This is a genomic window from Paenibacillus sp. LBL (genome assembly GCF_029893715.1).
Lineage (GTDB): Bacteria > Bacillota > Bacilli > Paenibacillales > Paenibacillaceae > Paenibacillus_AQ > Paenibacillus_AQ glucanolyticus.
This window is the reverse complement of the sequence record NZ_JARXYU010000007.1, coordinates 115,343-173,013: the sequence shown is the minus strand read 5'-3', so window position 1 is coordinate 173,013 and position 57,671 is coordinate 115,343. Positions and strand designations below refer to the sequence as shown.

Annotated in this window: 55 protein-coding genes, 2 tRNA genes and 1 other annotated feature (1 of these 58 cut by a window edge); of the genes, 53 read left to right on the top strand and 4 right to left on the bottom strand. The window is 49.0% G+C overall.

What is annotated here, in order from left to right:
* The 25 genes from M2277_RS17260 to M2277_RS17140 all read left to right on the top strand — a co-directional run.
* Positions 1 to 1,326, top strand: the 3' portion of a protein-coding gene (locus M2277_RS17260; protein WP_280755241.1) for a penicillin-binding transpeptidase domain-containing protein. The gene continues 936 nt to the left of window position 1, outside the view; the window shows 1,326 of its 2,262 coding nt (coding positions 937–2,262); its start codon lies beyond the left edge, outside the window; it ends in the stop codon at positions 1,324 to 1,326.
* Between the two features lie 86 nt (positions 1,327 to 1,412).
* Complete coding sequence (locus M2277_RS17255; protein WP_006209072.1) at positions 1,413 to 3,356, top strand: stage V sporulation protein D; 1,944 nt, start codon at positions 1,413 to 1,415, stop codon at positions 3,354 to 3,356.
* 60 nt (positions 3,357 to 3,416) lie between these two features.
* Positions 3,417 to 4,904, top strand: coding sequence for a UDP-N-acetylmuramoyl-L-alanyl-D-glutamate--2,6-diaminopimelate ligase (locus M2277_RS17250; protein ID WP_006209073.1), 1,488 nt, complete (start codon positions 3,417 to 3,419; stop codon positions 4,902 to 4,904).
* Complete coding sequence (locus M2277_RS17245; RefSeq protein WP_280755240.1) at positions 4,901 to 6,319, top strand: UDP-N-acetylmuramoyl-tripeptide--D-alanyl-D-alanine ligase; 1,419 nt, start codon at positions 4,901 to 4,903, stop codon at positions 6,317 to 6,319. The genes M2277_RS17250 and M2277_RS17245 overlap by 4 nt, the downstream gene beginning before the upstream one ends.
* A gap of 4 nt (positions 6,320 to 6,323) precedes the next feature.
* Positions 6,324 to 7,289 carry a phospho-N-acetylmuramoyl-pentapeptide-transferase gene (gene mraY / locus M2277_RS17240; RefSeq protein ID WP_006209075.1) on the top strand — a complete coding sequence of 322 codons (966 nt, stop codon included), beginning with the start codon at positions 6,324 to 6,326 and terminating at the stop codon, positions 7,287 to 7,289.
* Positions 7,290 to 7,292: 3 nt separating this feature from the next.
* The gene (gene murD, locus M2277_RS17235; protein WP_280755239.1) at positions 7,293 to 8,732 is read left to right on the top strand and encodes a UDP-N-acetylmuramoyl-L-alanine--D-glutamate ligase; all 1,440 of its coding nucleotides are present in this window, start codon (positions 7,293 to 7,295) and stop codon (positions 8,730 to 8,732) included.
* A 49-nt stretch (positions 8,733 to 8,781) separates the two neighbouring features.
* On the top strand, positions 8,782 to 9,879 hold the full coding sequence (gene spoVE / locus M2277_RS17230; protein ID WP_006209077.1) for a stage V sporulation protein E: 1,098 nt from the start codon (positions 8,782 to 8,784) through the stop codon (positions 9,877 to 9,879).
* Positions 9,880 to 9,884: 5 nt separating this feature from the next.
* On the top strand, positions 9,885 to 10,994 hold the full coding sequence (gene murG, locus M2277_RS17225; protein ID WP_280755238.1) for an undecaprenyldiphospho-muramoylpentapeptide beta-N-acetylglucosaminyltransferase: 1,110 nt from the start codon (positions 9,885 to 9,887) through the stop codon (positions 10,992 to 10,994).
* Between the two features lie 158 nt (positions 10,995 to 11,152).
* Entirely contained in the window at positions 11,153 to 12,058 is a 906-nt protein-coding gene (murB, locus tag M2277_RS17220; RefSeq protein ID WP_006209080.1) for a UDP-N-acetylmuramate dehydrogenase, read from the top strand.
* Positions 12,059 to 12,074: 16 nt separating this feature from the next.
* On the top strand, positions 12,075 to 13,358 hold the full coding sequence (murA, locus tag M2277_RS17215; protein WP_006209081.1) for a UDP-N-acetylglucosamine 1-carboxyvinyltransferase: 1,284 nt from the start codon (positions 12,075 to 12,077) through the stop codon (positions 13,356 to 13,358).
* Between the two features lie 57 nt (positions 13,359 to 13,415).
* Positions 13,416 to 14,171 (top strand): cell division protein FtsQ/DivIB, encoded by a 756-nt coding sequence (locus M2277_RS17210; RefSeq protein ID WP_040680456.1) that lies wholly within the window; start codon positions 13,416 to 13,418, stop codon positions 14,169 to 14,171.
* Between the two features lie 214 nt (positions 14,172 to 14,385).
* Entirely contained in the window at positions 14,386 to 15,669 is a 1,284-nt protein-coding gene (ftsA, locus tag M2277_RS17205) for a cell division protein FtsA (RefSeq protein ID WP_006209083.1), read from the top strand.
* A 57-nt stretch (positions 15,670 to 15,726) separates the two neighbouring features.
* A complete protein-coding gene (ftsZ, locus tag M2277_RS17200) occupies positions 15,727 to 16,857 on the top strand; it encodes a cell division protein FtsZ (protein WP_148247854.1) in 1,131 nt (376 codons plus the stop codon).
* 410 nt (positions 16,858 to 17,267) lie between these two features.
* Positions 17,268 to 18,287, top strand: a complete 1,020-nt coding sequence (spoIIGA, locus tag M2277_RS17195; RefSeq protein ID WP_280755270.1) for a sigma-E processing peptidase SpoIIGA — start codon at positions 17,268 to 17,270, stop codon at positions 18,285 to 18,287.
* A 165-nt stretch (positions 18,288 to 18,452) separates the two neighbouring features.
* Positions 18,453 to 19,175, top strand: coding sequence for an RNA polymerase sporulation sigma factor SigE (gene sigE, locus M2277_RS17190; protein ID WP_006209086.1), 723 nt, complete (start codon positions 18,453 to 18,455; stop codon positions 19,173 to 19,175).
* Positions 19,176 to 19,252: 77 nt separating this feature from the next.
* The gene (gene sigG, locus M2277_RS17185; protein WP_006209087.1) at positions 19,253 to 20,035 is read left to right on the top strand and encodes an RNA polymerase sporulation sigma factor SigG; all 783 of its coding nucleotides are present in this window, start codon (positions 19,253 to 19,255) and stop codon (positions 20,033 to 20,035) included.
* A 191-nt stretch (positions 20,036 to 20,226) separates the two neighbouring features.
* On the top strand, positions 20,227 to 20,535 hold the full coding sequence (locus M2277_RS17180) for a YlmC/YmxH family sporulation protein (protein WP_100086481.1): 309 nt from the start codon (positions 20,227 to 20,229) through the stop codon (positions 20,533 to 20,535).
* A gap of 70 nt (positions 20,536 to 20,605) precedes the next feature.
* Complete coding sequence (gene pgeF / locus M2277_RS17175; protein ID WP_280755237.1) at positions 20,606 to 21,463, top strand: peptidoglycan editing factor PgeF; 858 nt, start codon at positions 20,606 to 20,608, stop codon at positions 21,461 to 21,463.
* An 8-nt stretch (positions 21,464 to 21,471) separates the two neighbouring features.
* Positions 21,472 to 22,161 carry a YggS family pyridoxal phosphate-dependent enzyme gene (locus M2277_RS17170; protein ID WP_006209090.1) on the top strand — a complete coding sequence of 230 codons (690 nt, stop codon included), beginning with the start codon at positions 21,472 to 21,474 and terminating at the stop codon, positions 22,159 to 22,161.
* 2 nt (positions 22,162 to 22,163) lie between these two features.
* Positions 22,164 to 22,610, top strand: coding sequence for a cell division protein SepF (locus tag M2277_RS17165; RefSeq protein ID WP_036637904.1), 447 nt, complete (start codon positions 22,164 to 22,166; stop codon positions 22,608 to 22,610).
* A gap of 8 nt (positions 22,611 to 22,618) precedes the next feature.
* Positions 22,619 to 22,888: a YggT family protein gene (locus M2277_RS17160; protein ID WP_006209093.1), complete on the top strand. Its 270-nt coding sequence runs from the start codon at positions 22,619 to 22,621 to the stop codon at positions 22,886 to 22,888.
* Between the two features lie 13 nt (positions 22,889 to 22,901).
* Positions 22,902 to 23,684, top strand: coding sequence for a YlmH family RNA-binding protein (locus tag M2277_RS17155; protein ID WP_006209094.1), 783 nt, complete (start codon positions 22,902 to 22,904; stop codon positions 23,682 to 23,684).
* A gap of 170 nt (positions 23,685 to 23,854) precedes the next feature.
* Positions 23,855 to 24,349, top strand: coding sequence for a DivIVA domain-containing protein (locus tag M2277_RS17150; RefSeq protein ID WP_036637907.1), 495 nt, complete (start codon positions 23,855 to 23,857; stop codon positions 24,347 to 24,349).
* 65 nt (positions 24,350 to 24,414) lie between these two features.
* Positions 24,415 to 24,692: a binding site (T-box leader), on the top strand.
* 61 nt (positions 24,693 to 24,753) lie between these two features.
* The gene (gene ileS / locus M2277_RS17145) at positions 24,754 to 27,843 is read left to right on the top strand and encodes an isoleucine--tRNA ligase (RefSeq protein WP_280755236.1); all 3,090 of its coding nucleotides are present in this window, start codon (positions 24,754 to 24,756) and stop codon (positions 27,841 to 27,843) included.
* Positions 27,844 to 28,030: 187 nt separating this feature from the next.
* Positions 28,031 to 28,378, top strand: a complete 348-nt coding sequence (locus M2277_RS17140; RefSeq protein WP_006209095.1) for a DUF5665 domain-containing protein — start codon at positions 28,031 to 28,033, stop codon at positions 28,376 to 28,378.
* A gap of 79 nt (positions 28,379 to 28,457) precedes the next feature.
* On the opposite strand, the gene M2277_RS17135 is transcribed toward M2277_RS17140, so the two are convergent.
* Positions 28,458 to 29,198 carry a TraR/DksA C4-type zinc finger protein gene (locus tag M2277_RS17135; protein ID WP_006209096.1) on the bottom strand — a complete coding sequence of 247 codons (741 nt, stop codon included), beginning with the start codon at positions 29,196 to 29,198 and terminating at the stop codon, positions 28,458 to 28,460.
* A 62-nt stretch (positions 29,199 to 29,260) separates the two neighbouring features.
* On the opposite strand from M2277_RS17135, the gene M2277_RS17130 reads away from it, so the two are divergent.
* From M2277_RS17130 to M2277_RS17015, 24 genes are all read left to right on the top strand, one after another.
* Entirely contained in the window at positions 29,261 to 29,404 is a 144-nt protein-coding gene (locus M2277_RS17130) for a hypothetical protein (protein WP_006209097.1), read from the top strand.
* Between the two features lie 4 nt (positions 29,405 to 29,408).
* Positions 29,409 to 29,909 (top strand): signal peptidase II, encoded by a 501-nt coding sequence (lspA, locus tag M2277_RS17125; RefSeq protein WP_006209098.1) that lies wholly within the window; start codon positions 29,409 to 29,411, stop codon positions 29,907 to 29,909.
* Positions 29,909 to 30,880 (top strand): RluA family pseudouridine synthase, encoded by a 972-nt coding sequence (locus M2277_RS17120; RefSeq protein ID WP_063478977.1) that lies wholly within the window; start codon positions 29,909 to 29,911, stop codon positions 30,878 to 30,880. Before lspA ends, M2277_RS17120 begins: the two co-directional genes overlap by 1 nt.
* A 77-nt stretch (positions 30,881 to 30,957) precedes the next feature.
* On the top strand, positions 30,958 to 31,119 hold the full coding sequence (locus tag M2277_RS17115) for a hypothetical protein (RefSeq protein ID WP_006209100.1): 162 nt from the start codon (positions 30,958 to 30,960) through the stop codon (positions 31,117 to 31,119).
* A gap of 142 nt (positions 31,120 to 31,261) precedes the next feature.
* Positions 31,262 to 33,232, top strand: coding sequence for a ribosomal protection-like ABC-F family protein (gene abc-f / locus M2277_RS17110; RefSeq protein ID WP_280755235.1), 1,971 nt, complete (start codon positions 31,262 to 31,264; stop codon positions 33,230 to 33,232).
* Between the two features lie 151 nt (positions 33,233 to 33,383).
* A complete protein-coding gene (locus tag M2277_RS17105) occupies positions 33,384 to 34,637 on the top strand; it encodes an LL-diaminopimelate aminotransferase (RefSeq protein WP_036637917.1) in 1,254 nt (417 codons plus the stop codon).
* 317 nt (positions 34,638 to 34,954) lie between these two features.
* Entirely contained in the window at positions 34,955 to 35,515 is a 561-nt protein-coding gene (gene pyrR / locus M2277_RS17100) for a bifunctional pyr operon transcriptional regulator/uracil phosphoribosyltransferase PyrR (RefSeq protein ID WP_006209104.1), read from the top strand.
* The gene (locus tag M2277_RS17095) at positions 35,515 to 36,429 is read left to right on the top strand and encodes an aspartate carbamoyltransferase catalytic subunit (RefSeq protein WP_269148277.1); all 915 of its coding nucleotides are present in this window, start codon (positions 35,515 to 35,517) and stop codon (positions 36,427 to 36,429) included. The genes pyrR and M2277_RS17095 overlap by 1 nt, the downstream gene beginning before the upstream one ends.
* A 112-nt stretch (positions 36,430 to 36,541) precedes the next feature.
* On the top strand, positions 36,542 to 37,843 hold the full coding sequence (locus M2277_RS17090) for a dihydroorotase (protein ID WP_036637921.1): 1,302 nt from the start codon (positions 36,542 to 36,544) through the stop codon (positions 37,841 to 37,843).
* 60 nt (positions 37,844 to 37,903) lie between these two features.
* Positions 37,904 to 39,040, top strand: coding sequence for a glutamine-hydrolyzing carbamoyl-phosphate synthase small subunit (gene carA, locus M2277_RS17085; RefSeq protein ID WP_063478980.1), 1,137 nt, complete (start codon positions 37,904 to 37,906; stop codon positions 39,038 to 39,040).
* A 1-nt stretch (position 39,041) separates the two neighbouring features.
* The gene (gene carB / locus M2277_RS17080) at positions 39,042 to 42,248 is read left to right on the top strand and encodes a carbamoyl-phosphate synthase large subunit (RefSeq protein WP_280755234.1); all 3,207 of its coding nucleotides are present in this window, start codon (positions 39,042 to 39,044) and stop codon (positions 42,246 to 42,248) included.
* 20 nt (positions 42,249 to 42,268) lie between these two features.
* Positions 42,269 to 43,012, top strand: a complete 744-nt coding sequence (gene pyrF / locus M2277_RS17075; RefSeq protein WP_120662295.1) for an orotidine-5'-phosphate decarboxylase — start codon at positions 42,269 to 42,271, stop codon at positions 43,010 to 43,012.
* Positions 43,009 to 43,644: an orotate phosphoribosyltransferase gene (gene pyrE, locus M2277_RS17070; RefSeq protein ID WP_120662294.1), complete on the top strand. Its 636-nt coding sequence runs from the start codon at positions 43,009 to 43,011 to the stop codon at positions 43,642 to 43,644. The genes pyrF and pyrE overlap by 4 nt, the downstream gene beginning before the upstream one ends.
* Positions 43,645 to 43,893: 249 nt before the next feature.
* Positions 43,894 to 44,811: an ABC transporter ATP-binding protein gene (locus tag M2277_RS17065; RefSeq protein ID WP_006209109.1), complete on the top strand. Its 918-nt coding sequence runs from the start codon at positions 43,894 to 43,896 to the stop codon at positions 44,809 to 44,811.
* Positions 44,808 to 45,605, top strand: coding sequence for an ABC transporter permease (locus tag M2277_RS17060; RefSeq protein WP_063478983.1), 798 nt, complete (start codon positions 44,808 to 44,810; stop codon positions 45,603 to 45,605). Before M2277_RS17065 ends, M2277_RS17060 begins: the two co-directional genes overlap by 4 nt.
* A gap of 3 nt (positions 45,606 to 45,608) precedes the next feature.
* Positions 45,609 to 46,193 carry a TetR/AcrR family transcriptional regulator gene (locus M2277_RS17055; RefSeq protein ID WP_120662293.1) on the top strand — a complete coding sequence of 195 codons (585 nt, stop codon included), beginning with the start codon at positions 45,609 to 45,611 and terminating at the stop codon, positions 46,191 to 46,193.
* A gap of 220 nt (positions 46,194 to 46,413) precedes the next feature.
* A complete protein-coding gene (locus M2277_RS17050) occupies positions 46,414 to 47,205 on the top strand; it encodes a hypothetical protein (RefSeq protein ID WP_280755233.1) in 792 nt (263 codons plus the stop codon).
* Between the two features lie 70 nt (positions 47,206 to 47,275).
* On the top strand, positions 47,276 to 48,349 hold the full coding sequence (locus M2277_RS17045) for a WXG100 family type VII secretion target (RefSeq protein ID WP_280755232.1): 1,074 nt from the start codon (positions 47,276 to 47,278) through the stop codon (positions 48,347 to 48,349).
* A 14-nt stretch (positions 48,350 to 48,363) separates the two neighbouring features.
* Positions 48,364 to 49,128 carry a hypothetical protein gene (locus M2277_RS17040; protein ID WP_280755231.1) on the top strand — a complete coding sequence of 255 codons (765 nt, stop codon included), beginning with the start codon at positions 48,364 to 48,366 and terminating at the stop codon, positions 49,126 to 49,128.
* Between the two features lie 2 nt (positions 49,129 to 49,130).
* Complete coding sequence (locus M2277_RS17035) at positions 49,131 to 49,400, top strand: DUF4176 domain-containing protein (protein ID WP_006209116.1); 270 nt, start codon at positions 49,131 to 49,133, stop codon at positions 49,398 to 49,400.
* 54 nt (positions 49,401 to 49,454) lie between these two features.
* Positions 49,455 to 49,727: a WXG100 family type VII secretion target gene (locus M2277_RS17030; protein ID WP_006209117.1), complete on the top strand. Its 273-nt coding sequence runs from the start codon at positions 49,455 to 49,457 to the stop codon at positions 49,725 to 49,727.
* A gap of 252 nt (positions 49,728 to 49,979) precedes the next feature.
* On the top strand, positions 49,980 to 50,144 hold the full coding sequence (locus tag M2277_RS17025; protein ID WP_006209118.1) for a hypothetical protein: 165 nt from the start codon (positions 49,980 to 49,982) through the stop codon (positions 50,142 to 50,144).
* Between the two features lie 82 nt (positions 50,145 to 50,226).
* Positions 50,227 to 50,303, top strand: a tRNA-Met gene (locus tag M2277_RS17020).
* Positions 50,304 to 50,358: 55 nt separating this feature from the next.
* A tRNA-Ile gene (locus tag M2277_RS17015) sits at positions 50,359 to 50,432 on the top strand.
* Between the two features lie 260 nt (positions 50,433 to 50,692).
* Here the strand turns inward: M2277_RS17015 and M2277_RS17010 are convergent.
* The 3 genes from M2277_RS17010 to M2277_RS17000 all read right to left on the bottom strand — a co-directional run bounded on the left by M2277_RS17010 (position 50,693) and on the right by M2277_RS17000 (position 53,062).
* Positions 50,693 to 50,881, bottom strand: coding sequence for an N-terminal phage integrase SAM-like domain-containing protein (locus M2277_RS17010; protein ID WP_280755230.1), 189 nt, complete (start codon positions 50,879 to 50,881; stop codon positions 50,693 to 50,695).
* 179 nt (positions 50,882 to 51,060) lie between these two features.
* Entirely contained in the window at positions 51,061 to 51,759 is a 699-nt protein-coding gene (locus tag M2277_RS17005) for an ImmA/IrrE family metallo-endopeptidase (protein ID WP_280755269.1), read from the bottom strand.
* 505 nt (positions 51,760 to 52,264) lie between these two features.
* Entirely contained in the window at positions 52,265 to 53,062 is a 798-nt protein-coding gene (locus M2277_RS17000) for a hypothetical protein (RefSeq protein WP_076153030.1), read from the bottom strand.
* Positions 53,063 to 53,524: 462 nt separating this feature from the next.
* Here M2277_RS17000 and M2277_RS16995 point away from each other — a divergent pair, with 462 nt between their 5' ends.
* The 4 genes from M2277_RS16995 (at position 53,525) to M2277_RS16980 (ending at position 57,398) form a co-directional block, all read left to right on the top strand.
* Positions 53,525 to 54,034 carry a hypothetical protein gene (locus M2277_RS16995; RefSeq protein WP_280755229.1) on the top strand — a complete coding sequence of 170 codons (510 nt, stop codon included), beginning with the start codon at positions 53,525 to 53,527 and terminating at the stop codon, positions 54,032 to 54,034.
* A 358-nt stretch (positions 54,035 to 54,392) separates the two neighbouring features.
* Positions 54,393 to 54,881, top strand: coding sequence for a hypothetical protein (locus tag M2277_RS16990; protein WP_076153028.1), 489 nt, complete (start codon positions 54,393 to 54,395; stop codon positions 54,879 to 54,881).
* A 1,358-nt stretch (positions 54,882 to 56,239) separates the two neighbouring features.
* Positions 56,240 to 56,458, top strand: coding sequence for a hypothetical protein (locus tag M2277_RS16985; RefSeq protein ID WP_120662289.1), 219 nt, complete (start codon positions 56,240 to 56,242; stop codon positions 56,456 to 56,458).
* A 514-nt stretch (positions 56,459 to 56,972) separates the two neighbouring features.
* Positions 56,973 to 57,398: an ABC transporter permease gene (locus M2277_RS16980; protein WP_143767913.1), complete on the top strand. Its 426-nt coding sequence runs from the start codon at positions 56,973 to 56,975 to the stop codon at positions 57,396 to 57,398.
* The last annotated feature ends 273 nt before the right edge of the window (positions 57,399 to 57,671 follow it).

Below are 57,671 nucleotides of genomic sequence, written 5' to 3'. Positions count from 1 at the left end.
TCGACCTTCAAGATTGTAACGCTGGCCAGTGCCGTGCAGGAGAAGCTGTTTAACCCGGGTGCCATTTATCAATCCGGATCCATAAGAGCGGGGGGAAGAACCCACCGCGACATTAACAGCGTAGGGTGGGGTCCAATCACCTACTTGGAAGGCGTGAAGAAGTCGAGTAACGTCGCTTTTGTAAAATTGGGCTACGAAATGCTCGGTAAGGAGCGATTTACGAACTATATTCGGGATTTCGGGTTTACGGAGAAAACGAATATCGATCTCCCGCATGAAGTTTTGGGTACCTTGAATATGACTTATGATTCCGATATTTCAACCATGACCTACGGTTATGCCGTATCTGTAACGCCTATTCAACAGATTGCGGCCATTTCGGCCGTTGCCAATGGAGGCAAGCTCATGGTCCCTCATATGGTGAAGGAGATCGAAGATCCCAACACGGGCAAGGTTCAGAAAATTGAGCCGGAAGTTGTTCGGCAGGTCATCACTCCTGAGGCAGCCCGTGAAACTGGGAAATATCTTGAACAGGTTGTTGCCGATCAAGATATCGGGACCGGATGGAGGGCTTATATTGACGGTTATCGTGTTGCGGGAAAAACCGGTACCGCTATTAAATCCAGTGATGGATATAAAGATCGTTCCAAACAAGTTGTCTCATTTATAGGATACGCTCCGGTCGAGAATCCGAAAATTGCCGTGCTGGTCATCATTGACGAACCAAACGTGGAAAAGGGCGGCGGCGCACTGGCAGCACCTATATTTAAAGAGATTGTCTCCAAGACATTGACCTATTGGGGCGTTCCCAAATCGAACAGTACTCCGGATAAAGAAAAATCGAATCCGGGAACGGCTCCGAAGGATTTCCCTGAAGCACCAGACTTTACGGGGATGAAGCTCAGCGAAGCAAAAGCCAAACTTCTAGAGGATGGAGTGGCGTTTGAGACTTTGGGTAATGGAAGCACGGTGAAGGAGCAATATCCGCCTCCAAAAGCTACCATTAGTGCAGGACAGCGTATTTATCTTCTAACAGAGGATAGTCCGACGATGGAAATTCCGAATTTAGAGGGCGAATCGCTAAGGGATGCAATGGAAGTGCTCACACTGATGAAAGTAAAGGTTAACGTTCAGGGCGAGGGCTACGTTGCTTCCCAATTGGAAGCCAAAGAGAATGGTCAGCGAATCGTGCAATTAACACTTAAATCCGCGGAGGAATTGTTAACAGGAACCGATACCCCGGAGGATGAAGCTGAGCCTCCTGCGGATAACGAAGCCGGAGCAACCGGCGAAGGTGAAACTGAAGGCAAGGCAGATGGGGAATAGCTTGTTCTAACCCAAGGTTGTCCCGAATACTCATGTGAAGAACGCATTTCATGAGCTTTCGGGTTCAAACGGGGAGGGAAGCTTAGGTGAAAGTATCCAAGGTATCTCAGCGGAGACGGCTGCTCTGGAGCCTGCTGCTGCTGCTCCTGCTATTCTCTGCACTGATCATCAGACTAGCCTATGTGCAGATCGGGAAAGGTGCGGAGCTGTCGGCGAAGGCGGAGGATCTGTGGCGCCGTGATATTCCGTTTGCGGCACAGCGTGGCGAAATACTGGACCGTAATGGGACCGCACTGGTTACGAATATAACAACACCGACCATTTGGGCGATTCCTGTACAAGTCAAGGATCCGGACCATACAGCCAAAACATTGGCAGGACTTATTGGCATGAATGAAGCCGATATCAAGAAGATTATTACCAAACGTTCGAGGTTGGAACGGATAAATCCCGGTGGACGAAAAATTACGATGGAGCTGGCTCAGGAAATTCGTGATTTGAAGCTGCCGGGTATCGTTGTTGCTGAGGATAACAAGCGCTATTACCCCTATGGCGATCTGGCCGCCCATATATTAGGATTTACGGGGGCCTACAGCCAGGGACTTACCGGACTTGAGGCCAAACATGAAGACAAGCTGAAAGGGTTCGATGGCGGAATATCCTATCTGTCCGATGCAGGCGGCAGAATCATGCCCGGCTCTTCGGAAAAATACGTGGAGCCTCGTGACGGACTGAATTTAGAGTTAACGATTGATAAATCGATTCAGTCCATCATGGAGCGGGAGCTGGATCAGGCCATGGTGAAGTATCAGGCCAATGGAGCCTGGTCAATTGCCATGAATCCCAAGACAGGAGAGATATTGGCGATGGCCAGCAGGCCGGGATACTCACCTGCCAGCTACCAGGATTTCTCGGCCGAGACTTATAATCGCAACTTACCGATCTGGATGACCTATGAGCCGGGCTCGACGTTCAAGATTATTACACTTGCCGCTGCGCTCGAAGAGGACAAGGTGGATCTGAAGAACGATCACTTTTTCGACGGTGGTGCCGTGGAGGTTGGAGGAGCGAGACTGCGCTGCTGGAAAAAAGGCGGTCATGGCAGCCAAACCTTCATGGAGGTTGTACAGAACTCCTGTAACCCGGGCTTTGTGGCATTGGGCCAGAAACTGGGTAAGGAAAGTCTGTTCCAGTATATCCGCGATTTTGGCTTTGGAGCGAAGACGGGCATTGATTTGAACGGAGAAGAGAACGGAATCCTGTTCAAGCTTGATAAAGTCGGGCCTGTTGAGCTGGCCACAACGGCGTTTGGCCAAGGGGTATCGGTTACACCGATTCAACAGGTCGCGGCAGTATCCGCTGCCATTAACGGCGGTAAATTGTTCAAGCCGCACGTAGCCAAGGCGTGGATCAATCCGGAGACGGGGGAGACGGTTGAGGAAATCGAGCCGGAGCTCGTCCGACAAGTAATCTCGGAAGAAACATCCAAGCAGGTGCGCGAGGCGCTGGAAAGCGTCGTAGCCAAGGGAACCGGTCGCCCGGCTTTCATCGACGGCTATCGAGTCGGCGGGAAGACAGGAACGGCCCAGAAGGTCATTAATGGACGCTACTCGTCAACGGAGCATATCGTATCCTTTATCGGGTTTGCACCTGCGGACGACCCTGAGATCGTGGTCTACACAGCCGTTGACAACCCGAAGGGCATTCAGTTCGGTGGCGTCGTGGCTGCTCCCATCGTGCAGAACATTCTGGAGGATGCACTGCACTACATGAATGTTCCGCCGCGTAAAGATCAGCTTGCCCGCGAGTACAAATACGGCGAGACACCAACGGTGACCGTGCCGAACCTGGTCGGGGCGACGGTTCAGGATTTGTATGAGGATCTGAATATGAATTTTATGCTGGCTAGGTCCGGGACCGGCAATACGGTCATTTCCCAGGCGCCAAAGCCGGGAAGCCGGGTGGAGCGAGGCTCAACCATTCGGATTTATATGGGTGAAGACCCCGAGGAATCGAAACACGAACATTAATGGCATCATCCAGCCGGCAAGCGGGTCGGATGATGCAGATATATAGAGAGAGGGATAACAATGAAATTGAAGCAATTATCATCCGTGTTGGCTGCTGCTGTGATCGATGGATCCGGAGATGTTGAAATTACGGGGATTGAAACAGACTCCAGACAAGTGAAGCCGGGGGATTTGTTCATTTGCTTGCCGGGTCATACGGTAGATGGACATCTGTTTGCTGCCCAGGCCGCGGAGAAAGGCGCAGCCGCACTCGTCGTTGAGCGTAAGCTCGAGGTTGATCTTCCGCAGGTTATCGTAAAAGACAGCCGGTTTGCGATGGCAGGCTTGGCTAACACCTTTTTCGATCAGCCGAGCGCCCGCATGAAGATGATCGGTGTAACCGGAACGAACGGCAAGACCACTACAACGTATTTGATTGAGACGATCATGAACGACCACGGCCTGAAGACCGGATTGATCGGAACGATTCAGATGAAATACGGCAATCAGTCTTTCCCGATGCCGAGAACGACACCGGAGGCACTTGAGCTTCAGCGTTACTTGAACGACATGGCTAACGCAGGCACCGAGTGCTGTGTGATGGAGGTATCCTCGCATGCGCTTGAGCAGGGCCGGGTGAAGGGGACGGATTTCCGAACCGCGATATTCACGAATCTGACGCAGGATCATCTGGACTATCACCACACCATGGAAGAGTACCGCGGAGCGAAAGGGTTATTTTTCTCCCGGCTGGGCAACGCTTTTGCCAAGGATGAAAAATCGCGCAAATATGCAGTATTGAATGCGGATGATGATGCTTCCGCTTATTTTGCCAAGATTACCGCTGCCGAAGTAATTACTTACGGTTTGGGAGAAGATGCGGATGTGCGGGCCAGCAACATATCGATCACTGCTCAAGGCACCTCGTTCCATGTGGACACATTCCGTGGCAGCGCAGATATTTCGATTCGCATGGTAGGGAAGTTCAATGTATATAACGCGATGGCAGCCATCGCTGCAGCGCTTCTCGAGGGCGTGCCGCTTGAGGACATCAAGAGCAGCCTGGAGTCCGTTCCCGGAGTGGATGGACGCGTGGAGGTTGTGGATGAGGGCCAGCCGTACGCTGTAATCGTGGATTATGCGCATACGCCGGACGGTCTCGAAAACGTGCTTCGTACCGTTAATGAATTCGCGGAAGGCCGTGTGCTCACGGTATTCGGCTGCGGTGGTGACCGGGATCGGACCAAGCGGCCGATCATGGGCAAAATTGCCGCGAAATATAGCGATGTTGTATTGGTGACTTCCGATAACCCGCGTACCGAGGACCCGGATTTGATTCTGAAGGATATCGAAGCCGGCTTGATTGAGGACGGAGTGGCAGCAGAAAGCTACAATCTCATTGTTGATCGCAGGAAGGCGATTGAAAAGGCTATTGAAATGGCAAGCCCGGGCGATGTAGTATTGATTGCGGGGAAAGGTCATGAGACCTACCAGCTGATTGCGGGCGAAGTGCTTGATTTTGACGACCGCATCGTAGCCAAAGACGCGATAAGGGGCAGACAAAAGTGATCCATAAATCATTAAAGAGCATCGCCGACCTGTGCGGCGGCACGCTCTCACGTAACCAAGATGCCAACATCATCATTCAAGGAGTCGGTACTGACTCCCGAACCATACAGCCCGGCAATCTGTTTGTTCCGATTGTGGGCGAGAAGTTTGACGGACACGAGTTCGCCGAAAGCGTGCTTGCAAGCGGAGCGGGCGCGGCGTTCTGGCAGCGGGATCATCAGCCTGTTCCCGATCTGCCGCTCATTCTCGTTGAGGATACATTGACGGCGCTTCAATCGCTGGCTGCGGCGTATTTATCGGAGACCAGTGCGAAGGTGGTCGGAATTACCGGCAGCAATGGTAAAACCACGGTTAAGGACATGGTGTCTGCGCTGCTAGAGACCACGTATAAAGTGCACAAGACACAAGGCAATTACAACAACCATATCGGACTTCCGCTGACCGTACTGGCCATGAAAGAAGATACCGACATCATCGTGCTTGAGATGGGTATGAGTGGACGGCATGAGATCGAACTGCTCTCGACCATAGCACGCCCGGATATGACCGTGATTACCAATATTGGCGAAGCCCATATGCTGCAGCTCGGTTCCCGGGAGGAAATCGCTCGCGCCAAGCTGGAGATCATCAGCGGCATGAAGCCAGGCGGATTGCTGATCTACCATGGAGACGAACCGTTGATCGATCAGGTGCTTGCGGAAGAGTCTACGGTGAAGCCGGAGGGGTTGAACACCTTTACGTTTGGGAATCAGGAGACTAACGACGATTACCCAACTGGATTGATGTTTCATGCCAGAGGCATCATCTTCACGTCGAACCGACATGCAGGAGAAGGCTTCAGCCTGCCGCTTCTCGGGCGTCACAACGTGGTTAACGCACTCGCGGCGATGGCGGTTGCCGCTCATTTGGGCATCGGCGATGAAGCCATTCGCAGCGGGTTTGCCAATTTGAAGCTGTCCAGCATGCGAATTGAAGCGGTGGAGACCCCGTTTGGGGTTACTGTGCTGAACGATGCCTATAATTCAAGTCCGACGGCGGTCAAGGCGGCTGTGGATGTGCTGGGCGATATGAAAGGCTATCGCAAACGGATCGCCGTTCTCGGGGACATGCTGGAACTTGGTCAGCGGGAAGAGGAGTTCCATGCGGAGATAGGAGACTATTTATCTCCGGACAATGCGGATCTTGTGTTTACCTACGGGCCGCTGTCGGTTCATACGGCGGAGAGAGCAAAGCTGCGCTTCCCTGATGGGGCCGTGCTTTCCTTCACCGATAAAGAGAAGCTGATTGCATCTGTGCTTGAGCACGTATCCGAGAAAGATATCGTATTAGTGAAAGCCTCGCGAGGTATGAGGCTGGAGCACGTGGTCGATGCTTTGAAGGCCCTGCCTGGCGGCAACAACGGAGTGAGGGGGTGAGCTGATGGACTTTCAACTGCTGTTACTGACGATCGGTGTAGCGTTTATACTTGCGGTAATTTCGGCTCCGCTTCTCATTCCGCTGCTGCGGCGGATGAAGTTCGGCCAGCAGGTCCGGGACGACGGACCACAGAGCCACTTGAAAAAAGCGGGGACGCCAACGATGGGCGGCGTAGTCATCCTGCTTGCTTTTACGCTGACTTATATTAAATTCTCGCCTGTCGATACGGATTTCTACGTGCTGATCGTAGCGACACTTGGCTTCGGGCTGATCGGATTTCTTGACGATTATATTAAGATCGTATTTCGCAGGTCATTAGGACTCACGGCCCGGCAGAAGCTGTTTGGACAGCTTCTGTTTTCCGGTATTATGTGCTGGCTGCTAATCTCCAATGGACATAGCACTGCTATCAGTGTGCCGGGCATCGACTGGTCCTTTGACTGGGGACCTTGGTTCTACTATCCGTTTATCGTCATCATGATGCTTGCCATCAGCAATGCCGTCAACTTCACGGACGGATTGGACGGTCTGCTGTCCGGTGTCAGCGCGATTGCTTTTGGAGCCTATGCGATTGTAGCCATCCAGTCGACCTCGTTTGCAGCGGCATTCTGCGCGGCGGCGATGATCGGTGCGGTGCTGGGCTTCCTCGTATTTAACGCACACCCCGCAAAGGTGTTTATGGGAGATACGGGATCTCTGGGAATCGGAGGGGCTATTGGTGCGATTGCCATCGTAACCAAGAGCGAACTGCTATTCCTGATTGTCGGAGGGGTATTCGTCATAGAGATGCTGTCGGTCGTGCTTCAGGTTGCCTCATTCAAAACCAGAGGCAAGCGTATATTCAAGATGAGCCCGATCCATCACCATTACGAATTGTCCGGATGGTCGGAGTGGCGCGTAGTCATTACATTTTGGGCCGTGGGACTGATACTTGCGGGACTTGGACTTTATATCAACAAGGGGTTGTAACATATGAAGCAGCTAGATGATTATCGGGATAAAAAAGTCGTTGTGCTGGGTTTGGCCAGAAGCGGAGTGCAGGTAGCTAAGGTACTGCATCAGGCCGGAGCCTCGGTCATCGTTAACGATAGAAAGGAAAGAGAACAGTGTCCTGAAGCTTCGGAGCTCGAGGCTTTGGGTATTTCTGTTATTTGTGGTGGACATCCCGATGACCTGATAGATCCCGGTGTGGCGCTTCTTGTCAAAAATCCCGGGATTCCGTATTCCGTCCCTCCTGTCCGGAAGGCGCTTGAGCTGGAGATACCGATTGTGACAGAAGTCGAGGTGGCCTATCACCTGTGTGAAGCGCCGATCATAGGGATCACGGGCTCCAATGGCAAGACAACGACAACAACTTGGGTGGGCAAGCTGCTGGAGAGCGCAGGACTGTCACCGATTGTAGCCGGAAATATCGGCACGCCTCTGTCCGAGGCAGCTGCGGAAGCAACTCCGGACAACTGGATGGTTGTAGAGCTGAGCAGTTTTCAATTAAAAGGAACAGAGGAGTTCCGGCCGCGCATTGCTTGTCTTCTCAACATTGCGGAGACACATCTGGATTACCATGGCGGAATGGACGATTATATCTCCTCCAAGGCCAGGCTGTTTGTCAATCAGACTGCGGATGATACCGCTGTGCTCAATTGGGATGATCCCGTATGCAGAAATCTTGTCCCGTATATCAAGGCGCGCATTATTCCTTTCTCGATGACTGAGAGCCTTCGCGAAGGGGTTTACCTTTCGACGCCGTATGCTCCGGGTTCGCAGGATTCGGATGAAGATGAGGGTGATGTAGGGCGCACCATTATTTATACAGACGGTGAAGGTTTTACGCATGAGATCATCCGTGTGGAGAACATCGGACTGCCTGGGAGATTCAATGTGGATAATGCCTTAGCTGCTTGTGCGATCGCCATTGCGGCCGGAGTTGCGCCTGATCAGTTGGAAGGTGCTTTGTCCAGCTTCCGCAGTGTCGAGCACCGTCTTGAATTTGTTGCCGAGCTTCAGGGGATTTCCTATTACAACAACTCCAAGGCAACCAACTCCAAAGCAACGAATATGGCTCTGACTTCTTTCAAAGAACCTATCATATTGATTGCAGGCGGGCTTGATCGGGGTTCGGATTACGAGGATTTGATTCCTTCCATGCAAGGAAGGGTGAAAGCTGTCGTACTGATTGGCGAAACGAAGGAGAAAATCGCGAATGCTGCAGCCAAAGCGGGATTAAAGGACATCATACTCGTCGATAATGGGAAGGACGCCGCCGCAACCTTGACCTCGGCTGTCCGGAAAGCTTCTGAACTTGCGGAGAGCGGAGACATTGTTCTTCTATCTCCCGCATGTGCGAGCTGGGACATGTTTCCTTCCTTTGAGGTACGAGGAAGCATTTTTAAAGAGGCGGTGCATAACCTTTAAGTAGGGGGGTGGATAAGCCCCTACTAAGGATGTACGAGGTGGCCTTTCCATGAACAAGAACCGCCAGGCGCCCGATCTGTGGCTGCTTATCTGTATTTTGGCCCTGCTGGCCATCGGAATCGTCATGGTATACAGCGCGGGCTCCGTGCTCGCTTTTCATGACTATGGCGATAAATTTTATTTTGTGAAGCGTCAGCTGTTTTTTGCCTGTCTGGGCCTTGCTGCGATGTATTTCACATCCAAGATTGACTTCCGAGTCTGGAAGAAGTACAGCAAGCTTGCGCTTCTGGCCTGCTTTTTCCTCCTTGTTATCGTTCTTATTCCGGGTGTCGGCGTTGTGCGCGGCGGGGCCAGAAGCTGGCTTGGCATCAGCTCGTTTGGCATTCAGCCCTCTGAATTTATGAAACTCGGTATGATTCTGTTTCTATCGCGCTGGCTCAGTAAACAGGACTACGATATTACGTCGTTTACGAAGGGACTTCTGCCGCCTCTTGGTTTGATTGGACTGGCATTTGGACTGATTATGCTGCAGCCGGATCTGGGGACAGGAGCCGTCATGCTGGGAGCTGCGATGATGATCGTATTCACCGCAGGGGCACGGATGAAGCATCTGGGCTTCCTTGCTTTAGGCGGAATAGCAGGCTTCATAGGCTTGATTCTGGCAGCTCCGTACCGGCTGAAGCGGATTACCGGGTTTCTGGATCCTTGGTCTGACCCGCTGGGTGCAGGCTATCAGATTATTCAATCCCTTTATGCGATTGGGCCGGGCGGTCTTGGTGGACTCGGTCTTGGCATGAGTCGTCAGAAGTACGCTTATGTGCCTGAGCCGCAGACTGACTTTATATTCTCGATCCTGGCTGAAGAACTCGGGTTTATTGGCGGCCTCATCGTACTGCTCTTGTTTGCTGCCTTGGTGTGGCGGGGCATGAGAGTGGCCATGACCGTACCGGATAGCTTTGGCAGCCTGCTGGCTGTAGGAATCGTAGGCATGGTCGCCATCCAGGTCGTTATCAATATCGGTGTGGTTATCGGCTTGATGCCGGTGACAGGAATTACGCTGCCGCTCATCAGTTACGGGGGCAGTTCACTGACACTGATGCTGACGGCCCTTGGCATTCTATTAAATATTTCCCGTTATGCGAGGTGAAGGGTATGCGTGTCGTATTGACCGGCGGCGGAACGGGGGGACATATTTACCCCGCCGTTGCCATAGCAAGACAATGTGAGAAGGAAGATCCGAAGACGGAGTTTTTATATATTGGAGGCCAGCGCGGCCTCGAAAGCAAACTGGTGCCCCAAGAGAAGCTGCCATTTGAGAGCATTGACATCACCGGGTTCCGGCGCAAGCTGTCGTTTGATAACGTCAAAACGATTGTGCGTTTCTTCAAAGGCGTGAAGCGATCCAAGGCATTGCTGAGGGAGTTCAAGCCCGATGTCGTGATCGGTACAGGCGGATATGTGTGCGGTCCGGTCGTTTATGCAGCCGCCAAGCTCGGCATACCGACCATGATTCATGAGCAGAATGCGATACCGGGGCTAACCAACCAGTTCCTCAGCCGTTATGCGGACACGGTCGCGGTCAGCTTTGAAGGTTCGGTATCCTCTTTTCCTAAAGCCAAAAGAACGGTTTATACAGGAAATCCACGCGCGACAACGGTATTAACCGCCAATCGTGAACGTGGATTTGCTACGCTTGGCATCCCGATGGAAGCTCAAGTCGTTCTTATCGTTGGAGGAAGCCGTGGGGCCAAGGCGATCAATAACGCCATGATGGGCATGGCACCGTTTCTTCATAAGCTGCCTGGCGTGCACTTTGTGTTCGTAACAGGCGATACGTATTTCGAGAATACGCGTGAATCCATTTTAGCGCAGCTCGGCACGATGCCTAATCATCTTCATATCATGCCATACATTCATAATATGCCGGAGGTGCTTGCGGCCACTTCGCTGATCGTGAATCGTGCCGGGGCATCGTTCCTGGCTGAGATCACGTCGCTTGGTATTCCATCTGTACTTATACCTTCTCCTAACGTTACCAACAACCATCAGGAGGCGAATGCAAGGCAGTTGGAAGAAGCGGGCGCATCCAGCATGATACTTGAAAAGGATTTGACGGCAGAAACGCTGTTTGGAAAGCTTGAGGAGATTATGACCAGTCGCTCGACCAGAGAGACGATGTCAGCCGCTTCGAAAAAGCTTGGCAAACCGGATTCGGCTGCCGTTATGGTCGAAGAAATCCGCCGGTTAACCGGCAAACGCTAAAACGGCTGGGCGATTGTCACACACCTATGGAGCCTGACATAAGATACTCTATAATCGTGACACACCCATGAGGCCGGCATTACTGACAGCGGCCATCTCCTTCGTTAAGCAGAAGGAATGGCCTTTTGGTTTTGAAAGTCAAGGGAGGTTTATTTAAAATGCAGCAGTGGAAATCGCTACTATCTGAAGCCAATGTCGGAGCCGTGTTATGGAATGAACCGCTGGCAAAATATACGACGTGGAAAATAGGCGGACCAGCCGATTGCCTGATTATTCCTGAGAACAAGGAACAGCTCAAGGAACTGGTCACTCTTCTCCATGCCCATCGTATTCATTGGACGCAACTCGGGCGCGGTTCAAACATGTTAGTTGCCGATAAAGGCATTAGGGGAGCGGTCATCAAGCTGGGTCAGGGATTTGAGGAGCTTCATTTTGACGGAGAGACAGTAACTGCAGGCGGTAGTCTGTCTTTTGTCAAACTCAGTGTTCTGGCCGGAAAACAAGGATTAGCCGGTCTTGAGTTTGCCGGAGGTATTCCTGGGTCAGTTGGAGGTGCCGTTTACATGAATGCAGGCGCCCATGGGTCTGATGTGTCACGCATATTCAAGTCCGCTGACATTGTACTGGAAACAGGGGAATTGGTTACGTATGCTGCGAAAGATATGGCGTTTGATTACCGACACTCCATTCTGCATGAACGAAAAGGGATTGTGACTGAAGCGGTATTTGGGCTCCGTCAAGGAGACCGCAAAGAAATTTCAGCTGTTATGGCCTCTTACAAGGACCGTCGCCGGCGTACACAGCCGCTCCAATCCGCAACCGCAGGCAGTGTATTCCGCAACCCGCCTGGCGACCATGCCGCAAGGTTGATTGAGGCTGCTGGCCTCAAGGGCCTACGGATCGGGGGCGCAGAAGTTTCTTTACAGCATGCCAATTTCATTGAGAACACCGGTCAAGCGACAGCAGAGGACGTGCTCGCTTTGATGGAACGCATCAAGGAAACCATCTCAGAGAAGAACGGAATTCATATGGTGCCTGAGGTGTACGTTCTGGGCGAGCGGTAAACTCGGAGGTGATACATTGGACAAATTGGTGATTGAGGGTGGAAGGCCCCTATCAGGAACCATACGTATCCATGGAGCAAAAAATGCAGCTTTACCTATTCTAGCAGCAAGTCTTCTTGCAGAAGGGACTGTAAGATTAAGCAATGTCCCGCATCTGCTGGATATTGAAGTGATGCTAAGCATTCTTGGCCGTCTTGGCTCCAAATGCAAGCATGAGCTGGAGACGGTTACCGTGGATACCTCGTCTGCCAATTCGTTTCATGTCCCGGAAGATTTAATGAAGCAGATGCGATCCTCCATCTTTTTGATGGGACCTCTGCTGGCCCGTTTTGGTGAAGTGACGATCTATCAGCCCGGGGGCTGTGCGATCGGGGAACGCAAGATCGACCTCCACCTTCAGGGATTGCAGGCACTGGGTGCGGAAATCGAGGAGAGCAACGATAAAATCCATTGCAGAGCAAGCCGATTGATCGGAACGGATATTCATCTCGATTTTGCCAGCGTAGGGGCAACGGAGAATATCATGATGGCAGCAGCAACGGCACTTGGCACAACGGTGCTCACCAATGCAGCCAGAGAGCCTGAAATTCAAGACCTTCAGCATTTCCTGAACAAGATGGGAGCCAACATTATCGGTGCCGGAACGGATACGATTACGATCCACGGCGTGGAGCGTCTTACGCCTTGCGAGTATGAGATCATACCGGATCGGATCGTAGCGGGAACCGTCATGATTGCAGCCGCCGTCACCCGGGGAAGTGTTACGCTTACAAAGACCAATCCCTCTCATTTAACTTCTCTTATACATGTGCTGAAGCGCGCCGGTGTTCAAACCAGTGTATGCAATGATATAATAAACATAAGCTGTATGAGCCGTCCCAAAGCTGTTGAACGAATTGTGACTTCACCTTATCCTTCTTTCCCGACCGATTTGCAGTCCCAGGTCATGGTCTTGTTGTCCTTGGCCGATGGATTTAGTGTTATGAAAGAAACGGTATTTGAGGGACGGTTCAAACATGTGGAGGAACTCTCCCGCATGGGAGCAGACATTTCCACGGATCTGAACTATGCGTTTATACGCGGTGTTCAGAGAATTTACGGAGCCACTGTGGAGGCAACCGATCTTCGGGCTGGAGCGGCGCTCGTCATTGCCGGTTTGGCCGCGCAGGGAACGACCGTGGTGGAGCAAGTTCACCATATTGATCGCGGTTATGATCGTATTGAAAACATGTTCCAAGGTTTAGGTGCACGGATCTATCGTCAGTCTCCTGTGCCCAAACCGCTTGATTTAGCCAATTGAGGTCCTGAGCATCCCCTCCAGAGGAGGGGATAACAGGTCTTTATGGAGAGAGTGGATATGTCCAAGACACATATGCCTGTCCTTAAGCAGGACAAGCCCAAACCGAAAACAGCCAGGAAAATTATATGGATTCTTTTGCTGCTGTTTGCAGCGCTGCTGACGATTCTCTTTTTCCGATCGCCGGTCAGCCAAGTTACCGAGATTCATTTTACAGGCAATACGTTTAATACCAATGAGCAGCTTACTAAGCAAAGCGGACTTCGCATAGGAGACCAATATTTCAGCGTAGAGCCTAAAGATGTGCAGGAACGCCTCGTGGGTCTGGGAACTATCAAGTCGGCTGAAGTGGTCAAGAGCTTTCCGGGTGAGGTGCGAATCGCGGTTACGGAGCATCCTACGGTCGCCTATGAGCTGTCGGAGAACGGAGAACTTCAAGCGATTCTGGCCAGCGGTACTTCCGTTCCTGTTACAGCGAGCGGTATCGCCGTGGAGAAGCCGATCCTGACCAAGTGGGATCCATCGGACCCGAACAAGGCTATGTTAAGTGAAGTGCTTGCGGAGATTCCCAATAGTTTGACCTCGGACATCTCGGAAATCATGCCTTCACCGACAGTCTCTTTCCCGGACCGGATCAAGTTGTACACACGTTCCAAATTCGAAGTCATCACTACGGTTTCCCTGCTTCGGGATAAAGTAGAGTACCTGAGTCAGGTTACCGAAATGGAGCGGCCGGGTGTGATTACGATGCTGGAAGCAGACGCTTATGTACCGTTTGAACAAGAAGTTACAGAAGAGTCAGAGGAAGGGCAATAACCCCCTACTCAGGAATAGGAATAAATGGTACAATTGAAAGTATTGACAACTTGTTTCGGTTCTTCTTTTTTGAATGACTTTTACGGCCTGTTATAGCAAATGTTGGCAGTAAAAAAAATGTTGAAAAAAGAGGGAAAGACCTGCGAGTGTGGAATAAGTAGAAATGTATTCTTTATTATCAAATTAATTTGCTAAAAACAGGAGGTGCCAGGGCTTGAGCAACAATGACATCATTGTTAGTTTGGACATCGGTACATCCAAAGTTCGTGCTATTATTGGGGAAGTTAATAATGGAACCTTTAATATTATTGGAGTTGGATCTGCCGACTCGGAGGGAATTCGCAAGGGTGCAATTGTAGATATCGACCAGACCGTACAATCCATTCGCAGCGCTGTAGATCATGCGGAGCGTATGGTCGGTATTCAAATATCCGAAGTATATGTCGGCATTTCCGGAAATCATATCGGACTTCAATCCAGCCATGGAGTTGTGGCAGTATCGAACGAGGATCGAGAAATTGGCGAAGAGGACATCGACCGCGTGCTGAAGGCAGCGGAGGTCGTGGCGCTTCCACCTGATCGTGAAATTATCGATGTGGTTGCTAAACAGTTTGTAGTTGACGGTTTGGAAGGAATCTCAGATCCGCGAGGAATGATCGGCGTGAGGCTTGAGGTAGAAGCGACGATTATTACTGGCGCCAAAACGGCAATACATAATCTGTTACGATGCGTGGAGAAATCAGGCCTGAAAGTGAAGGATCTGGTGTTGATTCCGCTTGGTGCCGGACAACTCGCCTTGTCGAAGGATGAGAAAACGATGGGTTCGGTACTGGTGGACGTCGGAGCAGGCTCAACCACGCTGGCTGTGTTTGAGGGAGGCAGCATTGCCGCAACCTCGACGCTTCCGGTTGGTGGCGATTTTGTTACGAATGATGTTGCATATGGACTGCGAACTCTGACGGATCAAGCAGAGAAGGTGAAATTGAAGTATGGATGCGCACTGATTGAGAGTGCTGCGCCCGAAGTAACTTTTAAAGTGACGAGAATTGGAAGCAATGTGGACAAGGAGTTCACTCAAGAAGATCTGGCAGCTATCATAGAACCTCGTATTCAGGAAATTTTCCAATTGGTAAGCCAAGAAATTAAACGCTTGGGTTACAGTGAGCTTCCTGGTGGTTATATACTTACTGGGGGCACTATGTCCATGCCTGGTGTGCTGCAGGTGGCACAAAATGAGCTGGCGACTTCCGTACGGATTGCTGTTCCCGATTTTATCGGTGTTCGTGATCCGGGATACTGCAGCGGAGTCGGCATCCTCCATAATGCAATCCGGAATGTACGTGTACGCAATACAGGAGGAAGCAACAACAGCAGCGGAAACAGCAAGAAACCGGTGAATCGCGCGAAGCAGCAAAATCCTGTCGCAGCAACTCAGGAGACCAGCCAGAAGCCGGGATTTATTGAACGCCTGAAAAAGATGTTCAGCGAGTTTATATAGCGGATTCATTCGACAGTGGACGTGCCATCCACGCACATTGAGGGGGAGATGGATTAGATGTTGGAATTCGATTTTGAAATGGATAGCTTGGCTCAAATAAAAGTAATCGGAGTAGGTGGCGGCGGAAGCAACGCTGTTAACCGAATGATTGAGAATGGTGTGCAGGGTGTTGAATTTATAACGGTAAATACGGATGCTCAGGCACTTCATCTTGCTAAATCCGAACACAAATTGCAAATCGGGGATAAGTTGACTCGCGGCCTTGGTGCTGGTGCCAATCCTGATGTCGGCAAGAAGGCCGCCGAAGAATCCCGTGATTTGATTATGAACACCCTGAAGGGTGCGGATATGGTATTCGTTACAGCTGGTATGGGCGGCGGAACCGGAACAGGCGCAGCTCCTGTCATAGCTGAAATTGCTAAGGAGTGCGGGGCATTAACGGTTGGGGTTGTCACTCGTCCGTTTACGTTCGAAGGACGCAAGCGTGCTTCCCAAGCGGAGCTTGGCATTGAAGCATTGAAAGAGAAAGTGGACACACTCATCGTCATTCCGAATGATCGCTTGCTGGAGATCGTGGATAAGAAGACACCGATGCTGGAAGCGTTCCGAGAAGCTGATAACGTATTGCGTCAGGCCGTTCAGGGCATTTCTGATCTGATCCAAGTACCGGGTCTGATCAACCTTGACTTCGCCGACGTGAAGACCATCATGACAGAACGCGGATCTGCGCTGATGGGTATTGGACTGGCTACCGGTGAGAACCGTGCCTCTGAAGCTGCCCGCAAGGCAATTATGAGCCCGCTGCTTGAGACCTCTATTGAGGGAGCACGTGGTGTTATCATGAATATTACAGGAGGAGCCAATCTCTCCTTGTATGAAGTAAATGAAGCGGCCGAGATCGTAACCTCAGCTTCCGATCCGGAAGTGAACATGATCTTCGGTGCGATTATCGAGGAAAGCATGAAGGAAGAAATCAAGGTAACGGTGATCGCTACCGGCTTTGAGAGCAAACCTTCACCGATCCCTCCTGGACGTCGCCCTGCAATGCCTCAAGGGGAACAACAACAGCAGCAGCAGCAGGCAACGGACAAGAGCAATGTGAATCTGAAGCCGTTTGGCAATCAGAACGGCAATGATCAGCTCGATATTCCTACATTCCTTCGCAATCGTTCCCGTAATAATGATTAATTCGAATAAGCCTGTGCTTCGTCATCCTGATGAAGACAGGTTTATTTTTTTTATCTTTCTCCACAGCCTTGCCATACCACATCCCATCCCATCCATAAGAGAGTAAGAAGTAAATAGTGCTGATGCTGTCACACTTTCACGAATAAAGGTTCAGGTGCTCAAACGCTGCGTAACATATGGATATTCCCCTGGTTTTTTCCCAAGATCAAGATGGTTGACTGACGAGCGGAGAGTCCTCTTGGCTCCGGTTTCTAAAAACTGCCCTTCATCGACAAAAAAAGTCTGTAATCGGCCCACAGGTTTAGACAGACTTTGAATTCTATTCTTTTTATACTAGTAACATCTCCCATTGCCCAGAAAACAACAGAAGCATAACGGAAGTGGATTTTTCGACTAGGCAGGTGAACAACCTGGTTGTTTATATTGATCTCATATTTTTGGCAAACCTCGTCATTGACGGCATATTGCTGGCGTTAACCGCCTGGATGCGCAGGGTCAAACCAAGATGGTGGAGGCTAGTGTTATCTTCCGTGGTAGGCGCACTGTATGTTGTCATGATGTTTGTCCCGCAATTGTCGTTTTTGTACACCTTTCTCATTAAGTTTGGACTTTCATTGATTATGCTCTGGATTGCTTTTGGATTTGCAAGCTTGCAGAGTTACCTTCGTCATTTGGGAGCTTTTTATATGGTGAATTTTGCCGCAGCCGGAGGTATTATCGGATTTCATTATCTGGTGCAAAATTCGGGAGAATTGTTCAGTGGGATATGGTATACGACATCGGGAGGGCTATCCTTTGAATTGAAGGTGGGATTCTGGTTTGCATGCATTACCTTTTTTGTAGTTGTATTCGCATTTAAGGCGGTTCAGACCACGAAACGTAAAACCGAGAACCGTGAAACCCTGTTAGGTGATGTCTCCGTATGGATTGGCAGCACCAAAATTTCCTGTGTGGGTTTGCTCGATACAGGAAACCAATTAAGCGATCCCTTGACGCGCACGCCCGTTATGGTGATGGAAGCAGCGCTATGGGAAGCTTATCTGCCCCAGGGCTGGAGCAAACAGCTGATGGAGGGGGAACCGGACAAATTAATTATGGGGCTGGGGGCAGAGGAATTTGACTGGCAGGACCGTCTGCGGTTAGTTCCGTACCGTGGTGTCAACCGGGGGGCCGCATTCATGCTTGCCCTAAAGCCCGACATGGTACGGATTGAACTGGGAGGACTGGAATACGTATCATCCAAAGTGTTGATTGGTCTTGATGGCGGAACGCTGTCCGGCGACAGGGCATACCGGGCCATTATCCATCCGGCTTTGACGGAGGGAGAGGGCACGCCCAAGGGTCATGCAGGTATTGCTCAGGAGGAAGCTTTACAACAGAATACCGAATCTAGCCTTGTTGAATCTGGTGAGGCGAAGACTGCGGGATAACGATGATAAAGCTATTTTCATAGTCTTCGAATCGTGTAATCTATATGGAATGCTGATGTAATCTTTGAAACTCTTATGGAAAGTTATCATGCCAAGCGAGGAAAACCGTGACTACACTTACGAAGTTATGTTGTCCCTTCGGGAAAACGTTTAGGAGGATACGAGATGCCCGTTAAATGGAGATTAGCATTGCAGCTGCAGTATTACCGCGTACTTTTTTTACTAGGCCTGAAGAGTCAGGAAATCTACTACATCGGAGGAAGTGAGGCGCTTCCGCCTCCGCTTACGAAAGAAGAAGAGGAGTTCTTGCTCAAGAAGCTGCCTTCCGGCGATGCAGCCACCCGCGCTATGCTGATCGAACGTAACCTGCGTCTGGTTGTGTACATTGCCCGCAAATTCGAGAACACCGGCATTAACATCGAGGATTTGGTATCGATTGGTGCGATCGGACTGATTAAAGCGGTGAATACTTTTGACCCGGAGAAAAAAATCAAGCTGGCTACATATGCCTCGCGCTGTATTGAAAATGAAATACTGATGTACCTGCGGCGGAATAACAAAACGCGAAGCGAGGTTTCTTTTGATGAACCGCTGAACATCGATTGGGATGGCAACGAATTGCTCTTATCCGATGTGCTGGGCACCGAGAATGACACCATCTACCGTAACATCGAAGAGCAGGTGGACCGGAAACTCCTGCAAAAAGCGCTTGATAAATTAAGCGACAGGGAACGCATGATTATGGAGCTTCGTTTCGGGCTTCAGGACGGGGAAGAAAAGACGCAAAAAGACGTGGCAGACCTGCTTGGAATCTCACAATCCTACATTTCCCGATTGGAGAAGAGAATTATTAAACGACTCCGCAAAGAATTCAACAAGATGGTGTAACTGGAAAACCCAAGGAATAAAATAACCCCCCTCGGAGATAATGTACAGTAATGTTTCTCCTTGGGAGGTTAGTCATCATGACGCGAAACAAAGTTGAAATTTGTGGTGTGGATACGTCAAAACTGCCGGTTCTGACGAATGTGGAAATGAGGGAGCTGTTCCATAATCTGCAGCAGAACAATGAACGATCAGCTCGAGAAAAACTGGTGAATGGCAACCTGAGACTGGTCCTCAGCGTCATCCAGAGGTTTAATAATCGGGGGGAGTTTGTTGATGATCTGTTTCAGGTAGGGTGCATTGGATTGATGAAAGCCATCGACAATTTTGATTTGTCGCAAAATGTTAAATTTTCCACTTATGCCGTACCGATGATTATCGGAGAAATACGTCGTTACTTAAGGGACAATAACCCGATTCGCGTCTCGCGATCCCTGCGTGATATTGCTTACAAGGCACTTCAGGTCCGGGATCAGCTGACAAATGCGAACTCGCGCGAACCGACGATTTTTGAAATTTCCGAAGCGCTGAATGTGCCCAAGGAAGATGTTGTTTTTGCACTCGATGCTATTCAAGATCCCGTGTCCTTGTTTGAGCCGATTTATCATGATGGCGGAGATCCGATTTATGTGATGGATCAAATCAGTGATGATAAGAACAAAGATGTATCCTGGATTGAAGAAATTGCACTCCGGGAAGCGATGCACAAGCTCGGACAACGTGAAAAAATGATTTTATCCATGCGGTTTTATGAAGGCAAGACCCAGATGGAAGTTGCTGATGAAATCGGCATCTCCCAAGCTCAGGTGTCCCGTCTGGAGAAGTCAGCGATCAAGCAAATGCAGAAGCATGTCAAAACTTAGGAAGACCAGCCATCAAACGAAAAGACAACGATCCCATTCAAGGGGTCGTTTTTTTAATTTAAGTAAGTTATTTTACTCATGCGGCTCATATACTGAACAGAGGGGATTTATGTAAACGGCATGCCCGATCCTCAAATACATCTAAGGTGTGAATGCTCATGATACCTGAAAATCAAATGGTGGGGAAAAAGATGAAAATTTCCGATTTTCAAACGAAGGATGTTATTAATATCATTGATGGCAAGCGGCTGGGACAGATCAGTGATCTGGAACTCGACTTGCGGCAGGGTCGAATTGAAGCGATTGTTGTGCCAAGTTACGGAAAGTTTATGGGGCTGTTTGGCGGCGGGAGTGATCTGATCATCCCCTGGCGGAATATCGTGAAGATTGGTTCGGATGTAGTGCTTGTCAAGATGGAGGAGCTGCGAAGAATGCCGGAAGATCAGGAGCCGGTGGAATATCTGGATCGCCCGGATCGCCATGATCGGCGCAGCTTCTGACAAGCCGCCAATCGGTTGATGTGTCTCCAGCGTATGTTTTCTGTTACACTGGGATAGAGGTGAAATGTTCATGGAACCGTTTGTGAGTCAGGAGAAGCAGACACCGAGTCTGTTCGTGCTGGAAAAATGGGGAAGGGAAACGGAGGCTGCTGCGATTTCAGCCGGTTTCACAGGCCGGCAAGGAGGCGTTAGCCGGGTACCATATGTCAGTCTGAACTTGGCCTTTCATGTCGGAGATGAACCGGGTGACATTGTAGAGAACCGGAAATTAACCGCTGCGTCACTTGGGTTTTCACTGGAGGACTGGACCTGTGGTGAACAGGTGCATGGCGTTCAGATTGGTGTCGTTCACGAAGAGGACAGAGGCAGAGGAAGCTTGGATCGGACCTCGGCCTTTCAAAATACAGACGGACTTGTGACCCATGTCCCCGGCGTGCTGCTGACTTCCTTCTATGCGGATTGCGTGCCATTGTATTTTTGGGACCCCGTTTCGGGTGCTGTCGGTTTGGCCCATGCCGGCTGGAAGGGAACGGTAGGCCGTATTGCTGAAGAAATGGTCGCCAAGATGGCCCTGGAGTATGGCAGCATGCCGCAGAATATTCGTACAGCCATCGGTCCGTCGATAGGCGAGTGCTGCTATGAGGTGGATGATCGGGTCATGGATCGTGTCCGTGATATTGGATTCGGGGGGCTTACGCCAGAGGAAGCTGCAAAATCAGCCCTGTATATCGACAAGGGACGCGGAAAATACATGCTGAACTTGAAAGAAATAAACAGACACATTATGATTAAAGCAGGAATATTGGCGGAACATATCGAATGTACTTCATGGTGTACAAGCTGCAATCACGATCTGTTCTTCTCCTACCGCAAGGATGGAGGGACAACGGGTCGTATGGCAAGTTGGATCGGGATGAGAAAGAGGTGAGTCGTCCCTTGAGTTTGATGGAACGTATCGATCAGGTGGAACAGCGAATAACGGAGGCTTGCGCAAGAAGCGGCAGGGACCGGAATGAAGTGAATATGATTGCGGTCACTAAATATGTCTCCTTGGATAAAACAGCTTCGGTACTGGATCAGGGACTTCAGCATATCGGCGAGAACCGCTGGCAGGACGCCCAGGAGAAGTGGAACGCCCTTGGAGACCGGGGAACGTGGCATTTCATCGGGCACCTGCAGACCAACAAGGTCAGGGATGTCATTGATAAATTTCAATATATTCATTCACTTGACCGCTTGTCCTTAGCCCATGAGCTGGAGAAGAGGGCTGCAGCGCTGAACCTTCAGGTATCCGCCTTTATGCAAGTTAATATCTCGGGCGAGGAATCCAAGTACGGATTGGCTCCTGAGAAAGCAGCCGAGTTCTTGAAGGAAATCAACAGTCTTTCACACGTAAAGGTAACCGGACTCATGACCATGGCTCCATATGAGTCGTCAGCGGAGCAGACGCGTCCTGTATTTCGTGGTTTAAGACAACTAAGAGATGAGCTGAATGAGCAGGCGCTGACATTGGAGCCGTTGACTGAATTGTCCATGGGTATGTCCAATGACTTTGAAGTTGCCATAGAAGAAGGGGCGACCTGGGTGCGTCTCGGCTCAATTTTAGTAGGTAAAGAGGAGGATTGACGATGGGCGTGATGAACCGGTTTATGAATTTCTTGGGACTGCAAGAGGAAGAAGAAGTTGTGGAACGCGAGGTTCTTGCCTCGCAGGACGAGCCGGTGGAGGCAACCCCGTTTGATCATCGGAAAAATCAAAAAAATGCAAATATCGTCAGCATTCATTCACAGAAGAACGTTAAGGTTGTATTAGTGGAGCCGCGTTCATATGATGAAGCACAGGAGATTGCAGATCATCTGCGCTCATTCCGAACGGTTGTCGTTAATCTGCAGCGCGTACGCAATGATCAGGCGCTGCGCATTATCGATTTTCTCAGCGGAACGGTATATGCGCTTAGTGGCGGAATCTCCAAGGTAGGCGGGAATATCTTCCTATGCACACCGGATACCGTCGAAATTCAAGGTTCCATCTCCGAGATTTTAGCAGACGAGCATGAATATAACAGAATGAGGTGATCTAGGCTTTGAGCAGCGAAATTTATAGCATTGTTGGAACCCTGTTCCAAATTTATTTTTACATGATCCTGGTCTACGTTTTAATGTCTTGGCTCCCGAATGTGAGAGAAAGCTTTGTCGGGGAGCTGCTTGGCAAGTTAGTTGAGCCGTATTTGGCTCCATTCCGCCGGTTTATCCCGCCGATTATGGGTATGATCGATATTTCTCCGATTGTCGCGTTGTTCGTGCTGCAGCTGGCACAACGGGGCGTGTATGCTATCCTCGGATATCTACTGTAGCAGGTGAATAAGCATGAAACTGGACATCTATGATCATTTTCACAGGGACGAACGTGAATTTGTGGACCGGGCTTGGGAATGGGTTGTCAATGCCGGACAGTATCATGAAGCGAAGCTGACGGATTTCCTGGACCCTCGTCAGAGATTCATTCTGGAGTCGCTCGTGAATCGTCACCCCGATGTGCATGCCCTGTTTCAAGGTGGACATGCTGACGCGGAGCGCGTTCGGGCATTGATTGCACCGGATTATCGGGATCTTGAGGGCGAGGATTTGAAGATGAAAGTGCTCAGCATATCTTCCGGGGATCAGAAGTTTCTGGAGCTCGACCATGGCGACTACATGGGTTCGATTCTGGGTCTTGGCATCAAGAGATCCAAGATCGGTGATATTCATGTGCTTGAGGACGGCTGCCATACGGTGGTTGCCGAGGACATCAGTTCGTTCCTGCATCTGAATCTCAGTCAAGTTCACAGGGTGCACGTGATGACGGAACTGCTGCCGCTGGACAAGCTTCAGGTCACGCATACGAATTTCGATACGATGGATATTACCGCATCTTCCATGAGACTCGACGGGATCGCCAGTGACGCATACCGGATCAGCCGGACGAAAATCGTGGTACCGATCAAGGCGGGCCGATGCCGTGTGAACTGGAAAGTGGAAGAGGATCCTTCAACGAATTTAAAAGAAGGCGATGTTGTCTCCATCCAAGGCTTTGGAAGGTTTAAAGTACTGGAGACAGGCGGCCTGACGAAAAAAGGGCGGTACCGTATCAAGGTTGGGAAATATGCCTGACCTTTGAAGGAATTGCCGTTTTTTTGTCGAAACAATACAAGGTACATTAATAATTACAATGGATTTGCCGATAAATCAGAATGACCGCTATTGTCTTCATGGACGGGTGGTTTGGCTACTACAGCGGATGAACCGTCTTGTAAGGCCCATATATTTAGGAGGTGCACACCATGCCATTGACACCGCTTGATATACATAACAAGGAATTTGCCCGTCGAATTCGGGGTTATGATGAGGACGAGGTCAACGAGTTTTTGGACCAGATTATTAAAGATTACGAAAGTGTGATCCGGGAAAATAAGGAGCTGGGAAACCAGCTGTTGACGATGCAGGAAAGATTGGATCATTTTTCAAATATTGAGGAAACCTTATCCAAGACGATCATTGTCGCTCAAGAAGCGGCGGATGAGCTGAAGCACAATGCGAAGAAGGAAGCTCAGCTGATCGTGAAGGAATCCGAGAAGAACGCAGACCGTATTATCAATGATGCGCTGAGCAAATCCCGCAAAATTGCGCTTGAGGTTGAAGAGTTGAAGAAGCAGGCATCCATCTACCGTACCCGTTTCCGCTCCTTGGTTGAGGCGCAATTGGAGCTCTTGAAGCAAGAAGGCTGGGAGACGCTGGAGAGCCGTGAAGCAAGTCTTGAGCCTAAAGAGGTATACTAGGCGGGTATCCGGTTGACTTTTTCCCGGAAAGAGTCTATAACTAATAACATATTGTTGATTCATATTCGAATTCGTTGATGGGAATAGTACGCGAAGGATCTGTCCATCAGAGAGCCGGCGGTTGCTGAAAGTCCGGCGTTCAGACCAAGCAGAAGATCATCCCGGAGAAGTGAAGCTGAAGCGTTTAACCGCGTGTGTAAGCTAAACCGTCTGCCGAACGTTACATCGGACCTTGTCTTGTAGTGAAGACATGGACTTAAGGTGTCGTTATGGATAGTCTTCTAGCGGAAGTCTGTTCAGCGAAATTAGGGTGGTAACGCGAGAACAGGTTCTCGTCCCTTTGGGGATGAGGCCTTTTTTTATTTTCACAGAACATTACGAATCAGGGCGAAAGGACGATTGGCATGAACAGAGTAGACGTCAAAGAGAAGGCGCGGGCAAGAGAGCTGCGCATCTTGAACAAATGGAACGAGGAGAACACGTTCAAGAAATCGATCGAAAGCCGGGCCGGCAAGCCGAATTATGTATTCTATGAAGGGCCTCCAACCGCGAACGGTGCGCCGCATATCGGTCACGTGCTTGGCCGGGTCATTAAAGATTTTGTTGGCCGTTATCAGACGATGAAAGGTTACCATGTCGTTCGGAAAGCGGGCTGGGATACGCACGGACTGCCGGTTGAGCTTGGCGTGGAGAAGCAGCTTGGTATCTCCGGCAAGCAGGAAATCGAGAATTACGGCGTGGAAGCCTTTATCAAGAAATGTAAATCAAGTGTGTTTGAATACGAGCATAAATGGCGTGAGCTGACCGAAGCGATTGCTTATTGGACCGATCTGGATCATCCCTACATCACGCTGGAGAATGATTATATTGAGAGTGTATGGAACATCTTGGCGACAATCCATGACAAAGGTCTCCTGTACCGCGGTCATCGTGTAAGCCCGTATTGCCCGTGCTGTCAGACGACACTCAGTTCTCATGAAGTAGCCCAGGGCTACGAGGATGTTAAAGACCTGAGTGCAACTGCCAAATTCAAGCTGCACGATAGCGGAGAATACGTACTGGCATGGACCACCACGCCTTGGACACTTCCATCCCACGTGGCGTTAGCTGTAAATCCGGATATGGATTACGCGCGCGTAGAGCAGGAGGACGGCATCTACATCGTCGCTAAAAATCTGGTAGAGGATGTCATGAAGGGCGAGTTTACCGTTCTATCTACGTTGAAAGGTTCTGAGCTGGTTGGCAAAACCTATGATTCTCCATTTACCTTCGTACAAGCGGAGAAAAAAAATATAGTCGTTGGCGCCTCCTTTGTTACGGATGCAAGCGGTACGGGCATTGTGCATATGGCTCCTGCTCACGGTGAGGATGACTATCGGGTATGCCGCGAGAATGGCATCAGCTTTGTAAGTGTGGTCAATGGCCAAGGCCGATACACCGATGAAGTGACAGACTTTGCCGGACGTTTCGTCAAAGATTGCGATCTGGATATCGTGAAGTCGTTGTCTGAAAAAGGTCTTCTGTACAGCAAAGAGAAATATGAGCACAGCTACCCGTTCTGCTGGCGCTGTAAATCCCCGCTGCTCTATTATGCAATGGAGAGCTGGTTCATCGAGACGACAGCCGTTAAGGATCAATTGATTGCGAACAACAATGAGGTAACCTGGTATCCGGGCCACGTGCGTGATGGCCGCTTCGGCAAGTTCCTGGAAGATTTGGTTGATTGGAATATCAGCCGGAACCGCTATTGGGGAACGCCGCTGAACGTATGGGTCTGCGACACGTGCGAAGGACAATATGCCCCGCACAGCATTGCTGATCTTCGTGCCAACGCGGTTGGCGAGATTGCGGAGGATCTGGAACTTCACAAGCCTTACGTGGATGAAGTGAAAGTGAAATGCCCGCATTGCGAAGGTGGCGTGATGGAACGCACCTCTGAGGTGATCGACGTATGGTTTGACAGCGGATCGATGCCTTTTGCACAATATCATTATCCGTTCGAGGACAAGGAGAAATTCGAACAGCAGTATCCTGCCGATATGATCTGCGAAGGAATTGACCAGACACGTGGATGGTTCTACAGCCTGCTGGCCGTATCCACCTTGTTCACGGGTAAAGCTCCTTACAAAGCGGTCATGGCCACAGGTCATATCCTGGATGAGAATGGACAGAAGATGTCCAAATCCAAAGGGAATGTCATTGATCCTTGGGATATCATCGAAGAGTACGGTACGGATGCCTTCCGCTGGGCGCTGCTGGCTGACAGTGCGCCATGGAACAGCAAGCGGTTCTCCAAAGGGATCGTTGGCGAGGCGAAATCCAAAGTGGTGGATACGCTGGTAAACACTCATGCATTCCTGACGCTGTACGCCGGTATTGACGGCTATGATCCGAAGGAGCATGAATTCAAGGGATCGGACCATAAGCTGGACCGCTGGATTCTCTCCCGCCTGAACAGCTTGATTCAAGTAGTTGATAAAGGGCTGGCTGTGAATGATTTCCTGAATGCAGCCAAAGCCATCGAAGCCTATGTGGATGAGCTGAGCAACTGGTACATTCGTCGTTCGCGCGACCGATTCTGGGGCAGCGGGCTCAGCGAAGATAAGCTGGCTGCGTATGGAACGCTGACGCATGTGCTGCTCACCCTCTCGAAGCTTATGGCTCCATTTACGCCGATGCTGTCCGAAGATATCTTTGTCAACCTGGGCGGCGGCGAGAGCGTGCATCTGGCCGACTTCCCGCAAGCAGACCAAGCGCTGATCGACAAGGCGCTGGAGCAGGACATGGAGACGGCAAGACAGATTGTGGAGCTTGCGCGCAACGTCCGCAACGAGACCGGAATCAAGACGCGTCAGCCGCTGTCCGAGCTGATTGTGTCCATGAACCGTGAATTTGATCTTTCCGGATACGAAGACATTATCAAGGATGAGATCAACGTAAAAGCAATCGAGGTTGAGACCAGCGACAGCGGCTTCGTAGATTTCACGCTGAAGATGAATCTCAAGGTTGCCGGTAAGAAATATGGTAAGAATATCGGTTTCCTGCAAGGGTTCTTGAAGGGGATGAGCAGTGACGACACTCGCAAAGCGGTTCAAACGGGCGGTGTGAATGTCACTTCACCGGAAGGTGAGGAGCTGCAGATTACTGCTGACGAGCTTCTGGTGGAGAAGAAAGCGAAGGAGGGCTTTGCATCCGCTTCGGGTTATGGGTTAACCGTTGCGCTCAATACCGATATCACCCCAGAGCTGGAGCAGGAAGGCTGGGTTCGTGAAGTCGTGCGTGCCGTACAGGATACACGCAAGAAACTGGATCTGCCGATTGAGAAGCGGGTCAACCTGACTCTTGACACGGATGATGAGCTTAGAGGCGCTATTACCGCTTTTGAAGAGGTTCTGCGCGAGAATGTGCTCGTGAACGATCTGCAATTTGGACAAAGTGAAGGCATGGAGCGGGTTGAGCTTGGCGGCAAAACGATCGGTATCCATATCGCCTGAAAGATAGATTGGATTTAATACCAATGCCCCTATCATGGGGCGTTGGTTTTTTTCATATTCAAGTTGAAGCAGGGTTCTTCAGCGGTTAAGGTTCTATACGAATGATATTCTACCAATAGATACATAATAATCAGCGAATCGTGGTTTCGTATCCAGGCAGAGATTGCGGCTAAAGGGGCGTTGAAATATGGCGGAGAAGTCGGATGAAGCGGAGTTAACAGAAGAGAAGAAGGTGTTGGATGAAGATAAGGATCAACTGAGCGCGATACACCGAATGACCACGGACATTGCACAACAGCTGGAGAAGTCCCGGATTGCGGAATACACTCAGCTGTTGAACCGGCCCTGGAAGCTGATATGGACGAATCTGCTGGCTGGCACAGCCCGCGGCGTGGGGATTGCGATTGGTTTCACCTTTTTTGCAGCCACCATCATCTACGTTCTTCAGGCGCTGGGCGCACTGAATTTGCCGATTATCGGTGATTATATTGCAGACATTGTGCGTATTGTTCAGCGTCAGCTGGAGTTGACATAACAAGGAATGCTTTGCAAGTATGTACAAGGGGCCGGCAGCTGCCCTAATCGCAGTCATACCGCCCACCCGGAACTATTAGTTAGCTGAAGGATTCATCATCGGGGTCCCCGTTGGGATCAAGGAGGTAACTTCCTTCGCCCCGATTCAGGTAATCAACGTACTGGGGACTACGCACGATAAAGACCTCGGAACCATCGATATTGGTTGCAACGAAATTTTCATATACCTCAACAAAACCGCCATGATCATCGCCATTCTCGATATCCATCTCGTTATAACTGTCAATGTCGTTTCCTTCCGCCATTGCAGGTGTGTTGGAGGTGCCCCAGCTTTCGACGATCTGCCAAGCGTCCTCGCCATCAAAAGCGGAATACTCATGTTCATCCATGCTGGATTTACCAAAAGCGGGCGCCAGCACCTCTTCCTCAATCGGACGATTGTAGGACAGGTTTTCACGCGGAGTGTCTTTTACGCAATATTGCGTATCAGGCAGAGCTTCCAGCCGTTCATATGGAATGGGCTGGCCGCAGGTCAGACAAACACCATAGCGTCCGTGATGGATGGCTTCAAGTGAGAAAATGACACGTTGCAGTTCAAGATCTACCCTGTCCTGGAGGGCGAGGTCTTTTTCCCGCTCATAGAGCTCTGTAGCCAGATCACCGGGGTGATTATCGATATGTGATAACTCGCCGGTTGAATCTCTCTCGGACTCGCCGAGCCCATGCTGGTCGTTATAGATCATGCGCCGTTCAAGCTCAACTTTTTGATCCATCAGCTTCTGTTGCAGAATATCGAGTTGCTCCTGAGTTAAATGCGACATGTCAGGCTCCTTTCATGGTCCGAAGTTGACCTTCTGATTCATATGTATAGAGTGCACCTATCGTGTCGGTTTTACTGACGGAAAATGTTCTCGCCAATGGACAGGAATGGACGATTTCTGAGCCGCTGTGCTACAATAAGACGAGTTATGTACCGATCAGCGAAGGTGAACGTTTGGTTGGAGAAGACAAGAACGGAGTGACATAAACAAGTGGTATATTATTTGATTGCATTTGTTTTATTTCTTATTGATCAGGGCACCAAGTACTTGATTGCCACAAACCTGGAGCTATATGAGCAGATTCCGGTAATCGGTGATTTCTTCCTGATCACATCGAGCCGAAATCGGGGAGCCGCGTTTGGCATACTGCAGGATCAATTATGGTTCTTCATTGTTGTGACGCTTATCGTGGTGGCAGGTATCATCTGGTACTTGCAAAAGGTAGTGAAGGAAGGACGCAGATTACTGCCTACAGCACTTGCGCTTGTTCTTGGCGGGGCCTTGGGGAACTTCATCGATCGCCTGGTAATGGGAGAGGTTGTGGATTTCCTGCAGTTCAATTTCGGCAGCTACACATTCCCGATATTTAATATTGCTGATTCCTGTATTGTGATCGGTGTGGCGTTAATTATATTGGATACGCTTCTGGACGGAAGACGCGAGAAGATGAAGACAACAAGTGGAGTTTCGGGTACAGAAGGGAATGAATGATGTTGCAAGACGAAATGGATATGGATGCGGACTTTAACGATGGAACGGTACAGGGCCAGGAGCTTCATGAGTGGACCGTAGATGCTGATTCCTCCAAGACCCGTTTAGATAAATACATAACGGAGAGCCTAGGGGAAGAAGTTTCGCGCTCCCAGGTGCAGTTGTGGATTACAGATGGACATGTTAAGGTCAACGAGGAACCTGTAAAATCCAATTATAAGGTGAGTCAGGGTGATCATATTGTGCTGAGTGTACCTCAGCCATCGGTAGTTGAGATTATTCCGGAGGACATTCCGCTTGAAATTGCTTTTGAAGATCGGGACGTGATTGTGGTGAATAAACCGAGAGGGATGGTGGTTCACCCGGCACCGGGGCATTCCTCCGGAACGCTTGTGAATGCGCTGATGTTTCACTGCAAGGACTTGTCTGGCATTAACGGGGAGCTTCGGCCTGGCATCGTTCATCGAATTGACAAGGATACAACCGGTTTAATCATGGCAGCCAAGAACGATAAAGCTCATGCTTCTCTGGCCGCTCAATTGAAGGACCATAGCGTGAACCGTCGTTATCTGGCTCTTGTACATGGAAATATCAGTCATGATCAAGGAACGATTGATGCACCTATCGGCAGGGATGCGCAGGATCGTAAATTATATACGGTGACGGACCGAAACAGCAAGCATGCAGTTACTCATTTTACCGTGGTGGAACGGTTCGGAGACTATAGTCTTCTCGAGCTGAAGCTGGAGACAGGACGAACGCATCAAATCCGCGTGCATATGAAGTATATCGGCCATCCGCTTGTGGGTGATCCCGTATACGGCAAGAGCAAGGGAATCAAACTGAACGGGCAGGCGCTTCATGCAGCCGTTTTAGGTTTTGTCCATCCTTCAAGCGGACAGTACATGGAGTTTTCTGCACCGATGCCGAAGGATATGGAGGAATTGCTGGCGATCCTAAGGGGCCGCTAGCGGTTCCTTTTTTTTCTTGCGTTTGAATTGTCGGGTATGTTATAGTGACGATAACTTTAATGAAGGAGGTGAGCAGGATGAATATCGAGATGGTAAACAACCGTATTAGCCAGCTACCTGTATCTATGGCTGGCATTGTTCATGCATTTCTCTACAACGGGAGAGGTCTGTCCAATTTCAATTATACGGTTGTACCATCGCGAGAAGTCACCTGCCTGCCTGCACGGATTAAGCCCTAATTAAGGCTTACTATTCTTAAGGGTCCGCAGAGCTTGCTCTGTGGGCCCTTTTTGCATTTGCAGCGCCCGGTTCTTCTCCAGCTAACAGGCATTCGAACAGTACGGATGAAATTTGTTCGGAGCATACAGGAGGAAACCTAATATGAATATGATCAATGTACAAAAACTTACTCAATACCACGGCGCCAATCTGGTGCTGGACCAGATATCATTTGAAATCCAAGAAGGCGAGAAGGTTGCTCTCATCGGAAGCAACGGAAGCGGAAAGTCAACGCTGATGCGTCTTCTTGCTGGTCATGACAAGCCAACCGAAGGACAATTGGCGATAAAGAAGAATGCGAAAATCGGATATTTGGAGCAAATTCCGAGCTATATGGATGCCTGGACGGTGCTGGATGTGCTGTCACAGGGCTTGAGTCATCTGACGGACTACCGAACGGAGATGACAGAGCTTGAGAAGAAAATGAGTGATGTTGAGATCGCCGCGGATGCAGCGCAATTAGATCGTGTACTCCGCCGCTATTCAGCTCTTCAGGAGCGGTTTGAGATCGAGGGCGGTTATGAACTTGAGGCCAGCATCGATAGGATTGCTTCAGGGCTTCAAATCTCCAAGCGTGAGTACGGGCATACTTTCGGCTCGTTGTCTGGCGGAGAACAAACTCGGGTGATGCTGGCATCACAGCTGATCGTACAGCCGGAATTGCTGCTGCTTGATGAACCGACCAATCATCTGGATCTGGCACGTACCGAATGGCTGGAGGGTTTTCTGCGCGACTATCCGGGAACCTGCGTCATTATCTCCCATGACCGATATTTTCTCGATCGGGTGGTGTCCAAAACGATTGAGATCGAGGATGGGGAAGTTTTCACAGCCAATGGCGGTTACACCGCATTTATGAGAGATAAGGAGGAACGGTTGCTCCAACAGTTTGCGGAGTATCAAGAGCAGCAGAAAGTGATCAAAAAGATGAAGGAATCGATCAAGCAGCTGGAGGAATTCGGACGCATCGGCGGCAATGAGAAATTTTTCAAACGGGCGGCGTCCATGCGCAGGGCGCTGGAACGGATGGAACAGGTCAAGAGGCCTGTATTGGAACGGAGGCAAGCTGATTTTGATCTCAATCCGCAGGATCGTTCGGGCCGCCGTGTGGCATACTTTGAACAAGTTGAGGTTGCTTACGGAGATCAGAGGGTGCTGAGAGGGGCATCCGGCTTGCTAGAGTATGGTGAGAAGATTGTGCTCATGGGCTCGAACGGCAGCGGTAAAACAACGCTCTTCAAGGTGCTGATGGGAGAGCTGATGCCGGATTCCGGAACGCTGGAATGGGGTTCCAGGGTGGATGTGGGCTACTTGGCGCAACAAGAAGAGCCGGAGAATCCCAAGGAATCCGTGCTTCAATATTTCCGCGGGAAGGCCGGGGTTGAGGAAGGCGAAGCTCGCGGGATATTGGCAAGGTATCTGTTCTACGGAGCGGCTGTATTCAGAACGGTCGGGCAGCTGTCGGGCGGTGAATGGACACGATTAAGGTTAGCGCTGCTTATATACCAGAAGCCGAATCTGCTTCTTCTGGATGAACCAACCAACCATTTGGATATCGCCTCACGCGAAGCGCTGGAGGATGCATTGCGAGATTATGCGGGGACCGTACTTGCCATCTCTCATGACCGGTATTTTGTCAATCAGCTGTCTCATAAAGTATGGGATTTGGAACAAGGCAAGCTTATCGTTTACTTGGGAAATTATGATGATTTTCGAGCCAAGAAGGATCAGTTGGCTGCAGCGTCACTTGCAAGAGAGCTTCCAGGCGGAAGAGATGACATTGCCTTGCCGAAGATAGCGCAGCAGAAAGCGAAGGAGAAGACCAGCGCTCAACCTGCGCAACATTCAAACCGAATAAGAGAGAATCCATCTTCTGCCGAACGGAGCCATTGGCTGGAGGAGGAGATCGACCGTTTGGAGAGACTCATTCAACAGCTTGATGGATGGCTTGAGACAGAGGGTCCGATGGTTGACGGAACGGATGCAGCGCTTCTGGAACAGCGCTGGAATGAGCGTGAGTCGCTGGCTGCGAATCGTGACGAGCTCCTGGCGGAATGGCTGGAATTGTCTTAAGCTGGATTTTGCTGATGAGGCTTAAGTCTATGACATACGATCAAGCTGAAAAAGTACAAATCATTTGATATATAATGCATGGCTCCTGCCGAGATTTTACGGCATATTTATGGATGAATATCATTGCAAGAGTAGGAGATGAATACAAATCATGAGTATTGACAAATATCAGGAAACGTACATTCAGCAAAACTTTGCTAACCGTATCGGCGGTGCCAACTATGGCAAAGATACAGCCATTTATAAATTTGAGAAAATCAAGAGAGCGAAGGCAGCTGCGAAGCAGGAGCATCCGAACACGGAGCTTATCGATATGGGTGTTGGCGAGCCGGACGAGATGGCGGACGCAGGCATCGTGGCGAAGCTCGCTGAGGAAGCCTCCAAGCGGGAAAACCGGGGATATGCGGATAACGGAATTCCTGAGTTTAAGGAAGCGGCTGTTCGCTACTTGAAGAATGTGTTTGGCGTCGAAGGAATCGATGCGGCTACAGAAGTGCTGCACTCCATTGGTTCCAAACCTGCACTGGCTATGCTGCCATCCTGCTTCATTAACCCGGGGGATGTAACCATTATGACGGTTCCGGGATATCCCGTGCTTGGCACGCACACCAAGTATTTGGGCGGCGAAGTATACAATGTGGAATTGAAAAAAGAAAACGCGTTTTTGCCGGATCTCAGTTCCATTCCTGAAGACATTGCACGCCGTGCAAAACTGCTCTACCTGAACTATCCGAACAACCCGACGGGTGCCAGCGCAACCGTTGAGTTTTTCTCCGAGGTTGTGGAATGGGCTCGCAAGTACGGAGTTGTCGTCGTCCACGATGCTCCATATGCAGCGCTCACCTACGATGGCTTGAAGCCGCTCAGCTTCCTCTCCGTACCTGGCGCGAAGGATGTTGGCGTGGAGCTTCACTCCTTGTCCAAATCCTACAACATGACAGGATGGCGCATCGGCTTCATCGCCGGCAATCCGCTTGTGGTCAAAGCGTTTGGCGATGTGAAGGACAACAACGACTCCGGTCAATTCATAGCCATCCAAAAGGCAGCAGCATACGGCTTGGACAATCCGCAAATTACCGAGAAGATTGCAGAGAAGTATTCGCGTCGTCACAATATGCTGGTGGACGTGCTGAATGAACTTGGCTTTACAGCCGAGAAACCGAAAGGCTCCTTCTTCCTGTATGTGGAGGCTCCAAAAGGAGTTAAAGGCGGCCGCCGCTTTGAGTCCGGAGAGGACTTCTCCCAATATCTGATCCGCGAGAAACTGATCTCTACGGTGCCTTGGGATGATGCAGGACATTTCGTTCGCTTCTCCGTGACCTTCATTGCTGACGGTGAGGAAGAAGAGAAACGGGTAATTTCCGAAATTCGCAGCAGACTTAGCGATGTGGAATTCGAATTTTAATAGCGTAATAAACTCTGTTCGGAACGCGACAACTTTCGACATGATCGAGGTTGACATCTCCTGTGGGGTCTGTCATAATGAGATCAATCGAATAGCACCTTTAAATCAGTCCCGTGAGGCTGGCAAGGTAACGTGAACCGAGGTTCATTAACAGGAGGCATAGCTCTGTCTGCGGATAGATGCTGCGCTTTCCACACTATCTCTATGAGATCAACTCCTTGTCCAAGCCGGGCAAGGAGTTTTTTTGTGTGTAAGAAACCCACGGATCGTCAGGAACTGGAAAGGGCTAATCAAACGTGTTGAAGGAGGACTTAAGGATGAGCAATGAACAGCATGTGATTATGGACGAGACGGCCATCCGCCGCGCGCTAACGAGAATTGCCCATGAAATATTGGAAAAGAATAAAGGGATTGAAGATTGTGTACTGGTCGGCATCCGTACACGCGGGGTGTTTCTGGCTCAGAGAATCGCCGAGCGAATGAACGAGATTGAAGGTACGCCGATTCCTTGGGGAGAGATTGATGTGACCTCCTACCGGGATGACCGGGATAGTAAGGAAGCCACCGCAGAGCGGGTGGAAGGAGCAAAGCTCAGTCTGGAGCACCTGAACATCCATGATAAGAAAGTGATTTTGTTCGATGATGTGCTGTACACCGGACGAACCATTCGGGCGGCGATGGATGCCCTGATGGATTGCGGGCGGCCAAGAATGATACAGCTTGCGGTTCTCGCAGATCGCGGCCATCGCGAACTCCCGATCCGGCCGGATTATATCGGAAAGAACGTTCCTACCTCTAAACATGAGGAAATTACGGTGGCATTAACCGAAATCGACGGCAAGGATGAAGTGACCATTAGCCAAAGAGAGGAACGATAATCATGACAACAGCCATTTCAGTGAAAGAACGCAGCCTCTTAGGATTGAAGGATATTAGCAGAGACGAGATTGGATCGATCTTGAATCGGGCGGCATATTGGGAAGCGCAGTCCGACAAAGTGGTACCGGTTCTCAAATCAAAATTTGCGGTTAATATGTTCTTCGAGAACAGCACCAGAACGAGATTTTCTTTTGAAATGGCTGAGAAAAGACTCGGCGCCGAGGTGATGAACTTTGCAGCGGCAGCCTCAAGTGTAGAGAAGGGCGAGTCGATCTACGATACCGTGCGGACCTTGGAATCGATGGGGATTGACGCAGGTGTCATCCGCTTGAAACCTTCAGGAGTGCTTCAAGAACTGGCAGAACGGGTGTCGATTCCACTGGTGAATGCAGGAGATGGCAACAATGAGCATCCAACGCAGGCACTGCTTGACCTATATACAATGAAGAAAAGTTTCGGAGAGCTTAAAGGATTAACGGTGTCTATCATCGGAGATATCAAACACAGCAGGGTGGCGCGTTCGGACTTGTGGGCGCTGCAGAAATTCGGAGCGCATGTGCAGTTCTGCGCACCGGAAACGATGCAGGCACCAGAGCTTGCCCAGTATGCACCTTATGTATCGATGGAAACGGCGCTGAAGGCTGATGTGGTTATGATGCTGAGGGTTCAGCTGGAGCGTCATAACGCAGGAGTATTCAAATCCAGCGCGGAATACCGGGAGCAGTACGGTCTTACGGAAGAACGGGCAGCGAGGCTGTCAGGGCACACGATGATTATGCATCCGGCACCCGTGAACCGGAACGTTGAAATTGATGACACGGTTGTGGAAAGTCCCAGATCGATGATATTCAATCAGATGGCGAACGGAGTGCCGATTCGCATGGCGGTTATGGAACGGGCGATGAAGGGCTAACCTGAAGCATGAATATGGATGAATAAATATTAATAATTATACACAAACGTGAATTTTTATTATACAATATACAAAGAAGCGAACGGTGCTTCTGCTGCGGAGGGGAACCAAGATGCAAATGCAAGTGATAAGGAATGCCAAAGTGATCAATGAACAAGGACAGCTCGAAGACAAACATATCGTCATTGCAGACGGATTGATTCAGTCGGTTGTGAGTGAGGCTGGAGCCTTGCCGGAAGCGGGCGAGAACGTGCGGATAATCGATGCCGAGGGCAAACTGGTCACACCGGGATTCATCGATATGCATGTGCACTTGAGAGAGCCGGGTTATGAGCACAAGGAAACGATCGAGAGCGGCAGCCGCTCAGCAGTGAAGGGCGGATTTACGACCATCGCCTGCATGCCTAACACAAGGCCGGTTACTGACTCGCCTGAAACGGTGAAACTGATACTGGACAAAGCGAGTGAGGCGAATCTTGCGAAGGTGCTGCCTTACGCTGCAATAACCAGGAATGAGCTGGGCCGTGAACTGACAGACTTCGAAGCCTTGAAGGCAGCAGGGGCGATTGGATTCACGGATGACGGGGTCGGCGTACAGAACGCACAGATGATGAAAGATGCCATGAAAAAAGCTAAAGCGCTGGGCATGCCGGTTATCGCTCACTGCGAGGACGATTCGCTGGTAAAGGGAGCTTGCGTGACCGAAGGCAAGTTCGCCCAGCAGCATGGCCTGAAAGGAATTCCGAACGAGTCGGAAGCAATCCATGTCGGACGGGATATTTTGCTGACGGAAGCCACCGGGGTACACTACCATGTATGCCATGTGAGCACAGAGCAGTCCGTACGTTTGATCCGCCAGGCGAAGGCGATTGGCATCTCGGTAACAGCTGAGGTATGCCCCCACCATCTGGTGCTATCGGACGAAGATATTCCCGGCCTTGATGCAAACTGGAAGATGAATCCGCCGCTGCGCACTCCGCGTGACGTAGAGGCTTGTATAGAAGGTCTGCTGGACGGAACGCTTGATATGATCGTGACGGATCATGCCCCGCACAGCGCTGAAGAGAAAGCCAAAGGCATGGAGCTCGCACCGTTCGGTATCGTTGGATTCGAAACGGCATTTCCACTGCTCTATACCAAGTTTGTTGCAACAGGCAAATGGGATCTCGCACTGCTGGTCAAACGGATGACAAGTGATCCGGCAAGAGTATTCGGTCTTGCAACGGGTGTGCTGGAAGCCGGGGCAGCAGCGGACCTGACCATGATTGACCTGGAAGCCGAGAAGGAAGTGAACCCGGAAGAGTTCGCTACGAAAGGCCGCAACACTCCATTCACCGGCTGGAAGCTGAAGGGCTGGCCTGTGATGACTTGGGTGGACGGCGATATGAAATGGTCCGAACAAAATGGATTTTAAGTAACACTTAGGCCAATGACTTATAAAATATATTACACATAGATGACAGGAGTGATCGGGATGCAGGCAAGATTGTTACTGGAGGACGGTACGCTGTTCAGCGGAAAATCCTTCGGCGCGGATGCTGAAATGACCGGAGAGGTCGTTTTCAATACAGGGATTACAGGATATCAAGAGGTGCTGAGCGACCCGTCCTACTGCGGACAGATCGTGACGATGACGTACCCTTTGATCGGAAACTACGGCATCACGCGGGATGACTTTGAATCCATTCGGCCGTTCGTCCACGGATTCGTTGTTCGTCGTCATGAGCCTGTTCCTAGCAACTGGCGTGCAGAATACAGCGTTGACAGCTTGTTGAAGGAATATGGAATTCCAGGGATCAGCGAAATCGATACACGGATGTTGACCCGCATCATCCGTCATTACGGAACCATGAAGGGGATTCTGACAACGTCCAACAAGCCGGTAGAAGAGCTGAAGGAAATGCTCGGCGACACAACGATTGCTGAACTTCGCAATCAGGTGGCAAGTACTTCAACACCGCAAATGTTTACGAGCCCCGGCTCCAAGGAACGGATCGTTCTGGTTGACTTCGGTGCAAAAAGCGGGATTTTACGCGAGCTGACTTCCCGTGGCTGCGATGTGATCGTAGTTCCGCATGACACCACTGCGGACGAAATCCGCAGACTCCATCCGGATGGAATCCAGTTGTCCAACGGCCCTGGGGACCCGAAAGATGTTCCGTACGCTGTAGACATGGTCAAACAACTGCTTGGCGAATATCCGATCTTCGGCATCTGCCTGGGTCATCAATTGTTTGCACTGGCTGCGGGCGCTGACACCGAGAAGCTAAAATTCGGACACCGCGGCGGGAACCATCCGGTTAAAGAGCTTGCCAGCGGACGCTGCTATATTACTTCCCAGAATCATGGGTTTACAGTAAATGAAGATTCCGTTAAAGGCACGGAGCTTGAAGTCACGCATATCAACAATAACGATAAAACGATTGAAGGCTTGAAGCACTCGAAATTCCCGGCCTTCTCCGTACAGTATCACCCTGAAGCTGCACCTGGACCGCACGACAGCAGCTATCTGTTCGATCAATTCCTTGAAATGATAAGAGACCATAAACAGAATGAAGTCCGGAAGCCGCGCCAGGCGGTTCTGGCAGCAGCCGTGAAAGGAGCTCGCTAATATGCCTAAAAATGAAACACTCAAAAAAATTCTCGTCATCGGCTCCGGTCCGATTGTCATCGGTCAAGCAGCGGAATTTGACTATGCAGGAACGCAAGCTTGCCAAGCACTGAAAGAAGAAGGCATCGAGGTTGTGCTGATCAACAGCAACCCCGCGACCATCATGACAGATACTAACATGGCGGATAAAGTATACATTGAGCCCATCACCCTGGATTTTGTCACGCAAATCATCCGACAGGAGCGTCCGGACGGATTGCTCCCAACGCTTGGAGGACAAACGGGTCTGAACATGGCGGTTGAGCTTGCGCGTGCCGGCATTTTGGAACAGGAGAATGTCAAACTGCTCGGAACTCAGCTGGGATCGATTGAGAAAGCGGAAGACCGCGACTTGTTCCGTGAGCTGATGCGCGAGCTTGAGCAGCCTGTACCAGAGAGCACCATCGTAACGACTTTGGAAGAGGCAATGGACTTCGCTGATGAGATCGGCTATCCGCTTATCGTTCGTCCTGCCTACACTTTGGGAGGAACCGGCGGAGGTATCTGCGCAACGGAAGAGGAACTGCGCGAAACGGTCAGCTCCGGCCTTCGCTACAGCCCGATTACACAGTGTCTGATCGAGAAGAGCATCGCAGGGATGAAGGAAGTCGAGTACGAGGTCATGCGCGATGCGAACGACAACTGTATCGTTGTGTGTAACATGGAGAACTTCGATCCGGTGGGCGTTCATACAGGCGACAGTATCGTTGTGGCACCAAGCCAGACGCTGTCTGACCGCGAGTATCAAATGCTCCGGAGCGCATCGCTCAAGATCATCCGTGCCCTGAACATTGAAGGCGGATGTAACGTACAGTTCGCGCTGGATCCGAACAGCTACCAATACTACGTCATCGAGGTAAATCCGCGGGTCAGCCGCTCATCTGCGCTCGCTTCAAAAGCAACGGGTTATCCGATTGCCAAGATGGCAGCCAAAATCGCCATGGGTTACACGCTGGACGAGATTGTGAATCCGGTAACGGGCCAGACCTATGCTTGCTTCGAGCCTACCCTGGACTATATCGTCAGCAAAATCCCGCGCTGGCCATTCGATAAGTTTATCCACGCTAACCGGAAGCTGGGAACACAGATGAAGGCAACCGGCGAAGTGATGGCGATTGGACGCACCTTTGAGGAATCCATTCATAAAGCAGTCCGCTCCTTGGAGATCGGTGTGCACCGTCTTTACCTGAAAGGTGCCGCTGAGCTGAGTGATGAAGTGCTCCAGCAGCGTCTTGTGAAAGCAGACGATGAGCGGATATTCCTGATCGCCGAAGCATTCCGCCGCGGTTATGGACTGCAGCAGATCCAAGACCTTACAAACATCGACTGGTGGTTCCTGGACAAAATCGAGCGCCTGATTAAATATGAAGATCACATCCGCCAAGAAGCTTCATTGACTTATGAAACCCTGTACGAAGCGAAACGTCTTGGTTTCACGGATCGCGCAATTGCCGAGCTTCGCGCTGAAGGCAATGCGAGTACACATACAACCGAAGAATCAATCAGGTTCCTGCGTCACGAGCATGGATTGCGTCCGGTTTACAAAATGGTCGACACCTGCGCTGCAGAGTTCGAAGCAACAACGCCATACTACTACTCAACTTATGAAACGGAAAATGAAGTCATCGAATCCGCCAAGGAAAAGGTCATCGTGCTGGGTTCCGGTCCGATTCGGATCGGTCAAGGCATCGAGTTCGACTACTCCACCGTGCACGCTGTATGGGCGATCCAGAAGGCGGGATACGAAGCGGTTATAATCAACAACAATCCGGAAACCGTATCAACCGACTTTAATACGTCGGATCGCCTCTACTTCGAACCGCTCTTCTTCGAAGATGTTATGCACGTCATCGAACAGGAGAAGCCGATCGGCGTCATCGTGCAGTTCGGTGGGCAGACGGCCATTAATCTCGCCGAACCGCTGAGCAAAGCGGGCGTGAAGATTCTGGGCACAAGTCTGGAAAGCATTGACGAAGCCGAGGATCGCAAAAAATTCGAAGCGCTCCTGTCCAGACTGGACATTGCCCAACCGAAAGGAAAAACCGTAATATCGGTTGATGATGCTGTAGAAACGGCTCAATCGCTGGGTTATCCGGTACTGGTAAGACCATCGTATGTACTCGGCGGACGGGCCATGGAGATTGTATACTCCGACAGCGAGCTGCTTAGCTACATGAAAGAGGCGGTTAAGATTAACCCGGATCATCCGGTGCTGATTGACCGGTACATGATGGGCAAGGAAGTGGAAGTAGACGCGATCTGCGATGGCGACACCGTTCTGATTCCGGGAATTATGGAGCATGTAGAGCGCGCAGGAGTTCACTCCGGTGACTCGATTGCCGTATACCCTCCACAGTACTTGTCCCAGGATCTGAAGGAAAAGATCACGGAGATTACGATCAAGATTGCCAAGGAACTGAATACGCGCGGACTTGTCAACATCCAGTTCGTTATCTACAAAAATGAAGTGTACGTGATCGAAGTGAACCCGCGCTCCTCCCGGACAGTTCCATTCCTGAGCAAGGTTACCGGCATCCCGATGGCGAACCTGGCTACGCAGGCCATTATGGGCGGGAAGCTCAAGGATTTGGGATACGAGGAAGGCATGTGGCCGGAAAGCGACTATGTATCGGTTAAAGTGCCGGTGTTCTCCTTTGCGAAGCTTCGCCGCGTTGAGCCTACACTCGGACCGGAGATGAAATCTACCGGTGAGGTGATGGGCCGCGATGTGAAGTATGCCAAGGCACTATATAAAGGGCTGATCGGTGCAGGCATGAAGATTCCTTCGACGGGTGCCATTATCGCTACCATCGCAGACAAGGATAAAGCCGAAGCAGCAGCACTGCTCAAAGGCTTCCATAAGCTTGGTTATAAAATCATAGCAACAGGCGGAACAGCCGCGGCATTAAAAGAAGCGGGACTTGATGTGACGACCATTAACAAGCTGTCCGAAGGAACACCAAATATTCTGGATATGATCCGCACAGGTGAAGCGAACTTTGTCTTTAACACATTGACCAAAGGCAAAACGCCGCAGCGTGACGGATTCCGTATTCGCCGTGAAGCGGTTGAGAACGGCGTAGTGTGCATGACCTCGCTCGATACGGTTCGTGAGCTTCTGACCATGCTGGAGACGATCAACTTCTCCTCGGAAGCGATGCCGGTTTAAATCGAGAAGGAGGGGTACAGATGAACGCAAGCTCAAGCTACAATGAAATGGCGGGCCGCCTGATGGTGGCCCTGGATTACCCGGATGCCGATCGTGCGAAGGATCTGGTTCAGCAGCTCGAGGGCATTCCCTGTTACATGAAGGTGGGCATGCAGCTCTTCTACGCCGCAGGTCCTGACTTCGTGAAAGAACTGAAAGCAAAAGGATATTCCGTGTTTCTGGACGTGAAGATGCACGATATCCCCAATACGGTAAAAGGCGGCTCGCACAGCGTTACGCGGCTGGGTGTGGACATGTTTAACGTCCACGCCGGCGGCGGTGCGCTCATGATGCAGGCGGCAAAAGCCGGGGCAGAGGCCGCAGTGGCGGAAACCCCGGGTCTTGCCATGCCTACAATTATAGCGGTAACGCAGTTAACCAGTACGAATCAGGATGTCATGAATAACGAAATCGGGATCCCAGGGCTTGTAGAGGACACCGTTGTAAGATACGCTTCGTTGGCCCAGCAAGCCGGACTGCACGGCGTCGTGGCTTCATCGCTTGAAGTGGAAGCCATTCGCACCGCGTGCGGTAAGGATTTTAAAACCGTTATCCCGGGCATTCGTCCTGCTGGCGCGGATATCGGTGACCAGGCCCGGGTGCTTACGCCGGGAGAAGCGGTTCGCAGGGGCAGCCACTATCTAGTTGTTGGTCGACCAATCACCGCTACCGCGAACCCTAGACAAGCAGCAGAACAGATTATTGAGGAGATGATTCAAGCATGAGTACACTCGCGAATATTCCGCATCAGATCGCATCCCATTTGCTGAAGATTGAGGCCGTTTCCCTTCGTCCACACCAGCCGTTTACATGGACGTCGGGCATCAAATCCCCAATTTACTGCGACAACCGCCTGACGATGTCCTACCCCGAGATTCGTGACTACATCGCTGAATCGTTTGCTGCTGTCATCCGGGAGCAGTATCCGGAAGCGGAAGCCATTGCCGGAACGGCGACAGCAGGAATTCCGCACGCGGCCTTTGTATCCCAGAAGTTGAATCTGCCGATGTCTTATATTCGGGACAAGGCCAAAGGCCATGGCAAGGAAAACCTGATTGAAGGTCTGATCAAGACGGGGCAGAAGGTGGTTGTGATTGAGGACCTGATCTCCACCGGCGGCAGCTCATTGAAAGCAGCGCAAGCGGTCAAGGATGCAGGTGCAGAGCCGCTGGCGGTACTGGCCATATTCAGCTATCAGCTGGATAAAGCGGTACAAGCCTTCGCCGAAGCTGGAATTCCGCTGCAGAGCTTGTCCAACTACGGTGCACTCATCGATGTAGCCCTATCCGAGAACCGGATACAAGAAGAGGATGTACAGCTACTTCAGTCCTGGAGAGCGAATCCTTCCTCCTTCTGACTTTAAACATTATTGTACAGATTATAATTTTTGATCCGACTGCCGCCTCTGAGATTTTTTGCAGAGGCGGCGTTTTTTATCTTTTTAGAAAGGGATAGTGCCTCTAGAACCGTAGCTGTTTATTCCTTGTGATGAGAAACCAATTTATACTTTGTGAATTAATAAAGTAAATATATAGGGGGTATATGGGATTTAACCATGGCATAGTTTATACTATAAATAAAATAAAAGTATAAATGAGGGATGACCATGTTGGCTGTTGAAGCAGTAGGTGTCCATAAAAAGTTTGGCTCTACATACGGAGTTAAGGATTTGAACATGTCAGTTGAGCAGGGCGAGGTGTTTGGCTTTATTGGACCGAATGGCGCTGGGAAGTCGACTACCATTCGAATGATCATGCAGTTATTGTCTCCAAGTTCGGGTGAACTTCATGTGCTTGGCACATCCATGCGGCAAGAGCAGCCGGAACTTCGGCGACGCATCGGTTACTTACCATCAGAGATCATCCTCTATCCTAATATGACGGGCAGGGAGATGCTTGAATTTACCGCCAGAGCACATGGGCTGAAAGTTAAACAGACCGAGGCTCTTCAATATGCCGAAAGGCTGCAATGGGATCCCGGCATCAAAATCAAAGCCTATTCCCTTGGCAATCGAAAGAAGCTGGGCATCATTTTGGCTCTTCTGCACCAGCCGGAACTGCTTATTCTCGATGAGCCCACTTCTGGTCTGGATCCCCTTGTGCAGCATGAGTTTTTTCAAATGCTGGGTGAGTTCAACCGGAAATGGGGCATGACGATATTTTTTTCGACTCATGTGCTGTCGGAGGTGGAGAAGGTGTGCCAGCGAGTTGCTTTTATACGTGATGGTGAACTGCTCCGTATATCACGCATGGAAGATTTGTCTGCCGGGAGAAGCCATCGGATCATGCTTCGGCTGGAAATGCCGGGTGATCAGCGCGAGAACGACCTTTTGAAGTTTATCGATGCAAAGGTCCAGTTTGATGGAACGTATCATTGGTTTGATACGGGAGGAAACCCGTTGTCGAATACGCTGGCTGCATTATCCCGGCTTCCGATAGCGGATCTGACGATTCGAAGGCCAACAATTGAAGAAATGTTCATGGACGATTATCGGGTGCAGCATGCAGAGGAGGAACGGGTATGAGGTGGAATCTGGTTCAACAGGAGCTTCGTCAAAACAGACGCGGATTCTGGACGTGTTTTCTTGTGACCTTATTAATACTGATTCTTTTGCTGGGCAAGGCAGAAGCCTTTGTGAACAATCCGGAAATGGAACAACTCATAAAAGGTTTGCCGGAAGGCCTGCTTAAAGCATTTGGCATAGAGCCTGAAAGCTTTCGTACCTTCGAAGGGTTCGTGGCAACGCAGGCCTACCCCTATTTTATCGTGCTGATATCTTCTTTTGCGACGTCGTGGGCAGCTGGAAGCATATCCAGGGAACGAGACAGGGGCACTGCAGAATTTCTGTTCACGCTGCCTTACAGCAGAGGAGAGGTATTCTGGAGCAAAGCGTTTGCGAACTGGCTGCATATGACAATTGTGTTTGTTGTCGGTTCACTGCTTATTCTGCTGCTGGCTAGGTATACGGTGCAACTGGAGCAATATGGAGGCTTATTGCTGCTATTGTTGTCAGGTTATTTACTGGTGCTGCTGTTCATGGGGATCGGCTACGCGCTTACCTCCTGGTTCTCTTCTGATCGCACGGCTGTGGCCGTTGGAGCTGGAGTCGCTGTTCTGGCATTCCTGCTCAAGCTGCTCTCCGGCAGCAGTGAGATGATGCATAAGGTATCTTCAATCTCGCCCTACCGGCTCTTCGATGCGTTGGATATTGTCCGGGGGGGCGGGTTGACAGCGGTGAGCTGGGTCGTTACATTAGGACTGTATGCGGCTGGCACAGCCATAGGTGTCCTTATGCTGAAGAGAAGGGATATAGTTTAACCGATGAATGCCAAGAAAGAAGCAGTGCTGGAAGCTGGGAAACGGTTGTTTTTGGAACATGGAATTTTGCAGACAAGCATGGAACAAATCGCGGAAGCGGTGCCTGTCTCCAAGATGACCATTTATAATTATTATCAGAGCAAGGAAGGGTTACTGGATCATGTAGTGGATCGGATGATTGAGGAATTGATGTCAATTTATCGCGATGTGATGGAGCAGGCCAGGGATCCTCTTGAAGCATTAACCATTTTCTATAGGGATCAGGAGAAATTTTCGGTGCATGTGTCGCAGAAGTTCGTGACGGATCTGGCCAAATTTCCGGAGCAGATGGCGAAGCTGATGCAGTTCAACCAGAAGTATGTAGTGCCTGATTTTGAATTGCTGATCTTTAAGGGCCAGCAGCTTGGCCAGATTCGAAAAGATATCTCCCCTCAGGTGCTGGTCGCTTTCATGACCTTCATTAAGGAGTTTACGGCGCGGAGCGAGTGGTATAATGGTCTGGGTAGCATTAACGCGGTGAGTGAGCAGTTGATGACGATTATGTATTACGGCATTATCCAGAAGGATGACCCGCCTCATCCTACATGAAATCAAAGAACATTCCAGTGGTTGTTTACGACCCGGGATGTTTTTTTTTGAGGTTTTCAGCGATTCATTGTTTTATATGTGACTGAATTGGGTATATGTTCCTATAAATTTAGGGCCAGGATTTGGTAGAGGGGGAGGAGACGTCTCACCTATAATAGTAATGATGGCTTGTGATTTATTTACAAAAATAGGCGGGACTGACCGTAAGGAGGAGAGATCTTTGGAATTTTCGTCAAGGATCAAACTGACCGGCAAACAATTTTTTGTGTTAACCGGCATCGTTGGTGCAAGAGCTGTCATCGGGCTCGAAGATCCTTTCCGCGGTACGCTTGCCGAGGAGATGCCCGCAGAAGTGGCCAGGATAGAACAGGAGCTCCTGAAGGAAGGCTTGATTGTTACAGATACCGTCGATAACGAGCCGGTTCTTGCGCAGGAATTGCTGGAATACATAGAAGTATGCAGTCGGACCCTATTAACGATTCACATGAGGGTTACCGGTTCTGAGGGAGAACCGAAGGAGTGTTTTATTTACTACAGTTCAGCCCTTGTCGTAAAATCCGAAATCGAGAGCGGTCCATCCGGTGAGCGGATATATGTATTGGAGGAGCTGGGAACGCCTTCAGAGGCCTGGTTGAAGATCATTGGCTACCTGGAGCTTGAGGATAGGAAAAACCGCGGCACGGGCCCTCTGGCTCTGCCTAAGGGTTGGTTCCAGCAATGGATGAACGCTGAACAAGGTGAGCAGGAGCCGCAGCGGCATTTGCTGGCGCAAGGCTACCCGGAATCCGTTGTTACGGCTTTGGCTGACTCTGTAAGCAGTCCGGAGAGATATGCTTCATTCACTGTGTATTATTGTCCGGATCTGAATTGCAGAATCCAAGGGATTGAACTGTTAAGGGGGAAGGATTCCAATTGGCTGATCCGACCTGAAGGAGATCAGGATCAGATCCGGGGCGCCCAAGTTACAGAGATCATCCATGAGCTTGGAGCCGTAATAGAGCGTATAAAGTGATAGAGGACAAACATGGCTCTAACATCTTACAGTGTGTCTTCTCGATCAACTACATGGAGGATTGTTTGATATGACCAAAATACGTGTAGTACCCGAAATGCTGAACCAGCAAGGAGCAGCGGTATCTGATATTGCACGGGAAGTCCAGCAGCTTCAAGAGCGGATGCAGCAGCGCATTCAGAGCATGTCGTGGGAGACACGTCATCGTGCACAGGTTGAGCAGCGCCTGGCGCAGTGCAGGGCTGCTTGTCAGTCGGTGGTAAGTCGTCTGGAGCAGAATCGCGGGCAGTTGGTGAAGAAGGCCAGCGATTTCTCGCAAACCGACCAGTCGCTTGGGAACAGCTTGACCTTCGGCAAACAATCGGTAGCTCAAATTAGTCCGCATCTGCTGCTACAGACGAGCCTGGCACAACACGGGAGCAAAAAGTCAGATCCCCCCGTAACGGCAGCAGGGGTTGAATTTAATGCACTCGCTCCATTTGGAGGAACGGCTGATCAATGGTCCAGCAACCCGCTGGCGGCCACTGGCGTATTGTTCGGGACCGTAACGGCATCAGGAACGATGTATAAATACTGGGACATGTACCGGAACGGATTTGGAGTCTGGCTTGAGAAGGACAGACGCGGCAATATGCGAGCCAATGTGACCAACGGAATGATGGCCAATATCCGCAAGAAAACCTATGCCGAATACAACTGGCGGAATCACCCCCGAATTCCAAAGTATGTCCTTCCGGGCGCAGCGGTTAAAGATTCGCTTAGCTGGAAAGGCGGTAAGCTCGGTTATGCGGGTATCGCCATGCAAACGGTGGGCAATCTGGTCACGAATATCAATGAGAACAAAAGTGGAGCCAAAATAGCCGGGGACGCTGCCGTGGATGTGGGTGTCGGCTTGGGTACGGTTGTAGCCTCCGCAGCAGCTGGTGCCAAAGCCGGCGCGCTGATCGGGACGGCGGTGGGCGGTCCGATCGGAACCCTCGCGGGTGCGGCAATCGGTTTTGGTGTTTCGGTGGGTGCTTCCTATGTCATGGATGGGATCAAGTTTGCGGATTTTGACGGGAATGGCGAGAAGGATACTTTAACCGAGGGTTTAAAAATAGGAGTTGAGAAATTAGGGTCGACGATAGCCGGTTGGTTCAAATAAGGGGAGTGTAACAGATGGGCACAAAGATTTCGGAGGAAGCGTTATTTCATTTCCGGCTGATACCCGCAGAGCAAATCCGGGGCGGCATCGTATGTTTTTTATTTATTATGCTGATACCTGCACTGGTTACTTTGTCGGAGCCGATGATGTCGATCTATTTTTACATCGCTTGCGCAGTATGGGGGGCTATGCTGCTGTGGGGAATGGGCCTGAGTTTAAACCCGTATCAATCCGAGGTTGGTTTCGTGCTGTATTTGGGGGTGTATGGTCTGGCGCTGGCCGTTACTTGTCAGGTCGCTATATTAAAAATGATGTATCACATGGCTGGGGTCGATTCCATTGGATATGGTCTCAGCTCGGTAGCGGTCATGCTGCTATTGCTCGCTCTATTCTATGTCCTGCATTTTAGAGCGCTGCAGCAAGGAGCCTATCAATCCATGGAGAGGCAGGGTCGGGTCGGAAAAGCAGGCAAGGCCGCCATGCTGTTTGCGGCTATCGGTTACACAGGTTATTACTTGGCAGTCGCGGTTATCGGAGATATTGGCAGGTTCGTGCTGGGAATGGCGGCTTTTTCCGTCCTGTTGATTCTCGGTCTGTATTTGGCTGTTGTGTTCATTCATCGCTACTTCTTCATTCAGAATCATATGGATCAACTGAAAGAGCATTACCCCGTTTTGGGGCTGCCGAAGGAGCAGCGGAACGCAGCGTATCTGAACAAAATGAAACAGGGGCGCGCACCGGCGGCACCGCATCGTCCAAGCAAGAAAAGGAGAGGGTAATTATGACACAGCAGTTATTGCCAAACGGATCGATTGTTATTTTGAAACAAGGGGAGAAGAAGCTGGTGATATACGGGCGCAAGCAGATTCTTGCACTTGAGCAGCCGCAAATGTTCGATTATCTGGCCTGCCCGTACCCGGAAGGGTATGTTAGCCCGGAATTTGCCTATGTGTTTAATCATGAGGATATCCAGGACATTATATTTACCGGCTACCAGGACGAAGAGGAGGAGCAGTTTCAAACCGTACTGGCTGAGACAAAAGCTACATAACATCCCAGAGTATATTTTCATAAAGGTTCATAAGGGAGGAGCGTGAGGTAGATCATGTCAGGACGCATAGAGGTATCCCCGGAGGAACTGCGCCGCGCAGCGGCAGACATTCGCAGCGGAAGTGACTATGGCGGGGAACTGGTAGCCAGAATGTCACAGATCATTGAGACGCTGAATGCGGAATGGGAGGGTGTTTCGCAGCAGCGGTTTCGCACAGAGGCTGAGGAGACAAAGGCACAGCTCGTGAATTTTATCCAGATGATGAATTCGATGGAGCAGGAGCTCATGAGCATTGCTGCCCGGTTTGCAGAGGCTGACGGACAATAGGCGGAGCGATTTATTAAGCGACAAAAACAAACTTGGCGACTTTTCCTCGGTTGAATTCCGGGAAAAGATCGCCGCCTTAATTAAAACTCTCTTTTTTTGTGTCTACATGACGGGGCTAAGATCAGTGGTACGGTATAAGGCTGATTGTTTTTTTTATTAGGGAAGGACTTTGTGGATATTGCGGTTTTTTAGTGGAAGTTTGGACATAATATGACAGCAGCAGATTATACTTCAGGTAAGGAGTCGCATAGGATGAATTGGATCTATTACGGAAAGCTGTATAAAACCAAATTTCAAGCAGGGTGCTTCGCCAAACGGTTGGAGCAGGATGGATGGCTGTTCGGGTACAATGATCCGCGGATGGTGGAGGTTTACCGTTCCAGGAAGGGCCGATACGGCGTTCGATTTATGCCTTGATTAAATTCCATTAAAACAGTACTTGACTTGATGCAAGGGAATGGTGTATATTTATTCTTGTCGCTGTTTGATACAGCATTGACGCGGGGTGGAGCAGTTCGGTAGCTCGTCGGGCTCATAACCCGAAGGCCGCAGGTTCAAATCCTGCCCCCGCAACCAATTTTTAAACGATGTATGTATGACGTCCTTATGTTTATGTGTACATGTATGTTCAGGGCCCTTAGCTCAGTTGGTTAGAGCGGTCGGCTCATAACCGATTGGTCGGGGGTTCGAGTCCCTCAGGGCCCACTTTATCGAAAACCCTTGCATCGCAAGGGTTTTTTGCTGTTTAAAAGGGCGTTACACGTAGCATAAAACTATGGTGAAAATATAGGTTACTTCGATTTGCTAACGTATTTGCTAACGGCAGTTATTTATCCACAGGATCTAGCGTCTTTTCAGAGTACTTTTTAAGCTCTGCTTCAATCTTATCGACGGCTTCATCTTGCATAGTAGGGAGCAAGTGAGAGTATCGTTCATTGAACATTGCTGGAGTCATTCCGAGGCGTTCAGCTGCCGCTTATTGCTCGTGGAGTCAATGCTTGAAGTTTTACTTTACCAAGTGCAGGAATAATTCGCGCTTCAATGACCGTTTTCTCAGTATCATACGAAGTAGGCTTGAAATTCGGTTTGGCAGGGGTTTCGAGATATTCTAATAGATATTCTCGAAGCGTTATCTTCGAGTCATCGACATGCAAGCCTTTCTCTATTTCAGCGATTTTCAGGTGACACGCTGTCCAGGCTTCCTTTTCAGTTTTAAACCCACCTTTTGATTTTTGTCTCCGCTACCTGTCATTGGATCAGGTGGCAGATCGATTACATAAGTATAAGTTTCTCCTCTTGGATATACATGACCTTTCATATACAAAAGCCCTCCTTAAAATTCATCTCCATAGAACCGTAGTAATTCCTCAATATCCCTTTTCTGAATTACAAATTTATTGGCAGAGTTATAATATCTGCTTGCCAGATGGCTTAGCTTTAAACTGATTCTACCGTCACTGGTATAATCCAAATCAAAAAACTTAACTGGTTTACTGTCTATGAAATTCTCAAGCTGGCCATCCTCGACTACTTCGAATGGGCCATCTATGGAGAAAATGAGCTCTTCTTGAGTATGTAAAGTTTCATGGTCTACATGAATGATAAATTGTGAAGGTGCGATCAAATCATCAGCGGGATCATAATAGGCGTAGATCTTAGTCTCTCTCATATCATCATGATCGCTATGTCTAACATGATCACTGTCTTCGACCTGAGCAACTGTCTCCGTTAACAACATCCCTTGGCACAATCTATGTTGAATTTGTTCCAGTCTCCTTTTAGCTAAATATAACGGGACATTAAAAATAGAGGCTAAGAAATGAATAGCATCATTCTTTCTTACAGGTAATCGAAGTTGTGAGATCATTGAAATCGGCATTGCTGCATAAAGAACAAAATTATCTGCTTCAGATTCTTGAGCTTTGGTATATTGCTCTGGCATAATTCGCTGATCACCCGAATGTCGTAATATATGGCAAAGTTCATGTAGAAAGTCGATCCATTGCCTTACCCTTGACTGATTCTTATAAATGTTAATGGATCCTAACCCACTCTTTATTTCTACCGCTTCACTACCTAGCTCCCGAATAATAAACCCATACGTTCAGCCGCCTGGATAATTCTTCAGTATTCAGTTGTTGTGGAGTAAGCACTCCGTGTTTTTTATACAAGTCTTCGACAAACTGTTCTAAAAGAGTGGTTTCATAAAATCTGAACATGCTGCACCCCCTCAGTTATAGGAATATATGTTCGGTTTTGGTGTAAAAAGAAAAGCCAATAATGGCTATTTCATTCTCCTGCTGAGGAGGAACAGGCTACCAGCGGTGAAGAGATCAGCAAGGGGAGACATTACTGTTCTTCCGGCACGGTTTAAGTGATAGCACTATCCGGCGAAAAATTGCTGAAGGTACAGAGAGCATGGCGAATACGTTGAAATTAATGGGGTTCTTTACCAGGATAGCACGGAATACTAATTGCTAAGCCTAGGTAAGTGCGGCCAACTAGGTGCTAATTTGTTCTAAGTTGGCCGCATCTATTTATTGCATATTACCTTCATTTAGAGATTTAGTACCTTCCTCGATCATTTTATTTACACGGACTACTATCTCATCCCATTTATTAATGATTTCAGAAATGGGGTTGAATAGTAATGTGTTATTAGTTTCTACTAGGTGTTTTTTTGTTGCGTCTGCTTCTTGTTGACATCTAGATCTAGCTCTACTTTTCCTTTGATATGTTCGGCATCCAGCTTTATTCCCGTCTAGCCTGAAACAACATGTCCATTTTCCAGACCACTCGTCATACTCGCATTCAACGGGACCGACTCGGTTTTCGTTATACTCCATCGCCTCCTTCAAATACTCTCTGGCTATCGGAGCATATCTTTCAACAATTTCCTTCAAAATAATCACTTGAGTGCGGTCTTCATCATTCCAAATTACATAAGCGGACATTATATATTGCACACCCATTATCCATGCTAATATGGCTCCTGGACCAATGTTCTTAAGTCCGGTGATAGCATTAATATTTGAAGCAACGATATCCTGCAGTAAGAATTCTTGCTTGGTCCTTTCATAGAGAAAAAACTTATCGACAGATGCTGCTACAAGTGATTCATAATCTCTTTGTCTACCCTCCTCAATTTCTTGATGTAGCATGTCTGCAATTAATTTCAGTGTTTTTAGGTTTATTTCCTCAGCGTCAGTCTTCGTCATGTTTTCTAATAACTTTTGCACGGCAAAGGAAATTATAGCTTCTGCAACGATGTACGCAATTTCAACACCGGAGACAACATTCATTACTGCAACATTTTTATCATTTATAATCTTCACGGAATCAACTCCATTTCTGTTTTTAGTTAAAATTCTCGAAAATCGTGGGAATTATTCGCTTTTAGAAAATTGGTTTACAAAGACAAATTGGAATATATTTAACGAAAACTGACTCTAATGTGACCCTAAGTTGAAAACCACAGAGAAACGCACGGTTGCATGAATGCGGCATATTACCGGGGCTTAACTCTTCTCGCTTTTTCTATTAATAGTGTTAAGGCTGGAGATCTTTCGGGAATAGAGAGCACAGCAAACAAGTTATTTGATAGTTTCTAGCATTAAAGATATTTATGTAACTATAATTATATGAAAAAAAGTAAATAAATTGAAAATTTAGAAATGTAATTATTTTCCTTTACCTCCCGTTATAATTATATATAATTTACAATTAATGAAAAATAAAGGAGGATAGCCTTTAAATTTTTTTGAATTATATTAACTAGTAAGGGAGAAATGAAGACCGTGTTACTAAAAAAGAATTTCACAAAACTATTATCTGTATTTCTAGTATTTGCTTTGTTAGTAGTTACCCTTGTAAACCCATCGTCCACCGTTAAAGCTGAAGGATTGGATCAACTGGACGGCGTTGAAGTTCTTGTTAATGACGAAAACGAGATTCGGTTAAAAACGGAAATGGATGGGTTGGTCGGAATATTAGTCCAAGATCAAGAAACAAAAGAAATAACGCTCACAACATATGAAGCTGACGAAATAAATCCCAACCCATATTCAATAAATTCCTTGACAAGTAATGATAATGTAGATCAATTCGCCCTCAGTTTAGATGACTTTACAGATGAAACAGGGGCTATACTTACGTATGAGGATGAAGCAACAGGAAAGACAGCGACTGTCGGATCGGATGACTCCGAGATTAGACCAATGGTTGTTTGGCTTGCTCCTCTTGTAACAATTGTTGGAGCAAAGCTGATTGAGGCTCTTTTGCTTACAGCCGCTGTCATAGTAAATTAATGAGATTGACTTTGCAAGAACTGATGCTATTGCCACTTCTCTTCGAAACAAAAGTTATAATCACTATTATGCAAGAATAGTGCAAGGAGATGTTTGGATCGGTCCAGCTATCACAGAGACTTACGCAGCAATTCGTCTTACTTCATTTAATGGCGATGAGGACGTATCAGGTAATGACGTGTGGTCTAAAACTTTGTCCGGGGCTGCAAAAGTTGCAGAAAGAGCGGGAGGCGGTAAGGAGCCAGTTGGACCGGAAATTCACGGTGCTGGCCTCGGATTCGGATACTACTACCACTACCACACATGGAATCGTGTTGGTGGACACTCGTTCTTCTAATAATATTGGAGGTGTAGTTAAGTGGAATCACTTCATAAGACCTTCATCGAACAGGAATTACCGCTTAAATATACTAATATCGAAGTCGAGGAGATGTTAGTAAAAGAATACTCCGCCAAGGAAATTCCAAAATCTACAGTCATTGATTTGAAAAATGACCCGCAAGTTGACTTTGATTCAATTTTCAAGTGTTTCGAAATAGATGATAAGAAAACTCTGGACGAAAAGTTTAGTGATATGGAAAAAATGTTTCATCGAGAGTACATAAACGATCATCCTTCCAAACACTTTGAAACCGATTGGAGTAAGATTCAGGCTGGAAAACTACTACGTGTAGTTTTAATTAGTAATGATAGTAAGACACTAAGTAACTTCACTGTGCAAGGTATGTGCAACAACCTGGTTAGTGACCTAACCATAATGAAAGGGATTTCACCCGAAGAGTGCAAACTTGACAATGACTACTATTTAAAATATCTTCAACTATTACAAACAAAAGGCGTCATATAAATACTTAATTGGGAAAAGGGCATGGTTTTCTAAACCAATGCCCTTTTTTATATAACTGACGAAAATATAGTTTTTGGTTTATTGGTTGCGAATTTGACACTTTTCCCTTGAAAGTAGGATGTAACCATAGAAAAAATGCGAGAAAATGACATGCACGGCTGCATGAATGCGGCATATGACCGAGGCGTACCTCTTCTCGCTTTTTTTGTATTAATATATCAGTTTAATACAAAGCTTATATAGATAATTTGTATAGATTATCAAAATGGTTATAAGTATCCCTATCATTATGCGACCTGGGAAGGTGATAAAATTAACGTTTATCATAAAGGAACCGACGAAGATTATAATATTTAGCAAAATATATGAAATTGTTACGTATACAAATGACACAAGTTCAGTTTTTATGTCATTATCCTGAAGGGTGTTGTGAGAAGAGAGAGCAGCTACTGCAGCAAGTAATGCTCCATAGCCTATTGAAATCGTAATATTCAACGTCGCAATTTTCTCGAAGATATTACTTAATTTATCAGAATCAGTAGGTCCAAAAAACACAAAGAAAAGTACTACAATGAAGACCCCTGAACTAATCAATTTAGCGATGCGATCAATTTTCAATATTACCACTCACTTTATTAGATTTTAATGTTAATATCGTCAAGAAACAAAGGAATTTTGAGAGAATCTAAGATGAACATGAGGATAGTTATTGTTCGTTAGCGTTTCTTGGTTTGACTCCATATTGTGCACACTATTAAAATGGTCTTGTTCTTCCTCTCTAGTTACTAAGTACAGATGCTTTTAAAGCAAAGAGCACTGCGTTTTTGCTGCGGCCGGCACGGTCGCGATGCTCTGACTGAGCCACGCGTTTTCGAGAAGGGCAAACGAATTGTTTTTCAGGTTTGGGATTGGTCAGATGACGCGAAAACCTATCAGACAAACCATTTTTTAATACAAGAAATTAATGGGCAATGGATAACAAAGCATCACAAAACGAGATACAGAGCTATATTAAGAGAAGATTTTAATCATATTTTGAGTACGGATGGGTGTGTGGATATCGAATGGTTTATGCCATCAGAATCAGGTTATTACCAGCCCATTGTAACTGCTCGAAAAAAGGTGTAGTTTAAGCTAACGGGAAACGATAGTTCAGAATCAACCACCTAATTTAATCAGGTGGTTTTCTTTTGCCTGTAGATGAACATTTACAAGCAAAATTAAAAGGAGGACGCGCTAACGTCCTCCCCATAGACCAGGGTATCCCCCGGCTGAGATAGCGGCCCGCCGCGCGCGGCATTTATCGATTCCGCCGCTATCTCGGATTCCATCATAACGGAAAGCCGAGGGGAACGACAGTGGGAACACCTGAGAATAAAGATTTGCTTATGCAACATGAACTCGCGGTCATGGAAGGTATCCTCGAGAGCAAGGAACAATACAGGAAGATCGTCAAGGCCGGTATAGCCAAGTGGGTTAAGGATTTTCAGGAGGGCCGGATTGAGATCAAGACGGTGGATGACCTGAAGAAGCTGATTGAAATAGATATTGAGCTGCAGAAGGATGGGTTTGATTAATCGCTAGGCAATAACCGCTTTTTCTTAAGACCCAAGTTATTAGTCCAAACAATTTTTTGAGTGGGCAATAAACTGTCTTAAATAATGCTGGGGGGCGATCGCATTTAAAAGACTAAAATGGGTGGTAATACATCCAAAATATAGACGTAGATGTAGGAGGAGCCGAAAAAAAGTATTTCTAAAGCTACAAGGCCCACGGGGTTTACAAGGTCCCCAGGGCTTACTTGGTCCTCAAGGTGTTCCGGGGCCACAAGGTCTTCAAGGAGTGGCTGGCCTTCCTGGATCCCAAGGTCCTCAAGGAATTCCTGGCCCTACTGGCGGCCCTACCGGACCACAAGGCATACCAGGCCCAGTTGGAGCTACGGGCCCACAAGGAGAGATAGGTGCAACAGGTCCTCAAGGTATACTAGGAGCGACAGGTCCTCAAGGTATACCGGGAGCGACAGGTCCTCAAGGTATACCGGGAGCGACAGGTCCTCAAGGTATACAAGGCCCTACAGGTCCTACGGGCCCGGTGCCGATATCTGCATTCAGAGCAGAAAATAATACGGATCAAGAAGTTCCTATCAATACGGACGTTTTGATATCTTTTCCGAATGTAATATTTGATCTTGCCGGCGAGTATGTACTTCCGAGTACATTTATCCCTACTGCAACAGGTATTTATTCTCTAAGTGTAAGTGCCCTTTTTATAGGCACAACTATTGGTTCAGCTGAAGTCCGACTCTCAATTCAAGTAAATGGTGCTTTTCGCTCGTACTATTTTAAACTCATCATTCCACCAGCTGGTCAAACTGTGATTGACACTGTAGGATTTACAACTATACTGCAGTTACAAGCTGGGGATCTAGTAACAGTTAGATTTTTTAGCAGCCAGGCGGTTATAATACAAAATGATGGGAACGCAACAAATTTTTCTGCGGCAAGATTTCCTTCGTAGCTCGTCATTGATCTTATGTCATTAAAAAGACGAGTTAAATTAACTCGTCAGGTTGTCGAGAAACCCCCTGTTTTTTGCAGGGGGTTAAAATTTGCCTTAATAGTTTCAAAACTAGGGCCTCTGATCGTTTTAAATCAATTTTTGTTTTAAAAGATGAGTCTCCCCATATAAAAAAATGAAGTGGCGAACAGTCCTCTGGACTTTCTAGATACTCTGACGAGTTAAATTAACTCGTCTTTTATTGTTGTATAAGAAAACCCCCGGTTCGACCGG

Coding starts and splice junctions, on each gene's coding strand:
- murG (WP_280755238.1), top strand. CDS start 9,885: ATGCGTGTCGTATTGACCGGCGGCGGAACGGGGGGACATATTTACCCC.
- M2277_RS17030 (WP_006209117.1), top strand. CDS start 49,455: ATGTCAGGACGCATAGAGGTATCCCCGGAGGAACTGCGCCGCGCAGCG.
- M2277_RS17060 (WP_063478983.1), top strand. CDS start 44,808: ATGAGGTGGAATCTGGTTCAACAGGAGCTTCGTCAAAACAGACGCGGA.
- ileS (WP_280755236.1), top strand. CDS start 24,754: ATGAACAGAGTAGACGTCAAAGAGAAGGCGCGGGCAAGAGAGCTGCGC.
- murB (WP_006209080.1), top strand. CDS start 11,153: ATGCAGCAGTGGAAATCGCTACTATCTGAAGCCAATGTCGGAGCCGTG.
- M2277_RS17055 (WP_120662293.1), top strand. CDS start 45,609: ATGAATGCCAAGAAAGAAGCAGTGCTGGAAGCTGGGAAACGGTTGTTT.
- M2277_RS17120 (WP_063478977.1), top strand. CDS start 29,909: ATGTTGCAAGACGAAATGGATATGGATGCGGACTTTAACGATGGAACG.
- murD (WP_280755239.1), top strand. CDS start 7,293: ATGAAGCAGCTAGATGATTATCGGGATAAAAAAGTCGTTGTGCTGGGT.
- M2277_RS17040 (WP_280755231.1), top strand. CDS start 48,364: ATGGGCACAAAGATTTCGGAGGAAGCGTTATTTCATTTCCGGCTGATA.
- M2277_RS17090 (WP_036637921.1), top strand. CDS start 36,542: ATGCAAATGCAAGTGATAAGGAATGCCAAAGTGATCAATGAACAAGGA.
- ftsZ (WP_148247854.1), top strand. CDS start 15,727: ATGTTGGAATTCGATTTTGAAATGGATAGCTTGGCTCAAATAAAAGTA.
- abc-f (WP_280755235.1), top strand. CDS start 31,262: ATGAATATGATCAATGTACAAAAACTTACTCAATACCACGGCGCCAAT.
- M2277_RS17155 (WP_006209094.1), top strand. CDS start 22,902: ATGAAACTGGACATCTATGATCATTTTCACAGGGACGAACGTGAATTT.
- pyrF (WP_120662295.1), top strand. CDS start 42,269: ATGAACGCAAGCTCAAGCTACAATGAAATGGCGGGCCGCCTGATGGTG.
- M2277_RS17210 (WP_040680456.1), top strand. CDS start 13,416: ATGTCCAAGACACATATGCCTGTCCTTAAGCAGGACAAGCCCAAACCG.
- pyrR (WP_006209104.1), top strand. CDS start 34,955: ATGAGCAATGAACAGCATGTGATTATGGACGAGACGGCCATCCGCCGC.
- M2277_RS17035 (WP_006209116.1), top strand. CDS start 49,131: ATGACACAGCAGTTATTGCCAAACGGATCGATTGTTATTTTGAAACAA.
- carA (WP_063478980.1), top strand. CDS start 37,904: ATGCAGGCAAGATTGTTACTGGAGGACGGTACGCTGTTCAGCGGAAAA.
- pgeF (WP_280755237.1), top strand. CDS start 20,606: ATGGAACCGTTTGTGAGTCAGGAGAAGCAGACACCGAGTCTGTTCGTG.
- M2277_RS17045 (WP_280755232.1), top strand. CDS start 47,276: ATGACCAAAATACGTGTAGTACCCGAAATGCTGAACCAGCAAGGAGCA.
- M2277_RS17250 (WP_006209073.1), top strand. CDS start 3,417: ATGAAATTGAAGCAATTATCATCCGTGTTGGCTGCTGCTGTGATCGAT.
- mraY (WP_006209075.1), top strand. CDS start 6,324: ATGGACTTTCAACTGCTGTTACTGACGATCGGTGTAGCGTTTATACTT.
- pyrE (WP_120662294.1), top strand. CDS start 43,009: ATGAGTACACTCGCGAATATTCCGCATCAGATCGCATCCCATTTGCTG.
- M2277_RS17135 (WP_006209096.1), bottom strand. CDS start 29,198: ATGTCGCATTTAACTCAGGAGCAACTCGATATTCTGCAACAGAAGCTG.
- M2277_RS17115 (WP_006209100.1), top strand. CDS start 30,958: ATGAATATCGAGATGGTAAACAACCGTATTAGCCAGCTACCTGTATCT.
- M2277_RS17105 (WP_036637917.1), top strand. CDS start 33,384: ATGAGTATTGACAAATATCAGGAAACGTACATTCAGCAAAACTTTGCT.
- M2277_RS17165 (WP_036637904.1), top strand. CDS start 22,164: ATGGGCGTGATGAACCGGTTTATGAATTTCTTGGGACTGCAAGAGGAA.
- sigG (WP_006209087.1), top strand. CDS start 19,253: ATGACGCGAAACAAAGTTGAAATTTGTGGTGTGGATACGTCAAAACTG.
- M2277_RS17140 (WP_006209095.1), top strand. CDS start 28,031: ATGGCGGAGAAGTCGGATGAAGCGGAGTTAACAGAAGAGAAGAAGGTG.
- sigE (WP_006209086.1), top strand. CDS start 18,453: ATGCCCGTTAAATGGAGATTAGCATTGCAGCTGCAGTATTACCGCGTA.
- M2277_RS17180 (WP_100086481.1), top strand. CDS start 20,227: ATGAAAATTTCCGATTTTCAAACGAAGGATGTTATTAATATCATTGAT.
- M2277_RS17025 (WP_006209118.1), top strand. CDS start 49,980: ATGAATTGGATCTATTACGGAAAGCTGTATAAAACCAAATTTCAAGCA.
- M2277_RS17065 (WP_006209109.1), top strand. CDS start 43,894: ATGTTGGCTGTTGAAGCAGTAGGTGTCCATAAAAAGTTTGGCTCTACA.
- carB (WP_280755234.1), top strand. CDS start 39,042: ATGCCTAAAAATGAAACACTCAAAAAAATTCTCGTCATCGGCTCCGGT.
- M2277_RS17150 (WP_036637907.1), top strand. CDS start 23,855: ATGCCATTGACACCGCTTGATATACATAACAAGGAATTTGCCCGTCGA.
- spoVE (WP_006209077.1), top strand. CDS start 8,782: ATGAACAAGAACCGCCAGGCGCCCGATCTGTGGCTGCTTATCTGTATT.